This window comes from Nitrospira sp. NS4, assembly GCF_049546785.1.
Lineage (GTDB): Bacteria > Nitrospirota > Nitrospiria > Nitrospirales > Nitrospiraceae > Nitrospira_D.
Window position 1 is genome coordinate 54,523 of record NZ_JBMWAN010000006.1, and the last position, 56,780, is coordinate 111,302.

The window sequence follows — 56,780 nt, forward strand, 5'->3', positions numbered from 1 at the left end:
GCGCGTACCTTGAACCGCAATCCCGCCATTGAAGCAGAGGCGGTGCCCTTGTGCACGTTGGCAGCATAAGGGCGAGTCAAACTCTGTAAAAGGCTGCTGACCTTCACTAAGCGACCAACACCTCCTCTCGCTTCTCAGGTAATCACCATGCCCGGCAAATCAACAACGCTTCTTATAGGTATCAAAAACACCACTACCAGCGGTTGGGAGGGACCATATGTGAGGGGTGATAAAAAAACCGAAGCGGAGGCGAGTCCAGAGAGCTTGGTTTGCATTGTGGAGGTCTTGGAAGGGTTTCAGGCTTCCCACCCATCGGTGGGCCTGCTCACCGCCCCTACACCCGACCTCGATGTCCTTGAATGTTCCTCTCACCGAGGCCTCCGCTCAATTCTAAGGTAACGTTCTTTTGTCCCAGATCAAGGAGGGAAGCCGGGACGGACCACTCGTGACGGTTGTGGTTGGGCGGCCGAATGGCGCATCTCAAGCCGGTAAATCCGACGCCCCTCATAAGAGCAGCGGGTTCGCGGGTGCCAGTTGACGATTTTCATGGATCGGGCTGGGAAACGCGCCCTTTCTTCCATTCCTCATCCGGCTTTGTGACTTTCACAATCGGGCCGATATCAATTCCGGAGGCATGACGTATCTCCTTCAGAGGGCAGGGGGGATGGCTGGTCAGTCGAATTGCACGTGCAATCCTTAGATAAGCCCTGACGGAAGGGCGAGGCGATGGTGAGGATTGAGTAAAAGGTGGGCTGATGGCCGATGCCGCATGGGGGTGAGGACGGACGAATGATGAATTGAAAACTGCCCCCCGACGCAAAATGGTGAATCAAGAAAAGACTCCCGACCCCTTTTCATATCACCTAGTCTGTCGCGTTTGTTATGCGCAGCAAGTCTATTACTCGTTTAGTGCTTGTCCAATCGCTCGAAGCCAGGTTCGTATGTCATCGTCAGGGTCGGACTGAGTCAGGAGTTCTGGGGTCATGTGTTCTGCGCAAACTGTGTTGAGGCGTTTCTTGGCTGCTGATATTTTCTGACTACGTTTCTCCTCAGAAATGGTAGTCCATGGAGAGGTCCCAGGCGAAGCTGCATGGACTGCTTGAGCAAACAAGAGAGGAACGTCTTCAAAGTCCGAGCCTGTGCCGACATATCCTGTAACTTCTGCCATAATTACAGTGGGATGAAGGTAGTTCTCCAATTCCCGTTTTGATGAAGCCCAGGCTGTGCACCCACGGGCAAGCCAGGCTGCTATCTGTTGGTGGTACCTTGGTTGAGCCGGTGGCTGTAGATCTCTATCGGTAAGATAGAATTCTGGTCGTTGCAGTCCCGAGAGCGTCGTCATCCACAAGTCTAAGCTGCTTCCACCAAGCGGTACAAAAACAAGCTTGCCAGATTGTTCCATCAACCCGAGGTCGGGAATGTCGGGTTCAACAGCTGCGAGAATGTGCGATATGCGTTTCATGAAGTTGATGTCGTGCCTCCCTTCGACACCAAAGAAGGCCTTGATATCGTGATCGGGCAGGACACCTAATGTGTCTTTTATCTTCTGTAGCGTGGAGTCAGCAGTGCCTTTCTCAATCAGCGGACTTCCATTCTGAGCTGTGATCAGGCGCAATGCGCGGCGATCCACACGTCGTGCGAGCATAGGGGTGTGGGTCGTGACCATTATCTGGCAGCGATCTTGCGCTACTAGATCCTGGAATGCGTCCAGCAACATGATCTGATGGTTGGGGTGCTGGCTTGTTTCTGGTTCCTCGATAGCGTAGATGATGCCCCCATCTCGGGTGCCTGAATCTTCCTCTGCCTTGGCCCTGAAAAAATTGAGCAAAACAAGTCTTCTTGTGCCGCTGCCCCGCTTATTAATCGGTATCTGATCCTCACCCGTAAGGGTAACGGCGAAGAGTGATTCCCAGTTCTTGTTTTTGATCTCAGGGCGAAGCTGACTCGCGAGATCAGGGTTCATCTCCCTAATCTTCTCGACGGTGCGGGATGCAACACATTCCAATTCTTGTCGTATTTCGGCGATTACCCCATTCAATTCCACTTCACGTCGCCGTACAGCCTCCTTGATTGCAGCCTTCAAAGGATCCTGTGCTTCCGCATCCTGATCAGTACTAGCCCGGTCTGACTTGAACAGAGCATAAACAGGGAAATGCTTCTGTAATTGTTCCCACACTTCCTTCCCCGATTCCTTCGTGAGGCTCACCTCACGCGTAGTAAGTGAAAGTTCATCTGCTTGCCCCCAAATTGTCTGTCGTAATTGCGCCTTGATGGCTTGGTTGCAATTTGTGATGTCAACCTGTCGCTGCTGCGCACGAGCACGCAGTTCTGCAATCTTTAATCCAAGAAGATCGTCTACGCCAGCACCTGACGGATGCAAGGCGATTGCAAAAGTATTGGAAAGTTTTCCCTTAGCAGCGGCACAGTTGTAGACCTTGACGATTTCTAGCTTTCCGTCAGCTCGTAACAAATACTCATCTTGCAATCTGGTTGGATACTGTTCATCGATGACTAGTTGTGGCGGAAGATCATCAAAAATACAGGAGATCCTAATTTCCGTCTGTGTGTTTTGAACTGAGCAGTCGTCTTGTTCGATTGGTGTATCGTTGAAGAAAATATCTAGGGCATCAAAGATAGAGGATTTTCCGGCATCGTTGCGTCCAATTAATACGGTAAACGGATCAAGCTCTATTCGAGTTTCTTGTGCATAACTCCTGAAATTGTTTAGTACTACTCCAGCCAGACGCATCAGGTATCCTGGCTTTCATCAGTTAGCGCGGGCAAGCTCAGGCCCTCGATCTCCTGCAAAGTTTTCCCAGCTATCCCCTGAAGGTCTCCATACATGCCAACCGTTGCCTGCATGACCCGTTCAATCTGTTCCTCTCGCTTTGCCCATTGTTTGGTAATGGCTTTCTTTTCTCTGTCGAGATCTTCCTGCATCGAAGAGAACGCCTCAACGATGGCTTCGACTCGATGACGGAAGCGTGGCCCAGTGAGGTACTGATAGACCATTTCTGTCTTTGTCTGCTGTCCTTCTAAGGCCTGCCGAGCTGAGGCAACTTCAATCAAGGAATGGCGCAGAGCAACTGCCACGGAGAGTACGGACTTGGTGTTTGTGACCCACACTCCATCGACGAGATCAAAAGACTCAATGCCTTTTGGCAGAACCTGACTCACGATAACAGCGACTTCTGCCTTGGCCGTTCGCTGATCGTCGCGGAGTTTGACCAGCCAACTGTCGCTCCAATTCTTGGTTCGCTTCGATTCCCATAGGATGGTTCCGCACGGCTGACCGAGAGGACTGAAGATTCGGTGCAATGCATCGCCACCGTATTCGCCTTTGGGTACAGGCTCAATTGTGTCCCTCGGGAACTTTGTCTTTAGCAAGGCTTCTAGCTCCAGTTCCTGAACCTCCCCTTGGAGTTGCTGTGACCCCTGTTCCGCCTTACGCCTGAGCTCTTCGATCTGTGCCTGCATGGAAGCGATGGTTTGTTCCTTCTCCAGCACCTTCAGCTTTAGACTGTCCTCCGCTTCTTTTTTGGCCTGTTCTCGGGTAGCTGAGAGCCCATCCTGCACTCGCTTTTCGACCGTGAGTTCTAGCTCACGCTTGGCATCGTCCAGTTCCCGTTTTTGTCGGATGAGATCTGCCTGTGCCTTCTGAGCTTCTGCGAGTTTAACGTCGCGTTGATTGAGGACTTCCTGAAGTTCGGCCAGCTCTTTAGCCTTTTGGTCGATATCCGATTGCAGAGCAAGTTTCGCCCTCTTGGATTCCTCGCTGACAATCTTCGCCCGTTCCACTAGGAGTTTTTCGGCAACCTGATCGTCGATGGCCTGCTTGGCCTTCGAGACGGCTTCTTCTCGCTCGCGCAATTCAGCTTCTTTTTTTGCTATATCTGAGTCTTTGAGCGCGAGCCGCTTTTCGAAGTCGCGTCGTGTCGATTCAATCAATGGGGCGGCGAGGGATTCTGTAAGTTTGATCTCAGTCTTGCAGCTCGGGCAGATGATCGTGGGTTCTGTCATTACGTCCTGGTTCGGTTAGTAAATTGGATGGCTAATCTCCTACCCCTAAAGGGAGGAGAAATCAACACCGCACAGGAGGAGGGAGAGTGCCAGGGCGGCTCAGACCCGGGAAGTGGAATCGTTGCTTGAGTTGGCACCTGAGGAGCGCCTTGCGCTCAAGAATATGGGGGCTGGGTCGGATTAGGCTGCTGCCTTTTTCACCCGGAGTTCAGCCCGATGACCGGTCGCGGCCAGTACTCGAATCAGCACATCCGTTGAGACGCCGTGTGTGTTCCCATTCGCAATCGCGGTCACTCTGGTTCTCGACGTTCCGGCGCGTTTGGCAATCTCGGCATGGGAGAGTCGTCCTGCTTGAATGATCTTGACCAGGGCGACGGTGAGTTCCGGCCGAAATTCCATTTCAGCGGTATCCGCTGCGGACAAACCCAGCGCCTGCCCCAGATCTTCGGCTGACCGGACCGTCACTTGTTTACTGATCTTTGGTCTAAGCATCGGCCGGTTCCGTGCTATCGCTTGATCTCTTACAAATTACTATTACCGTCGACTTGCTACGCGCGTTCGGGAAGAAGGGCGTTTGATGGGTTTTTTCGGAACGGGCATAAAGAGCGCGGGTGAGACACCGAAGCGGGCGGCCAGTTGGGTGATTTGGCGGACGTTCAGGTCGCGCTTGCCGGAGAGGATTTCTGACACGACGCCCTGGCTGCCGATCTCGGACAGGTCCGATTGCTTGAGCGCATGTTCTTCCATCAACGTGCGGAGGATTTCGGAGGCAGATGAGTCAGAGAAGGGGACGTGGGCGTCTTCATACGCTTCGATAAAGAGGCTAAGCGTCTCGGCGAGGTCGGCCAGGGGATGGGTTTCTTGCTGACCGATTTCATCCACGATTTCATCGAGGACGGTCACGGCCCGGTTATAGTCGGCTTCCGTCCGTAAGGGACCGAGTGGAATCCGCTGCCGAATGCGGCGGTAGTCGGTATTGGCGTCCTGAATGTATTTGGCGAGCATGGATCAACTCCTCCACGTGTTCCGGTCGTATTCTGCGTGCGTCAGGATGTGCCGGATGTACAGCTTCTTCCGATTATAATGAATGGATGCGATCAACCGGAACTCGTTTCCTCCAATTCTGACGCCCTTGAACACCTGCGCCCCTTGGACTTGGCTCGACGATCCTGCTATGGTGCGCTCATGTCTATTAATTCTCCCATCGTTCCGGAAGTTGTGATCTGTGCGAATGGCGCCTGTGCGAGGACGCTCGATACTCAGCGCAATCAAGGCCACCCTGACTCGACGGTGCCGGCGGGTTACATCCACAAACTCTACGACCTATCCCTTCCATCGTACTCAGTCGTCTGCTCCAAATGTGGGCACTACTCGATCCGGTATCAGCGGAACCGACCTGACTGATCTTCGCTTCGCCTTGTCAGAGCTAGCGTAAGCGCTCGCAGACCTCCCACACTCTGATACCGCACCCTGCTGAGATTCCTCGCAACTTCAACGCGCTCGTCCATGATGAATTTCTTGAGAAGCAGAAATGATGGCGAGAATCATTGTCTGAATTGAGCGAGGAAGACCGAGGGAAAGTTAAGGGGGAATTCTTGAGTCAATGGGGGAGGCCCAGGTTTTGAGCCGGGGCCTGCTGAGGTTAAGAGGCGGTCGAGGTCGCTAGCGGTTCATCCCGTTCTGCTCCCGTCTAAGCGGTCGTATCTTTATTGAACGCAGCCGGCAGGACTTCTTCGATCCGCTCGGTCAAGATGAAGGTCTTGTCCTATGGCAAGCTCTTTGACTGTGCCGCGTCTTGCCCTGTCAAACGATCCGCCGCCTGCGGGGTCGATGGTGTGGCTGATCCCTCCGCCTCCAGGTCCCGCATCAAGCGTTGAAAGTCTTTGTCGTTCCGGATGAGGCGGGTCGCGGCCAGGAGCAGGTGATCAATCTGGTCATCCGTCAGGGAAAGATTGGTGGGGATGCTCATGAGCCGGTCCTGCTCGTCCGGATCGTCCACCTCCGTCAGGCTGACGTTGATGAAATAGATGTCGGCATCGGGCGTGAAGACACTCTCTTCGACATGTTGGCGCTCACGAAGTTGCACCCTCCATTGCCCGACGACCTGACTCATGAGCTGGAGCGTGTCGGAGGAATACCGGTTGATGGGAATGTCGACCAGGGCCCGACTGACGTTCGAGAGGCCCGGGATCTCACTCAACTGGTACTGGTTCACATCCGGCGTCGTCTCGGCGCTGACCATCAGGTAGACCAATTTTCTGATCTTCTTGGCCCCGAGCAGCTTGAAATAGGACTCGAGGTCCCCGACGAGTGCCGTGGTCTCCAACACGCTGCGCATGCCGATATTGTCGGACAGCCCGCCGTCCAGCAGATGGACATAGGGGCGTTTCTCGGCATCGAGGTAGGAACGCAGCTCGTTCGCGCGCTGCCGCCCCCACGACGTCCGCCGTTCCTCTCTCAGCCGCGGGGGCGGTTCAAACCCGCATTGCCCGGCATAATTCTTCATCGCAATGGGGCTGAGGATCAGGGGTAAGGCGCTGGACGAGGCGGTGGCGACGGAGAGCGGCAGCTGGTTGAGGTCGGAGCAGATCAGGTCGAACTGGCGCTGGTTGAATTCGAACCGCGAGAGGGTGGCCATATCGGACGCGTGAATGAAGATGAGCGGCCGTTGACCGCGCGCCATCAGGTCGCCGAAGGTGTGCCCGTCAAACAGGGCTTCGTCCAGCAGTTCGGAGAAGACATGGGCACGACCGAAATAGGGAGACCATAGCCGGAACCAGTTGCTGGGCGACCAGAACACCCGCGCTTGGAGTTCGCTCCCCCAGTCTTTCCGCAGGAAGCGATACTCGAAGTCGTGAAAAATCCGGTCGCCATAGAGGGCATAGTAAGCTGCCGTGAAGCTGCCGCCGGACAGCGCATTGATGATGTTCAGTTCGTCGACTAACCGTTTGGATCGCCCTTCCCAGGTGATCGGGGTCCGGGCCAGTTCCCGCAACGCCCCGTAGGACAGCGCAGAGGCCCGCGCCCCGCCGCCGGAGAAGGACGCAATGATAAAGAGGCTGTCCGAGCTGCCGGTCGGAGATGGAGGGAGGTTGGCGGAACGATACCCGTACTCAGGATTCCACTGCTTGAGCGGCGCATTCATCGTCGGCCGCACGTACTCGCAGCCGAGTGTCAGGCTCAACAGGCCGAGGAACAGCCATGCGGCTGCCAGCCGACCGACACCTGCGACTATTTGTGACGGGTGTTTCATCGGACGGCGAAGGTTACGCGGGAGAGAAAGGGGTGTCAACTAGGGAAAACACCCCGCGGCCCATGCGGTGGGCGGGAGACGGATTGCACTACGGGGAAAAGGGCAGGCCCCGGCATTGAGCCGGGGCCCAGGGGTTTTCTTACGAAGCCGTCGAGGTCGCCAGCGGTTCATCCCGCTCTGCGCCCTTCGACGCCGGCGCATCCTTATTGAACGCCGCCGGCAGGACTTCTTCGATCCGTTCGACCAGGATGAAGGTCAGTTCATCCCGCACTTCCTGCGGCACGTCTTTGAGGTCCTTCTCGTTCGCCTTCGGCAGAATGATCCGCTTGATCCCGGCGCGATGCGCGGCCAGGACTTTTTCCTTGATTCCGCCCACCGGCAGCACCAACCCGCTCAAGCTGATTTCGCCCGTCATGGCCGTATCGCTCCGGACGGCTTTGCCCACGTAGCTGGAGGCCAGGGCCGTCGCCATGGTGATGCCGGCCGAGGGGCCGTCTTTCGGAATCGCTCCCGACGGCACATGGATGTGGACGCCGTTGCGTTTGAAGCGCGAGATATCGAGCCCCATGCTTTCGGCATGGGACCAGAGATAGCTGCGCGCGGCGCGCGCCGACTCCTGCATCACGTCGCCCAACTGACCGGTGAGGGTCAGTTCGTGACTGCCGGGCAGGAGGGTCGTTTCGATATAGAGCACGTCACCGCCGGTCGGTGTCCAGGCCAGACCGGTCGCCACGCCGGGAGGCAGATTCTTTCGCGCCTCTTCGGGCATGAACCGTTCTGAACCCAGCCATTCTTCGACCCGTTCAGCCTGAATCGAAACGGGCTGTCGTGCTTCACCCTCCGGCAGGTCAGCGAAGGTCAGCGCGACTTTTCTCGTCAGGCGTCCCAGCATCTGTTCGAGCTGGCGCACGCCCGCTTCGCGGGTGTACCGGCTGATGACGAGATTCAACACCTCATCCGGCAGCAGCGCCTGGCTCGCGTCGAGGCCCGCTTCCTTGAGCCGTCTCGGCCAGAGATAGCGGCGGGCGATTTCGGCCTTTTCCCGTTCGCTGTACCCCTGGAGGCGGATGATCTCCATCCGGTCCAGCAGGGGCTGGCTGATCGTGTCGAGGGTGTTCGCCGTGGTGATGAAGAACACTTTCGACAAGTCGAACGGCAGATCCAGATAGTGGTCGCGGAACGTATGGTTCTGCGCCGGATCGAGGATCTCCAAGAGCGCGGCCGCCGGGTCGCCACGGAAGTCGCGGCCCATCTTATCGACTTCGTCGAGCATCAAGACCGGATTGTTGGCGCCGGCGCGGCGCACGGCCTGGATGATCCGGCCGGGCAGGGCCCCGACATAGGTCCGGCGATGGCCGCGCAGCTCGGCTTCGTCGTGCACGCCGCCCAGGCTGAACCGCTCGAAGGTGCGTCCCATGGCTCTCGCGATCGACTGCCCCAGGCTCGTCTTGCCGACGCCGGGAGGGCCGACGAGGCAGAGAATCGGGGCCTTGGCCGTCGGATTGAGTTTCAAGACGGCCAGGTGCTCGACGATGCGTTCCTTCACTTCCTTGATGCCGTAGTGATCCTCTTCGAGCACCTGCCGGACCTTGGCGAGATCCAGGTGATCTTCGGAGGCTTTCTTCCAGGGCAGTTCAAGGACGAGCTCAAGATAGGTCCTGAGCACCTGGTGATCCGGCGATGACGGAGGGACTTTCCCGAGGCGCGTGATTTCCCGCTCGGCCTCCTTCCGTACATGGTCGGGGAGGTCCGCCTCCTCGATCTGCCTCTTGAGGCGGGCGACTTCGTTCTCTCCCTCATCCCCCTCGCCCAGTTCTTCTTGAATCGCTTTCAACTGTTCGCGGAGCACATATTCCCGCTGGTTCTTGCCGATCTTGGCTTGCGCCTCGCTGGCGATTTTGTCCCTGAGTTGAAGAATTTGAATCTCTTTCGAGAGCGCCGCGTAGAGCGACCGTAGCAACTCGGCCGTGGAGGAGCTTTCGAGCAGCTTTTGCTCCTCCTGCACCGTGAGATTGAGGAGGGAGGCCACTCGATAGGCCAGCGACACCGGATTCTCTTCGTTGGTGAAGGCGAGCGCGGCTTCCTGAATGCCGGGAGCCTGGATTAAACGCGGAAGATCCGTGACCAGTTCCTGGATCGCCCGGTGGAGGGCCTGGACTTCCGTGCTGAGATCCGCCGGCTGATCGAGCCGTCGGGCTTGCACGAGCAGAAACGGCTCTGTCTGGTTCACCTTGACCAATGCGACCCGTTCGAGCCCCTGCACAATCGCCTGGAGCGTGCCGTCGTCCGAACGCCCGACCTGCTTCACAATAGCCTTGGTGCCGATTGTATAGAGATCGTCGAGGCCCGGCGCTTCAGTCTGAGGGTCGCGCTGCGCGACCACGAGAATCGTCTTGTCTTCTGTCTTCAGCGCCGCGTTCACGGCTGCGACCGACCGTTCACGGCCGACAGTGAGGGGCATCATGACCCCGGGGAACAGCACCGTCCGTTTGATGGGTAATATCGGCAGGGTAACTACTTTCGTCTCGTTGTCCATATTGCCCCTTCCCTTCGTCTCGTTCATGAGTTGCGACAGGTTCATCCACCGTGTCACAGGAACAGATATATCCACGCGGGGGCAAGTCAAGGGGAAGGCGGAAGGGGGTGAGGGGGCTAAGGCACCGCGAAGATGAGAGATTTCTTAACTGCGGGCTCTCCGTCGAGGAGCGGGTCTGGGATTCAGCTCAGGCCGTTGCGGGGTTGCCGGATTGTGCTTCCGGCGGTGTGAGGCGTCGTCTGGCGCCGCCTTGGACGATAAGAAATTCATAGAGGCGGCATTCAATCGCTCCGTTGAAGAGCGGGGTTCGTTTAGACGGGGCCAGGCCGATGAGCTTCGGAGCCCTCAGGTCGCCGGTGAAGAGATAGACGCGCCAGCCGACGCAACGGGTTTTCAGCCAGGAGCCCAGCTTCGGGTAGAAGACGTCCAGATCGGCTTGGGTCCCGAGGCGCACGCCATAAGGGGGATTCATGACGATGGTGCCGGGCTCTTGCGGCGGGGTGAGGTCGAAGAGATCTGTCTGGGTCAGCGTGATGTCCCGGGCGACTCCAGCGCGGGTGAACTGCTCTGCGGCGGTATGCACGGCGCGGGCGTCCCGATCAGATGCGTAGATGGGAACAGGGCTCGCGGACAATTGTTTGGCTTGGGCCTGGGCCTGGATGGTTTTCCAGAGGGCCGGGTCGAAATTCGAGAACAGTTCAAAGGCGAAGTGCCGACCCAGGCCGGGGGCTATTCTCCTGGCGATCATGGCGGCTTCGAGCGGAATCGTTCCTCCGCCGCAGAGGGGGTCGAGCAGAGGCGTGGTCCCGTTCCAGCCGGTCAACTGCACGATGCCGGCGGCGAGATTCTCGCGCAAGGGCGCGTCGAGGGTCGATTGGCGGAAGCCTCGTTTGAAGAGCGAGTCCCCGGTGGTCCCGAGATAGAGCGTGAGATGTGTGGCATCGAGAAAGGCGTCGATGCGAATGTCCGGACGGCTGGAATTCACGCTGGGGCGGGTGCCCTTCAACTTGGTGAAGGTGTCGCAGATGGCATCCTTGATCCGCAGGGTGACGAAGTCGAGGCTTTTGAGCGGACAGTGTTGCGCGCTGGTTTTGACTTTGATGGTGCGCGAGGGGTGGAACCATTGCGGCCAGGGAATGGAGCAGGCCGCGACGTAGATATCTTGTTCGTGGCGATAGGGGCCGTGCGCGACTTCCAGAAGGATGCGGCTGGCGATGCGACTTTCGAGATTGGCCCGGTAGATGGTGCTCAGGTTGCCGGAAAAGCCCACGCCACCTTCGGCCTGGCGTATGTCGGTGGCGCCGATGGCGGCCAGTTCCTGCTGCAGCAACGCTTCGAGGCCGCGCGGGCAGGGTGCAAAGCAGCGGTGGTTTGTGCTATCCATTTTTCTCGCCAATCGTTGTTTGTGGATCGTATCTCACGGAAGATCCGGTCCGGCTGGTGTTCGACGACATGCGCTTCACGCTTCACAAGGTACGCGTCCGATGAAATTCTGCAGCTCCTGCGGTGCGCCCGTCAGCCAGAAGATTCCTCCCGGCGACAACGTGCTGCGCTTTGTGTGCGAACATTGCCAGGCTATTCATTACCATAATCCGAAAATTGTCGCAGGCTGTATCCCGGAGTGGGGTGATGACATTCTCCTGTGCCGCCGCGCGATCGAGCCGCGCCTCGGGTTCTGGACCTTTCCCGCCGGTTTCATGGAGATCGGGGAGAGCACGGAGGAGGCGGCCGCTCGCGAGACGAAGGAAGAGGCTCAGGCGGATGTGGAGATCGTCTCGCTCTATGCGGTGCTCAGCATGCCGCATATCGGGCAGGTCTATATGGTGTTCCGCGGGCGGCTGACGGCCCCCGAGTTCGGCGCTGGGTCGGAAAGTCTCGAAGTGCGGTTGTTTCCCCGCCATGCGATCCCATGGGAAGAGATGGCGTTTCCCGTCGTGGCGAACGCCCTTCGCCGCTATGTCAAAGACGCGGAGGAAGGCCGGTTTTCGCTGCATCTTGGCAGCGTGGGCGACCGGATGCCTGAGTAACGTCCGCGAGCGGTGACCCGGTCAGCGAAGCGCCGAGCGCCGGATGATGGCGTGAATCTCCAGCAGCGATTCTTCCCGATCAATGGAATAGAAAATACGCCAGTCGCCGACGGCATATTTGGAGAGACCCGGCAGATCCGGCGACAGGGGTTCATGCCGGAGGTTCTCCACGTTGGATGCCACCCACTTGGTCTTGTCGAAAAGCCGCTGCGCCATCGACTGGTCGATGCGGGAGAGGTCGTGCAGGACCGGGGGACGGAAGGCGATGCGATACCAGGCCATCGAACGTCACCACCGGAGGCCGAGTTGCTCGGCCACTTCTTCTCCGGACAGTCGCTCCTTGCTTTGGAGCGACTCCTTGAGTCTGGCACGCAACGCTTCGCCGAGGGAGAGGCCGAGGTCGGGATCGCCGATCAGCTCCCGAATCCGGTCATCGACGAGACCCTGCACCAGGTCTTTCAACTGTTGGGGAGTCAACTCGGACAGGTTCATAGAGGAAGAGCATACGGAGGCTCTCCCCGGAAATGCAACCGGGGAGGACGGTGGAGTTCAGATTGGGGATTGGTTACTTGAAGCCCTGTCTTGGGCTGAGTTCCGCGATCAACCCCGACAGCCGCTCGAGTTGATCCGCGGAAATCTGTAGAAATTCGATGCCGATGCCATGGGAACCGGTCCAGCGCACGGTCGCATTGGAGATCGTAATCGGAGTGATGTTGCCCGGTAGTTGCAGGGTCACTTCCAATTGCATGCCGGTATAGGGCTTGATGGGACTTTCCACCCGGCAGCCTTTGAGCGACACGTCGCACAGTGAAGCCTTATGGCGTACCCGGTCCCGTTGCACTAGAATACCGGGCATCGACGTCGAATACCGGGGGAACTTTCTTGTGACCATTGCGTAAGGCTCCTGTGCGGGAGACGGGTCTGCGTTACGGATCTTCAGCCCGCCCTCGATCTTGTGTCTTGTCTCTGTAAGGCTAGTCGCCAGGGGCGGCGAAGTCAATAAAACCGCCGATTTGTGCAAGGGAACCCGTGATGACGGCAGGGAGGGACGGCTGATGAAGCGATTGATGCACAAAGTCGCAATTGTGACGGGCAGCAGCAGCGGGATCGGAAAAGCCATTGCCCTGCGGTTCGGAGAAGAAGGGGCGAAGGTCGTGGTGGCGGCCAGGCGGTTGGCGCTCTGTGAGGAGACGGTTCATCAGATACGTCAGCAGGGCGGCGAGGCGCTGGCGGTCCGGACCGACGTGACGGATGAACGGCAGGTGGAGGCCCTGATCCAGCGGGCGGTGACGGCCTACGGCCGGGTCGATATCCTGGTGAATAATGCGGGAATCTTCGGCGGGCGGCGGATTGCGGAGACGACGACGGCTGCGTTCGATGAGGTGCTCAACGTCAATCTGCGCGGGACGTTTTTTTGTTGCCGGGCCGGATTCCGGCAGATGACGGCGCAGGGTGGCGGCCTGATTCTCAATATGTCGAGTGTGGCAGGGGTGCAGGCCTGGGCGGGGACGGGCGCCTATAGCGCGTCGAAGCATGCGATCATGGCGTTGACCCGGTCGCTGGCTGAAGAAGGGAAGGCGCACCGCATTAAAGTGAGCGCGATTTGTCCGGCAGGCGTGGCCGAAGATCTGGTCGATGCGTCTCCCGAGGAAATCCTGCGCAGTGAAAAGATCAGCCCGTTCGATATTGCTGAAACGGCCCTGTATCTTGCGGCGCTCGGCACGTATGCGGTGGTCCATCAGATCGTGGTCGATCGTTTGGGGGCTGAGTGGTAAGGAACAAGGGTGTCGTAAGAGGGATGAGTGATGAAGCGTAAGCCGGGTGAACCGATCTATCTAGGAGGCCAGATGTTGGCCCTGGGGCTTGCGGTGGTCTGTTCCGTCGCGCTTCCGCAGCTCTATCATGTCCTCGTCAGTCCAATCAGTTTTGAAACGCGGGTATTGGCCGGGCTTTTTCTCGCCGTGCTCTCGGGAATTCTCTTGTATCGACTCTTTGCCGCCGCGGCCAAAAACGAACCGTAAGGTTGAGGCCTCTTCTATCCTATCGGTGATGTCTCCAAGGGCCATACAAGCGCGGGCCCCAATAGGGGCGGTAGTGGTACGGGGATCCATAGATCCAGGGGCGTCCGAGGTAGAGACCCAGTCCAACGGCAGGCGGGTAGATATAGGAGTAGACGTACGGGGTAGCCGGTATGATTGTGGGGGATGCTGAGAGTTGGCGCTGCAAGGCGGCAGCCTGGCGGTCGGCCTGCTGCTTGAGTTCTTGGACCGCACTCTCTTGAACTTGAAGTTTTTCTTTAAGTTTCGCGATCTCTTCTCGCTGGAGCTCAACGAAGGCATTCATGCAGCGGGTTTGAGCTTCGCCGCTATATGCAGAACATTCCCAGGGAACCGCTTGATCGTCGGCGTGTGCCGATACGGACCGGAGGAGCATAAGGGCTCCGATTGCTCCGGCGAGCAGGATGATCCGCAGAATACGGGATGTCTCCGGTAGCGCCATTGCTCTCGTATCACGACTCATGCTGTGCCTCCTTCCCGGCCTTGTCTATACGGTACCACGGGAACAGCATTTAGAATAGCCCGGTCTTCCCATCACGGCAACGCACTGGCCGCACTTGTGTTGAGGTAGGCTCATGAAGTCGTTTGATTTTAAGGCGGCGGGACTCCTACAATGCCGCATCATTCAGGTGCCACGGGAAGATTATGCGCTCCAGACCATCCAAGTCGTCGTTACGGAAGAAGAAGGCCTCCTCAACGTCTCCCGCTCTTCCTCCCGCCCTGAAGCGCCGGTTTCAGCAACGCCTGCTCAAGTGGTATGGGGAGCATGGCCGCGATCTCCCGTGGCGCAGGACCTCCGATCCCTATCACATCCTGGTGTCGGAAGTGATGCTGCAACAGACGCAGGTGGACCGGGTCATTCCCAAGTATCACGAATTTCTGGATCGCTATCCGAGTTTCGAGCACCTCGCCGACGCGCCGGTCGCCGATGTGAAGAAGACCTGGTATCCCCTGGGGTACAATATCAGGCCCGAGCGGTTGCATAGCATCGCCTGCGAAACGGTCGAGCGCTATGGCGGCCGGTTACCCAATGATGCCGAGGAGCTGTTGTCCTTTAAGGGGATCGGGAAGTACACGGCCGGCGCGATCCGGTCGTTTGCATTCAACGAAGATGCTCCGATTCTCGATACCAATGTCATTCGCGTGCTCCATCGCGTGTTCGTCGCCGAGGGTGATCCCAAGACCCTGAAGGCGCGTCTTTGGGAACTCTCGGAGGCCCTCATTCCGCGCGGGAAAGGTTATGACTTCAATCAGGCGATCATGGATTTCGGCGCGATGGTCTGTACGGCGAGGGATCCCTATTGTTTGCTGTGTCCCATGAAGTCGTTCTGCAGGACCTATCCCTTCGATCCGCAATCCCGCTCCCGTTCGTAGGTGTTCTATGACGGTCATTCAAGTCGCCGCCGGTCTGATCCATCGGGAGGGGCGGTATTTGATCGCCCGGCGGAGACCGGGCGTGCATCTTGGCGGGTTCTGGGAGTTTCCCGGCGGGAAACGTGAACCGGGGGAAACGCTGGAAGAGTGTTTGCAGCGGGAGTTGTTTGAAGAGTTGAATGTTCGGATCGACATCCCGATTCCCTACCAGATTGTCCGGCATGCCTATCCGGAGAAAATTGTCGAGCTGCATTTTTTCCACTGTACGATCGAGACGGGGGAAGCATCGCCGATAGAATGTACGGAACTCCGGTGGGTCTTTCCTGAAGAATTGTCGCAATTCCGGTTTCCCCCGGCGGACGAGGTCATTCTCGACGCGTTGCGGCGGGACGCAGGAGGAAGTCTGCCATGAAAGTGGTGCTCGATATCGAGACGGTCCAGGCTCCGAGAGAGGAGTGGGCGCGGTTATTGGGGAAACAGCCTCCGCCTGGCGAGGCCCCCCCGCTTCACGGGGATCTGGATCTCTTTGCCGCCGGGGCTGCGGAGGAGCAGCGGCATGCCGAAGACGAGCTCTATGCCAAGTCGGCCTTTGACGGGACCTTCAGCCGGATTGTGTGCATCGGCCTGCTCGAATTTTCCGATCAAATGGAAGCGCGCAGCGCGGTGGCCTGGTATGGCCCGAATGAGCGGGAGCTGCTGCGCCAGTTCTGGGCTCGCCTGGCGCAAGACCGGCCCGGGCTCTTTATCACCCACAACGGGTTAGGGTTCGACCTGCCGTTCATCAAGAAACGGTCGATCATTAACCAGGTCAAACCCAGTCTCGACATCAACCTGGCCAAGTTCCGGACGGAGCCGGTGTACGACACGATGGCAATCTGGAGCAACTGGGATACTCGCGGGTGGGTCAAGCTGGATGTGTTGGCCAGAGCGCTCAACGTGGAGACGAAATCAGGAAGCGGGGAACAGGTGGCGGCAATGTGGGAGCGGGGGCAGGGGCTTGAGCTGGCTCGCTATTGCCTCCAGGATACGTACGTGACCTATGCCTGCTATTGCCGGATGAATTTCAGGCAGCCCCTCTCCAGCGACGTCGTGTTGCTTCAGCCGGAATTACTGGAAGTGCTGTAAGGTCTGATGGCTAGCGGGCGGGCTGCAGCTCCGCCCCGGGCTTCGGCTTAGCCTTGGGGGCGGCCGTGGATGTGATTGTGCCGGCCTTGAGGGCATTCACCTGGGCGGTCTTCTCTCTCAACTTCTCTTTCAGCCAGTTGTTTTCTTTTCGAAGTAGACTCATTTCTGATTCTTTGAGGGCGGCGGTCTCTTTCGCCCGGCGGAGATCCTCCGTCTGTTTCAGCAGGAATTCGTCCGCTGTCAGCGCAGCCGATTCCGCTTCCACCGGTTTATCCGGCGTCGATGCAGGGGGGGCGGATACAACTGCGGCCTTCGCCAGGGCGGCGTAGTCGATCGCGACGGACTTCGCGCCCCGCGCCCCGTGAGCAGCAGAGGGGAGGGCCGCTTCGATGCGGGCCACAGAGCGCGGCAGAAACCCTGCGGTTTTGGCCGTGTTCCTGGAGGAGGTAATGGTGATATGGACGGCCCCTTCGCGCACATAGAGGGTGCCCGCGGTGGGTTCAGCGCCTGACCCTGCCGATGGGGACACACGGAAACCGATCATCTGCTCCGGTTTCGACTGCGATAATCCCTGGGCTAGCAGGGGAGCAAGAAACTCGGCGTCCTCATCGCTGAATACTCTCATCGGCTTGCTGCCACTCGCGGGCAATTTGGTCGAGTCCGTAGAGGTTTCGTCGGTCACGAGGCCTTTGACAACTTTCAACATGGTCTGCTGATCGATCACAGTCGGATGGTCGGCCTGAAAAGACCGGTCCGACAGGTTTTCCAGGTAGATCGACCCTTTCCCCGTTCGAGAAAGGTTCTGGGTGTTGGAGGAGGCTGCGCATCCTGATGCCAGGATGGCGCATGACAGCAGGATTGCCGGAAAGAGGCCGTTGCGGGCGGAGATCTTGACGGACACGGGAGAACTCCTTTCCGCAGGGGAGCGGGAGGTCGCGGTCGCCTGGGCGGCAGTATGAATTGTCAGATCGGCGGAGTTACCAGATGCCCAGGCCCATGAGCACCATGCCCATGGCGAGCCATCCGAATACGCCTGCCGAAATCATCGTTTCGAGTGTCATACGCGAATCCGATTGGTTTGAGTTGTTGGAAGAAGAGTCCTTCATAAGTAGTTTTCAGAAATAGCAAAGGTCATGCCGGTAAGATTCATGGTGGAAATTGCGGCGTGAAAATTCATGGGGATGGGAATGGACAAGGGGAAACCCTGTATCCAGGCGACCGGGCAACATCAGGCACTGACCATTCTGTTTTAATAATTTCCACTACTTGGATGTATCAACGACCTGTGAATGGTGCCGGGATCGGTTGGAGCCTTATTTATAAGACCATGTTCCGGAACATTCAGACGGTGGATTTCTCGAACGGTACGTGTCGAGAGTTTGACGCAGAAGCGTCAGAAAATGTTCAACCTGAAGGCTCAGCTGTGCAGGAATGTTCCGGCGCGGTGGGAAATATCATCCCGGACCGGCCGGCAACCGTCTGACCGCACTATTCCCCGAATAAGGCGGCAGTTGAGGCGCCGGTGATCAATCGGGTGGTGAACATGCCTGGCTGGAGCGCGTCGGTTCCCTTGTCCCAGATGACGGTGATGTTGCCGTCGGTGCGCCCCATCCATTGTTCAGGCGAGCGCGTGGCGTCGCGCTCGACGAGGACGGAGACGTTCCGTCCGATATATTCCCGGTTCCGGGCGGCGCCGATTTCCCGTTGAAGATCAACCAGCCGCTGTACCCGGATGCTCTTCACTTCCTCTGCCACATCGTCGGGATACTTGCGTGCCGCAATCGTATTCTTCCGTTCGGAATAGGCGAACACATAGGCGGAATGGAACCGGACCTGCTCGACCAGCCGGTAGGTCTGGTCGTAATCCGCGTCCGTTTCCGTGCAGAAGCCGCAGATGATATCGCTGGTCAGTACAATCTCGGGTACAACCTGACGGATCTGATCGACGAGCCTGCGATATTCGTCCGCCGTATAAGATCGGCCCATGAGATCCAGTATGCGGTCGCTGCCGGCTTGAAGCGGCAGGTGAATATGCTTGCAGATTTTCGGATGGCCGGCGATGGCCTCCAGCAGTGGACGGGGAAAATCCTTCGGATGGGGCGAGGTAAAGCGGACCCGTTCGATGCCCGGCGTATCAGCTACGGCTGAGATGAGTCTGGCGAAGTCCCAATCGTCCGACCGGTAGGAGTTGACGTTCTGCCCGAGCAGCGTGATCTGCTTGTATCCCAGCGCCGCCGCTTGTCGCGCCTCGGCCAACACCCCCTGCGGGTCGCGCGACCGTTCGCGTCCCCTGGTGTAAGGGACGACGCAGAAGCTGCAGAAGTTGTCGCAGCCGCGCATCACGGTGATCCAGGCATTGATCCCGTCCTCACGATCCGGCATGACTCCTTCGTACGTTTCATATTCCGACAGGTCGAGCGCGAAGGCTTTCTTGGAAAACCCCTGTTCCTGAGCCTGGAGGGCGTTGGAGATCAGCATGGGCAGCTGCCGGTAGGCATCGGGGCCGGCCAGCACGTCGATCAAGGGAACCTTCTTGGTCAGCTCGTCTTTCAGGCTTTGCGCCATGCAGCCGAGGACACCGACGACGAGGGGCCGCTCCTTCTTGATCGCATGCAACTCTCCGAGGTGGCCGTAGACCTTATTGTGCGCGTTCTCCCGGATTGCGCAGGTATTCATCAGCATCACATCGGCCCGCTCGCGATCGTCGGTGAATCCGTAGCCTTCGCGTTTGAGGAGCGAGCGGACCAGCTCGCTGTCCGACTCGTTCATCTGACAGCCGAAGGTCTCGATATGGACCAGAGGAGGCGTGGCTTTGTTCATGATGACAGGACCGGCAACGTCGCCGTGCGCGAAGCATGAGGGGTGATATGGCCGATGGCCCGGCGTTCGCTGGCGGCCGTGATGGTGACCTGGTGCACCTGATTCGTCATGTCAGTAGTCGAAGGCACGGCGACTTTCAGGAAGTTCCCCGTGGTTCCCGCACAATAGCCCTCCTGAAGGCCGGATTCAAACAGGACGGGGACCGTTCGTCCGATGTGTCGGTCATGAAAGGCGAGCCGTTTGGCCTGGGAGCGTGCCATCAAGATGGCCGTGCGCCGTTTCACCAATGCCGGATCCACCGGACGGGCGAGCTTGACCGCCGCGGTTCCCGGGCGAGGGGAATAGGGGAAGACATGAAAATAGGCGAAGGGAAGATCGGTTGCCACCTGAAGCGTCCTGTCGAACGCTTCGTCATCTTCCCCGGGAAAGCCCACCATGATGTCCGTGCCGAGTCCCAGGTTGGGAACCTTGCGCAAGGCCCGCTCGATCAGGTCCCGATATTCGCCTGCCGAATAGGACCGGTTCATTGCAGCCAGGATACCGTCGTCTCCGCTCTGGAGAGGAATGTGGAGATAGGGGCACAGTTTCGGGGAGGAGGCCATGAGATCGAGCAGTTCGTCCGTCACCGTGGTCGGTTCAATGGAGGACATGCGGATGCGCTCAAGGCCGGCTATCTGTTCCAGCCGTCGGATCACGGCACAGAGATCAGCTCCGTCCTGCCGGTACTGCCCGATGTTCACGCCGGTCAGCATGATTTCCCGATAGCTCTGCGCGGCAAGTTGTTCGGCCTCGCGCAGCAGGTCGGCCAGCACCCGGCTGCGCTCCTGCCCGCGGGCAAAGGGAATGATGCAGAAGCTGCACATCGTACTGCAGCCGTCCTGAATCTTGAGCGGGGCGCGGGTGGAGTCCGGCTGGGCATATAGATCCAGTTCAAAGTCATCCCGCGCAATCGCTTTCGTACGATGCACCTCGGGCGTGGTGCGTTTCTGGAGCCGATCGCTCGGCGGGAGGTAGCTGGGAAGGTCCAGCTTATATTGATTGCCAACGATCAGGTCGATCCCCGCTTGTTTCTTGAGCCCGTCCGGTCCCGTCTGCGCATAGCAGCCGGTCACGGCGATGAAGGCGTGGGGGGAATGTTTCAACGTTTTCCGGATGACATAGCGCGACGTCCGCTCGGCGTCTTCTGTCACGGAGCAGGTATTCAGCACCAGCAAATCGGTCGGCTGGCCAAACTCCACCAGCCGGTAGCCGTCCCGACGCAGCCGTTCCCCCAGCATCGAGGTTTCGGCCTGATTGAGCCGGCAGCCGAGCGTGTGCAGCGAGGCGCGCGGTTGTGAGGTTCTTGTCATCATCCCGCGCCATTATAGGGGAGCATTTGCACGGCGGGCAAGGTAGGGGCGGAGCAGGAGAAGGCGCTGGAAAAGGCCGGATCTCAAGGCGACGATGAATCTATCTATTTGGTTGGGGACGATGTCGGATTGACAGTACCCGGTTTGCTCGATAGAGTGACCCACCTTGCAGGAGGTGCCAGGATGATCACACGCTCGACCTGGATGCTGACCGTATTGTTTCTCACATTGCTGATGGTTCCAGGCCACACGTCGTCCCGCGAGACTCTGCCGGTTGAACCGGACCTCACGACCCGCCTCGACGAACTCTATGACCACGAAGCGCGTTTGTTTCTCATGCTCTACTCTTTAAAAGGGGACGGCCAGGTGGACTATGTGACGGGCCGGTCCGTGCAGGAGTATGCCCGGAGCAATTACGGCAATCCAATCTACAAGACGGATGAGTACCCGCTCTTCTATTGGTGGAACCACACCATGTGGAATGACCCTGAAGAAGATGGGGTGAACGGCAACGAGCGGGTGTATCAGGAGGGTGTCGACTTCGACATCTTGCGCTATAAACCCTGCGTGTTTAACGGTCAACCCTGTTAGTTCCTCGCCTCTCGGCGTTTGATCGGACTTCCGCTGACGCACCGCGCCAGGTGTTTTTCAACCTGATTCGAGATTCTACTGCGATAGTTTTCTGGTTCGGTGCTATTCTACGGAACGATCCGCTCATTCCTTGTTGACGAACGATAGTGCCTATGAATCTTTTCGCACTGTTCCCGAAAGCCTTATTGAACCGCCGCCTGGCGGTGATGTTTCCGCTCGGGTTTCTCTCGGGCCTCCCGCTGGCGCTCACGGCTGGGACGCTGCAGGCCTGGTTGACGGTGGAAGGGGTGGATCTCAAGACGATCGGCATTTTTACGCTCGTCGGCCTGCCGTACACGCTCAAGTTTCTCTGGGCTCCCGTAATAGACCGGCTCGTGCCGCCCTGGCTGGGGCGTCGCCGTGGATGGATGCTAGTGACGCAATTGTGTGTAACGCTCGGTTTAGTTCTGATGGCCTCCACGAGTCCGAGGCATCAACCGGAATTGCTGGCCGCCTTTGCGCTGCTCGTGGCGTTTCTCTCGGCCTCACTCGATATCGTGTTCGATGCCTACCGGACCGATACGCTTGAGGCGCAGGAGCGGGGTTTTGGCGCGGCCATCTGGGTGAACGGCTATCGGATCGCATTGCTCGTGGCCGGAGCCGGTGCCCTCGTGGTGGCCGATGTGGTCGGGTGGCAGATGACGTATCTGCTGTTGGCCGCGATCATGCTGGCCGGCACGATCACGATCTTCATGAGCCCTGAGCCGGGGCGGATCGCCGCGGCTCCCCGGACCATAGCGGAGGCGGTCGGGGCGCCGCTCAAGGAATTTTTCTCGCGCCCCCATGCGCTCGGGTTTCTCGGCGTGATTGTGCTGTATAAGCTGGGGGATGCCTTTGCCTCGGCCCTGCAGACAGCCTTCCTGATCGGCGAACTGGGCTTTTCATCCGGAGAGGTCGGCTATGTGAAGGGGCTGGGGATTCTGGCGACGCTCCTGGGTGCGCTCGGGGGTGGCCTCCTGATGGCGCGGGTCGGATTGGTTCAGTCGCTGCTGACGTTCGGGGTCTTGCAGGCGATTTCAAATTTAGGGTTTGTGTTACTGGCCTGGGCGGGAAAGAGTTCGGCTCTGCTGGTGATGGCGGTCTTGATTGAAAATGTCACCGGCGGGATGGGCACTGCGGCATTTGTCGCGCTGGTGATGTCGCTCTGCGATCCGCGCTATACGGCGACGCAGTTTGCGCTGCTTTCCTCGCTGGAAGCGCTCGGGCGGGTGTTTGCCGGGCGTCCCTCGGCTGATCTCGTCGCCATCGTCGGATGGGCGCAGTTCTTCCTCTTGACCTTCCTGGTGGCGTTGCCGGGCCTCTGGGCGGTCTGGCGGGTGCGGGAGCGGATCAGCCTCGGCCAGCCGAGCTCTGTCGCCCTGTCAGACCTGCCGGCTCAGCCGGCCGGCACCCGCTAGGAGAGACGGCGCTGAAGAAAGAGAACAAACAGCATAAGGGTCGGGAGCGGAGCGAAGAGAAAGGGAAGCAGCCAGAGCCAGACATTCTTCCCGCGAACCCGCGCCTGATCGATCATCCAGACGAAGACCCAGATGATGAGGCCGGCATAGTTCAGCGCCATCCACCTGGTCGTATGGATCTTGAGGCCGCTGGCGTCGTCCGGTGATCCCTGGAAGAGGAAGAGCATCAGCAACAGGACAAATCCTCCCAATAATCCGGCGACCAGGCGCTTGCTCCAGACGAACATGGCATCCTCCGTGATGAGCTGTCGGTGGGTGTGGGAATTGAAGTAGTCTACTCGTGGGGGCTAGGCTAATGAGCTGGTCCTGGTTTGTCAAACCAAGGCAGGACAGTGCCGCGCGGCCGGACGCCGGTTTTTTCCGGGAGGTACAGCTCTCATGAGTCTTTTACGGCTATCGCTTGTTGTCGTCATTCTGGCAGGGGCCGTGGCGCTGGCGTTCTCGAATCCCACCATGAGTGACTATCTCCAATTTGTGCAGCATGAGCTGGACAAGGCGATGAGCCGGATGGATCAGGCGGCCTCTACCAGGGAACAGCAGTTTATCCGCCAGGTGTTCGCGAGCCAGAGCAAGAAAATTCTTCAGGACGTTGTTCTGCCGCATACCAGGAGGCAGAATTGGGGGCTGGCCAGCCGTTATGAAACCACCGTCATGGACACCAGGGTGGTCGTGCTCGGCGTTGCGGGGCGGTTCATTCCCATTGAAGGCGTTGAAGAAGCCACTGTTAAAATAGGCCGATTGGCCTTCTAGCGGCAGCGTTCAGGTAAAGTCCTCCTCTCTCCTGTGGATAACCTTCCCGGAATCCGCATAAACCGGCACCCGGAGCCGGTCTTGCGTTATCCCCAGGTTTTCCTCTTATTCCCCAGGCAATCCACAACATTTTGTGTTGACAAAAATTACCAATAGCTATATGTAGTCGTTCCTCGAATATATTCGTCACTTATTCACGTTCGTATTGATCAAACTATGAGCCGATATATGTCATCACGTTGTCTGGCGCCTCGAGCCTCTTTCAAAGGAGGGGGATTGTGAGAATTGAGCGGAGATTTACCCGTCGTGGTCAGGGTCCCTACGAGGGTCTCACGTTCGTCAAACGGTCGTCGGAGATTCGGAATCCCGACGGTTCCACGGTCTTTAAGCTGGACAATATCGATGTGCCGGAGCAGTGGTCCCAGTTGGCCATTGATATCCTGGCCCAGAAGTATTTCCGCAAGGCCGGGATTCCTCAGGTCGATCAGGCCGGACAGCCTCTCACCGATTCGGCCGGCAAGCCGGTGCTCGGCGGGGAGCGCGACGCGCGCCAGGTGTTTGAGCGATTGGCCGGTTGCTGGACCCATTGGGGGAAGGCCTACGGCTACTTCAAGACGCCGGAAGACAGCGACGCCTTTCACGACGAGATTTCCTACATGCTCGCCCGGCAGATGGCCGCGCCGAATTCTCCGCAGTGGTTCAATACGGGGCTGCACTATGCCTACGGATTGTCCGGTCCGGCGCAAGGACATTATTACGTCGATCCCCAAAGCTGCAAAGTGGTGAAGGCGACCAATGCCTTTGAGCACCCCCAGCCGCACGCCTGCTTTATCCAGTCGGTGGAAGACGACCTGGTGAACGACAACGGCATCATGGATCTGTGGGTTCGCGAAGCCCGCCTGTTCAAATATGGGTCGGGAACGGGGACCAATTTCTCCCGCTTGCGCGGCGACGGGGAGAAGCTGTCCGGTGGCGGACGGTCGTCCGGCCTGATGTCGTTTCTAAAAATCGGCGACCGGGCGGCGGGGGCGATCAAGTCCGGCGGGACGACGCGGCGCGCCGCGAAGATGGTCTGTCTGGACTTGGACCATCCGGACATCGAAGAATTTATCGAATGGAAAGTCGTTGAAGAGCAAAAAGTCGCGGCCATGGTCACGGGCTCCAAGATATGCGCCCAGCGCCTGAATGCGGTGTTGAAGGCCTGCCATGTCGTCTCCGGCGACGGTCAGACGAAGGTTGACATCGATCCGAAGAACAATCCCCTGTTGCGCGAGGCACTGGCTGCGGCCCGGCGCGATATGGTGCCCGAGGCCTATGTGCAGCGCATGTATTCCTATGCCCAGCAGGGGTTCACGCACTTCGTCTTCCATGAGTACGACACGAACTGGGACGGCAAAGCCTATCAGACGGTGTCGGGGCAGAATTCCAACAACAGCGTGCGCATCCCGAACGAATTCTTCCGCGCCCTGGAGAACGACGCGGATTGGCACCTGACGCGGCGCAACGACGGCAAAGTGTGCAAGACGGTGAAGGCGCGCGATCTGTGGGACCGGATTGCCTGGGCGGCCTGGATCTGCGCGGACCCCGGCACCCAGTACGACACGACCATCAATGAATGGCATACCTGTCCGGAAGACGGCCGGATCAATGCGTCGAATCCCTGTTCGGAATACATGTTCCTGGACGATACGGCGTGCAATCTGGCCTCGCTGAATCTGGCGCTCTTTTATACGGCCGACGGCCAGTTTGCCCTGGAAGATTTCCGCCATGCCGTCCGGCTGTGGACGATTGTGCTGGAAATCAGTGTCTTGATGGCCTCCTTCCCCAGCCAGTCGATTGCGGAGAAGAGCTACGAGTTCCGCACGCTCGGGTTGGGCTATGCCAATCTGGGCACTGTGTTGATGCGGCAGGGGATTCCCTACGATTCACCGAAGGCCTTGTCCATTTGCAGCGCGATTACCGCGATCATGACCGGCGAGTCCTATGGCGCGTCGGCTGAAATGGCGGCGGAACTCAAGCCGTTCCCGGGCTATGCCAAGAATCGCGAGCACATGTTGCGCGTTATTCGTAACCATCGCCGGGCGGCGTACAACGCGGCTCCTGAAGAATATGAAGGGCTGACGATCGTTCCCATGGCGATTCAGCCGGAGCATTGTCCGCCGGATCTCCTCATTGCCGCGCGCCGGGCCTGGGATCGCGCCCTGGAACTCGGCAGCGCCTACGGCTATCGGAACGCCCAGGTGACGGTGATCGCGCCGACCGGCACGATCGGCTTGGTAATGGATTGCGACACGACCGGGATCGAGCCGGATTTTTCGCTGGTGAAGTTCAAGAAGCTGGCCGGCGGCGGATACTTCAAGATCATCAATCAGAGTATTCCGGCGGCCTTAACGACGCTGGGCTATTCTGAAACGCAGATCCAGGAGATTGTCCGTTATTGTGTCGGCGCGCAGACCCTCAAGGGAGCGCCCTTTATCAATCACGAGGTGCTGCGGCAAAAAGGGTTTGACGATGCGACCCTTGACCGTCTCGAGAGCGGGTTGGCGCAGGCGTTCGAGATTCAATTCGCCTTCAATAAATTTTCCCTCGGTGAAGCCTTCTGCCTTGAGAAATTGCATCTGACGGAAGCCCAGCTGGCCGAGCCCAACTTCAATATGCTGAAGGCGTTGGGCTTCACCCAGGAGGAAATCGCCGCAGCGAACGACTACTGTTGCGGGACGATGACGGTGGAAGGGGCTCCGCATTTGAAAGCGGAGCATTTACCGGTCTTCGATTGTGCCAACCGGTGCGGCCGTATCGGCCAACGGTATATTGCCGTCGATGCCCATATCCGGATGATGGCGGCAGCCCAGCCGTTCATCAGCGGTGCGATCAGCAAGACCATCAACATGCCGGCTGAGTCGACCCTGGATGACGTCAAGTCGGCCTATCTCTTGTCGTGGAAGAGCATGGTCAAGGCCGTGGCCTTGTACCGGGACGGTTCGAAGTTGAGCCAGCCGCTCAGTTCCTCGAGCGACGGAGAAAAAACCGTCGAGATGACGACGGATGCGGTGGCGGCAGCGGCCGAAAAGATCACCGAACGTGTCCTGGTCCGGTATCTGGCTAAACGAAGGCCCTTGCCGGGAAGGCGGAACGGCTATACGCAAAAAGCGATTGTCGGAGGGCATAAGCTCTATCTGCGAACCGGCGAATACGAGGACGGAACCCTTGGCGAAATTTTTCTGGATATGCATAAGGAAGGGGCAGCCTTCCGGAGCTTGATGAACTGTTTTGCCATTGCCATCTCGTTGGGATTGCAGCACGGCGTGCCGTTGGAAGAGTTTGTGGAAGCGTTCGTCTTCACAAGATTTGAACCCAATGGACCGGTAAAGTTAAACGATCGGATTAAGATGTCCACGTCGATTATCGATTACATCTTCCGTGAACTTGCCGTGACGTATCTGGAGCGGTACGACCTGGCTCAGGTGAAGGACGATGACCTGCGCATGGATTCCATGAAGAAGGACGAGCAGGATCCCGAGTGTGTGGATGAGGAAGCCGATCTCGAGGCGTTGGCCAAATCATCGGTGAGCATCGAACATCTGCCGACCCGCCGGAACGGCGCCAAGGGTAATGGCCATGGGAACGGTCATGGCCATAGCGTGGCCAGAAAAGTGGAAATTCTACGCGAGACCTTGACCCTGACCGAGGTGCAGAGCGCCAAGGTGAAGGGCTATGAAGGCGATCCTTGCCCTGAGTGCAAACAGTTTACGATGGTCCGGAACGGCACCTGCCTCAAGTGTGTCAGTTGCGGGGCGACGAACGGGTGTTCATAATACAAAACGTTGCAGTTACCGGTTATCGCGTGGATGGCAACAGACCTTCTTAGACTGGAAAGAGGGAACCAGTACACCCGCATCAATGAAGCGTATGTCGGGATCGAATACTCTCTGTACGTCGACAGACTATAAGTCCCCTGAAAAGTGCGGGGGGCTATAGGAGGTTCGTATGAGTACCATTCTTCGAGAAAGCCGGATAGAAACCGTTCATGACCAGATCGTAAGCGAGGTGGCGCAGCGGTGGGCCAAGGCGTTTCAATGCAGGGTGACGATCAAGACCGGGCCCGACCACAATTCGTGGGATGATGCTCCCCAGGAATCGGATATCGTCGGCTGGGACTTCAGTCCGCGAGGCAATCGTCTCTTATGGTCGGCCGAAGTTGAAACGGAGGATTCACTTTCTGACCCGGATACGCACAGAAAGTGGCGGTGCGCTGCGGTCCCCGGCATTCCAATATATCTTCTGATTCCACGCGGCACTCGTGCGCTGGCAGAGAAGATGGCCGCCTCGGCTGATTTTCGATTCAGCAGTATCTACGAATACGGATTTGTGAACGGCGTCGTTCAGATTCTGTAAGGGATATTATTCGCAGGATGAGCCCTCACGATCCGCTGCTTCAAGGCCGGATCTCTTCCTGATAGTATGATGGTTATGGGTCGTCTCGCACCGGCTGAATGATGTTCGGATTCTCTGGGATCGTACCCGTTCGACAGCTATGATAGGGAGAGGCGGAGATGAATGATTGGAAGTCCGGGCGGTTCTGCCGTCAGGCGCGGAGCTGGTCCTTGAGAGGGGCCACGACCGGATTCCGGTCCCCATTCAGTTCAACGGGCCGGCATTATATGGATATGGGAAGAATCGGGCGCTGCCCCGGTATCAAACATCTCTGCAAGTCCTGGTCTCCGTTGAAGAAGTCGCAGTGGGATGAGCGGGAAAGCTGATTGTTTCTGATGTGTTCCCGCTAGAGCACGCGGGCCCCCTTCGATAGCGCAAATTCAGCTTGGAGTACGACCTATGCCGACAACAACTCAATTGGTCATCAGCGGTCAGAGCAAGCCGGGTGTGATTGCCCGAGTCGCTTCTGTCTTGGGTGAAGCCGGAGTCAATATCAAAGCCTTCTCTGCTCCCGAGGTGACAGGAACGGGGAAGCTCCGCCTGCTGGTCGCAGATATCGATGGGGCCAGAGCGGCTCTCAAAGCAGCCAAGATCCGGTTCGGTGAAGAGACCGCCCTGATTTTGAGCCTGGAAAACAAACCGGGCGCCCTGATGGATGTCGCCGATCTGCTGACGAAAAACCGGATCAACATCAAATGCGGGTACTGCACTCCCTCACGGGAGGGAAAACGTGCCATTGTCGTCTTGACGGTATCCAATACGGCCAAAGCCCTGGCCGTCTTGCGCGATGAGTCACTCGACGAGTTCTGATCGATGAGGGCCATCCAGCCCATTCGACGATATTCCGCTGCTCGAATCCTTTTCGTTCTGGTGCTCTGTTCGCTTCTGCAGTCCTGCCGGACGCAAGCTCCTCCCGTCGAACGATTTCCTGGCTATCCCATTGGATTTGTTGAGCGAGGGACTGCCTCCTGGTATGGGCCGGGATTTGACGGAAACAAGACGGCAAACGGCGAACGGTATGACATGCACAAACTGACGGCCGCCCACCGGACGCTTCCCTTGGGATCCGTGGCTGTCGTGCGCTCCTTAACCTCCAACCGGCAAGTAACCGTTCGAATCAATGACCGGGGCCCATTTGCCAAAGGGCGGGTGCTGGATCTGTCCTTAGCCGGGGCACGAGCCATCGGGATGATCGGGAACGGGACTGACCAGATCGAGTTGCGCGTGGTGGGGTATACCGGCAGACCTGAGGGTATGGGGGTCTTGCGGGTTCAAGTCGGGTCTTTTGCCGATCTACAGAATGCCCGAGGGTTGTTTGATCGTGTCAGGACGCTGTATCCGGGTGGGCGGATTACGCAGGTTGATTTGCCTGACGGGCGGCGATACCGGGTGCAGGTAGGGCAGTTTTTGACCGAATCCCAGGCTCAGGCCGCATCGGCCCGCCTCGACGCCGATTATGATCTCCAGTCTTTCGTGATACGGGACGATGGGTAATGTCAAAGTGCTCCTTATCTCCTATCTCCTCCGTCCGGAGTGCCTCCACAGGTCCAGAGATGGATCGTTATGGAACTGATTGATTATTCTGCATCTTTTTCAGAATGACTTGCCCTGGGCAAGCTCCTATGATACATGTTGTGCTCAATGAGAATGATTTCCTCAACATGGTCCATCTCGTTTGATCGCACCTTCACGGGGATAACCGGTTCTATCAGGCCGGGCCGTACTCCTCATCTATCTGGGCGAGCCATTGTGGCTCGCCGTTTCTAATCAAAGGCCGTCATGGATATCCTCATCCTCTTGGGATTGATTGGATTATCTGCTGTTATTTCAACGGCTGAGATAGGATTCTTTGCGGTCAATGAAACCCGCCTCAGGGCCATTGCCAAGAACGGCGATAAACGGGCAGCTATGGCGCTTGAGCTCAGGAGCGATCCCCAGAAGCTCTTGTCCACCATCCTGGTCGGAGACCGGCTGGTGGGGACGGCCATCCCGATGTTTGCCACCTTCATTACATTAAATGCCTACGGGGGAAAGACCTCGTTTGACGAAGCCATTGCCGTGACGGTGGGAGTCCTGACGTTTGTCCTCCTCGTGTCGGTTGACGTGATTCCCAAGACTTTGGCCGCCAAGTTTGCTGTGCCGGTCACGCTGAATATGGCTTACCCCGTGTACGGCGTTCAGCTGATGCTGAGACCCCTGTTGTTTGTGATGGTCCCTCTGATCCATAAGTTGACCGGGGGCAAGGGCCTCACCCTTCCGCTGGTGACCGAGGAAGAGCTCAAGATCATGCTCGACGAGGGTGGCAGAGTGGGCCAGATCGAATCCGAAGAAGTGAAGATGATTAAGAACGTCTTTCAGCTCAAAGATATTACGGCCGAAGATGCCATGACGCCGCGCATCTATGTGTTCTCATTAGACGGGAGCCTGCAGCTCAAAGAGGCGCAGGAACTGCTCTATAACTCGAAATATTCTCGCATTCCGGTTTATGACGGCACGCTCGACAACATCACCGGGATTCTTTACAAGACGAAGGCGCTCACGGAACTGGCCAAGGGGCGTATGGACGTCAAACTGAAAGATATCGCGCATCCTGCGCTCTTCGTGCCGGCCGGCAAGACCGCCGACGACCTGATGAAACAGTTTCAGCAGGAAAAGCGTCATATGGGCATCGTCGTGAACGAGTTCGGCGGGGTGATGGGATTGGTGACGCTGGAGGATCTCCTGGAGGAAGTAGTCGGCGAAATCGTGGATGAGACCGACATTACCGAGGAGCTCATCAAGCGTATCGGCAAGAATCAGATTCTGGTTCACGGTCGAACCGAGGTGCGGAAGGTCAATGATTTCTTCAAGGTCGATTTGGGAGATGAAGCCTTGACCATCGGCGGGCTGATTCAAGGCGAACTGGGCCGCATTCCCAAAGCCGGGGAGGAGCTGCATATCGGCCATTGCCGGCTGGTGGTGCACGAGGCCGATCCGCGCTCGATTCGCAGCGTGAACATCTATAAGGAAGAAAAAACCCCGGTCTCTGTCGAAGCGCCTAGCCTGAATCCTGTCAGCTAATCTCTCCTAGGGATTCACCAACTCAGTAAACTCCTGCTCCGTGAGAACCCGAATGGTCAGCTTGTGAGCCTGGTCGAGTTTCGACCCGGGATCACGGCCTGCGACCACAAATGAGGTGTGTTTGCTGACGCTGGAGGTCACGGTTCCGCCTTGTTGTTCGACCAGCCGCTTCGCGTCATCGCGGCTGTAGCGATCGAGCCCGCCAGTAAAGACAAACGTTTTCCCCGCCAACGGGAGGAATGCCGCCGGAGCGCTCGTCTGCCGTTCTTCGATGACCATGCCGAGCGACCGGAGTTGATCGATCACGCGGCGATTCGACTCCTCCCGAAAATAGGAGACGAGGCTGGCGGAAATTTCCGGTCCGATTTCCTTGACGGACCGGAGGCGCGCCTCATCGGCATTCATGATGGCATCGAGAGAACCGAATTCTCTGGCCAGGACCTTGGCGATATGTTGACCGACCTGCCTGATTCCCAGCCCCATCAAGAAACGATCCAGCGCAACGGTTTTGCTCGCTTGAATGGCCTCCAGCAACAGCGAAGTCGATTTCTCCGCAAACCCCTCAAGTGGCATCAAGTGATCGCGGGTCAGGCGATAGAGATCGGCCAGACTGCCGACCAGTCCATGGTCCACAAGCTGCGCGACGGTCTTTTTTCCGAGCCCCTCGATATTGAGCGCCTGCTTGGAGGCGAAATGTTCGATCGCGCCTTTTAGTTGCGCGACGCATCCGGCCTGGCCCGTGCAATAGTAATAGGCTCCTTCGCGTCCCACCGCCGATCCGCACACCGGACAGTGATCCGGCATCGAAAACGGCTCGGAACGGGATTCGCCGGGAACCGGGATGCGCTCGGCAATGGCCGGGATGACATCGCCGGCCCGTTCCACCTTGACGGTGTCGCCCACACGAATATCTTTTCTGGCGACTTCATCGGCATTGTGCAATGTCGCCCGGCTGATTGTGACGCCGCCGACTTCGACCGGCCGGAGGAGAGCGACCGGAGTGAGTGTGCCCGTGCGTCCGACCGAGACGACGATATCCTGCACCACCGTGATTTCCTTGCGCGGGGCGAACTTGAAGGCGATCGCCCAGCGGGGGCTGCGGGACTTGAAGCCCAGTTGCTCCTGCCAGTCCCGACGATTCACTTTCACGACCAGGCCGTCGATTTCATAGGGCAGGTCGTCGCGCACCTCTTCGGTCTCACGGTGGAACGCGATGACCTCCTCGATGGTTCGGCATCGACGCCGGTGGCTGGGAATGGGAAGTCCCCAATCGGCCAGTGCATCGAGCTCTTCCCAGTGGGATGTCGGAGGCTGAGCGGATACCGCCATGGCTTCGTAACAGGTGATCACCAAGGGACGACTCGCGGTGATATGCGAGTCGAGTTGCCGGAGAGACCCCGCCGCGGCGTTGCGCGGATTGGCAAAGGCCTCTTCCCCTCGTTCCGTGATCGCCCGGTTCAGCGCGTGGAAATCTTCGAGCTTCATATAGACTTCGCCGCGGACGGCCAGATGGGCAGGGGGAGAAGAGTCGCTGCGCAGGTGAAGGGGAAGGGAGCGGATCGTCCGGAGGTTGATCGTCACATCCTCGCCGGTGGTTCCGTCGCCCCTGGTGGAGCCGCGGACCAAGCGGCCCCGCTCATAGACCAGCTCGACGGAGAGGCCGTCGAATTTCGGTTCGACCGTGTACTCCACCTGATCCGTTTCAAGCTCCCGTTTCATCCGTTGATCGAATGCCAGCACATCGGACGGATCGACGATGGAATCAAGGCTGAGCATCGGCCGTTCGTGACGGACCTTGCCCAGTTCCGCGAGGGGCATGCCCCCCACCCGCTGGGTCGGGGAATCAGCAGTTAGGAGATCGGGGTGAGCCGATTCAAGGTCGCATAACTCTTTGAAGAGACGGTCGTACTCGGCGTCGGAAATCTCTGGCCGGTCTTTGACGTAGTACAGGTAATCGTGATGCCGGATTTTCTGTCGCAGCCATTCGATCCGCTCCTGTGGAGAAGAACGGGCGCCGTCGGATGTTGGCGGATCAGGCGGCAGGTTATCGAATAAATCGTGCGGCATAGCTTCTGATCTCGTGGCCATTCAACACATGAAAGCGACGGAGTCGGTCAAGGGTCTGGCTTGAAAACCTGGTGAGCGGCAGCGTGACGAGCCTGCGGCCGTATTGCCGGGCGATCCAGCGCCAGCGGGCGCGCGGCGGAATGGGCGAGACGATGGCGATATGAGGCTCGCGCGTATGTGCCGCTCCGGCAGCAATCAATCGTTCTTCCAGTGTGGTCGCGAAGGCCAGGTTGGGATCGCTCCAGATGTCCGGTATCGGGCGTGGGGGAAAGAGAAACAGCGCGCCTCCGTATCGTGACTGGCCGATGCCAGGGCCAACCATGTCATCCGCAAACGGGGTGGCGTAAAAACACAGGGTCGATTCTTCCTGATGCTCGGCAAACCACGTGGCTTGCCAGGAGTAGGTCTGAGGATCGGCCGGCGTATCGAAGAGAAAGATGACGACTTCCACATTGCCGCGTGCCGGCGGAACCTCACGTACATAGAGATCCATGTGTGGCAATGAGCCGACGTTCGTGCCGAGCGTTCCGCCTGTCGGGCGTCGCCCGCCGAGCCATCGGCGCAGGCTCTCCCGGAGGTCGAGCCCGTCCTTCATGGACGTCGTGAATTTTTCCGTCTTGGCCAGGTCGGCGCCGATCAGGGCGCGGGCCTGCTCCCGGACATGGGTATTGAAGCTCTCGATCTTCTGGTCTTCCGGTGGCCAGGAACATTGGCGCTGCGGATTCCAGAGATAGGACCATTTGCGACTGGTTCTCCGGTCCGGCTTCGGCCGCAAGGAGAGCGATTTCCAGACGAGTGGGGCACCCGGCAAACGATTCTTTGCCACAGCCAATGTCCCGCCTGGCAATTCCATCTGGTCAATGCCGACCGTGACCGATTCAAGGCGGGACCAGTCTTCCTGTACTTGATAGCCATAATCCTTCGCCGTTTTGAGCAACATGACGGCAAAATCGTCTCCCGCTGTCTGCTTCGCCGCAACCACCAAAGAATAGAGGGATGGGGTGAGCCGCCGCTCCAGCAGAGTCAGGTTCCGTACATACTGGAGGAGGGCTTGGAGGATCTGCGGCGTGACCCAATCGGGAATCGACGCGCCTTCTGCGCGATGCTGCTCGATCCATCGCGTCCGCGTTTCGATGAGCAGCTCTTTCACTCCGTCGATGGCCAGGTTCCAATCCGACCGGACTTCAGCCCGGCGGCGTTCATATAATTCTGTCAGAAACGGCAGTTCGCCCAGCACAAAGTAGAGGGAATCCCGGTTTACCGCACAGCGCACCGGTCGTTCATAAATCGGCTCCGGTACATCATACGGTGCGCGGGCTTGATACGAAGCCCGCAGCCACGGCCAATCGGTGAAGTGGCAGAGACACAAAATCGACTCATGATCGAGTTCCAGCTCGTGCAACCGGAAGGCCATCCAGGCGACACGCTTGGCCTGTTGTGAGCCGGCGAGAGGGGCGGTCAGGGATGGGAGTGTGGCTGCCGCCAGCGCAGGGAGCGACACCGACTTCACGGCATAGGGGTCGGGGCCTGCAAATGGTGTGGGCTCAAATCGCTCGACTTCGCGATCGATATAGGCGCGCGCAATCCCTTCACCCATCGCGACCCGGATACCCATGATGACGGCCTGGCAGGGATCGACGGGGACGAAGCTGACGGTCGTGTTTTCGTCCCGGTTGGGCTCCGGCAGGATAACCAGGCTGATTTGCGGGAGACGGGTGACCGCCTGTTCGACGGAGTCTTCCAGCGACGGCGGGAGCGGCACGGCCAGACAGTCGTAGTGTTTGCCGATCAGTGTTTCCCGGACTTCCTGCGCGATATCGCCGCTCCCATGGAGAACCGGCAGTACATCGATCCTGGGCGAGAGGCTGAGAACGCGCGCTTCGCTCGGCGTGAAACGAGCCATTCAACGCCCCGGGTGTAGAGGGTCGTCTTCTTCAAAGAAGAAATCGCCCAGGCCTTTGGGAAACGAGTGCGCGCCCATGGCACGGGCTCTTCGCCGCGACTGATCTTCCAGGTTGAGGGAGTCCGGTCCCAGCACTTTCACCAGGGCCTCCTGCCACAGCCGATCGAGCGCGACCGGGTGGGCCGGGTCCTGCGCCAGCCGCTTGACCGCATATTGAATCAGGTGGAGCCCGTCCCTGACCGAGTATTCCAGATTGAGCTGGTGGGCCTCCTGCAGAAAACTCACGGCGAGGGTCAAGACTTCGTCCGCGGCGAAGGGGAGATGATAGCGCAGGATCGCCATCTCGTCTTCCCGCGAGGGAAATCCCAGCCCAAGCGTGGGCTGGAGCCGGGAGAGAATATAGTCGGGGACTTCATAGGTAGAGGCGTCCTCATTCATCGTCACGCAACAGCGAAAATGCTCGTGCGCTTGAATGAGAATGCCGGCGATGATCGACTCCACGCAGCGCCGGTGATCCAGGAGCGGCGCGAGCGACGCCCAGCTCTTTTCATTCATCCGGTTGCCTTCATCAAGGACGCAGATGCTTCCCGTCAGCACGGCCGTGACGAGCGGGGACGCGTGATAGGCGATTGTGCCCGATTCCGCCAGGACCGGCGTAATCAGGAGATCTTCCGGCCTCGTATCAGCGGTGCATTGAAAGACGTAGAGGTCTTGTTTGCGTTCCTTCGCGCCGGACATGGCCAGGGTCGTCTTGCCGATCCCCGGCGGGCCGGTAATGCGGGGCGAGAGCGGCAGATCGCGGGGATCCACCATCAACCAGCAGGCCAGGAGTTGCTGCAACGGCTCACGGCTTCCGATCCATTCCTGCAGGGACGTCATCGGTTGAGCCAGGTGAAGGGTGATCCCCTGGACGACCATGGTTCTGGCCGGGGATGCGGACGGGCGTTGTTCCATCATGGGCGAGGGACTCTTGGTTAGATAATCGGTATCGAGCGGACGGTAGCATAGCGATCCGGGAGGGTCAAACCCCCTTGAGGGGTCCAATTCGCTTTGACTTTCACAGCGTTGGACCGTATTCTTAAGAGTCCCGGCGACTGCAATATGGTCAAAGGCACGTTGTGTCAGGGTGAGCGATCTTCCGGTGAATGCCGGAGGACGCGCAGGCGGCGCACGATGAACAGGGAGGGTTTGCGAGTGGACGATCAGAGACCCAAAATGGTGGCAATGGGCCTGGCAGTGGTGTGCACCGCGCTGCTCTTGAGCGGGTGCGTCGTGCTGGAGGAAAAGTATAACGCGGAAAAGACCAGAAGCTTGAATTTTCAGCGGCTGCTGGCGCAGGAAGAGAAGCGGACGGCGGAGCTGGATAGCGAAGTCAAACGGACGAAGAAGGAATTGGCGGAATTCGAAGCCCGCAACCGCGAACTCACGGCGCAGGTCCAGTCCGCACGGGAACAGATGGCGCGGATGCAGGAAGAGATGGATGCAGTCAGAGAGTCCGCCCTATTAGAACGGAAGGCCATGGAAGACATGCGGAAAATGCCCGCGGCGCCGTCGGGCAAAGTCAAGAAGCCGGAGGCTGTGGCGTCCGTTCCTCACGAGACGGATCTTACGGCGCCTGACCCGACGAAGGATGTGTCCGGCTTGTTCAACCTCACGGAGACGGCGAAGCCCGGCACAAAATCCGCTGCGGCGACCGGCACCACCATCCATGTGGTGAAGCCGGGAGAAACGCTCTTCCGGATCAGCCGCCGCTACGGAGTCGAGGTCGAAAAGATCAAGAAATGGAATAAGCTGCCGGATGACATCATTGAAGTCGGGCAGAAACTGATCGTTGGAATGGAGTAATACACCGGTTTCCCATGCCCACACCGACCTATTCTCTCAGCTTGGATGAGTTCCGGGTTTATGCGAAGGAGGGGAACCTCATTCCGCTGTACCGGGAAATCCTGGCGGACCATGAAACGCCGGTCTCCGCCTTTGCGAAGATCGATCATGGCCCGTCCGCCTATCTCTTGGAGAGTGTGCAGGGCGGAGAGAAGTGGGCCCGCTATTCCTTCCTCGGGAGCGGCTCCCCGATCGTGATGGTGGAAGATCGAGGCGATCTCGTCATCAAGAAGGGCACACGGAGCCGTCGCATCGCCTGCAAGGGTGCGCCGCTCGATCGGTTGCGGGAGTTCATGGAGACCTATCGGCCGGTCACGGTCACGGGGCTGCCGCGCTTCGTCGGCGGGGCGGTGGGCTACCTGGGCTACGATATGGTCAAGACGTTCGAGGATCTGGCCTTTCGGCGGAAGGACAGCCTGAATCTGCCCGAGTTCGCCTTTTTGCTGACGGATACCCTGCTGATTTTCGACAACGTCGCCCAGAAAATTAAAGTCGTGGCCAACGCCCATGTGAAATCCGCGTCGGAGCGGGGCATTCGTCAAGCCTACCGTGATGCGACGACGCGGATCGAGCGCATGATTACCCGGTTGCGGCGACCATTGAGGCGGAAAGCTCCGAAGCGACGCCGCACGCCGATCACGTTTACGCCGAACATGAGCAAGGCCGACTTTGAAAAGATGGTCAGCCGGACTCAGGAATACATCAAGGCCGGGGATATTTTTCAGTGTGTCTTGTCGCAACGGTGGGAGACCAATCTGCATGCGCCGCCGTTTCAGCTCTATCGCGCGTTGCGGGTCGTGAATCCGTCCCCCTATATGTACTACCTCCGGATCGCCGGGGTGGAGCTGGTCGGATCGTCGCCGGAAATTCTCGTGCGCTGCGAAGACGGCCTCGTGTCGGTTCGTCCGATTGCCGGCACCAGGCGGCGCGGGGCGACCGCCGAGGAAGATGAACAGTTAGAGCGCCGGCTGCTGGCCGACACGAAAGAACGGGCCGAACATATCATGCTCGTGGACCTCGGCCGGAACGATGTCGGGCGTGTGGCGGAGAGTGGATCGGTGAAGGTCGAGTCGCTCATGAATGTCGAGCGGTATTCGCACGTGATGCACATCGTCTCCAATGTCACGGGTCGGTTGGCTCCGTCCAAATCCGTCTATGATGTCCTGCGGGCCTGCTTTCCCGCAGGCACGGTCTCGGGCGCGCCGAAAATCAGGGCCATGGAGATCATCGAGGAGCTGGAGCCGACGAGGCGCGGCCCCTATGCCGGTGCGGTGGGGTACGTCAGCTTTTCCGGCAATATGGACATGTGCATCAACATACGGACCGTCGTCGTCTCCAAACATCGCGCCTTCATTCAAGCCGGAGCGGGCATCGTCGCGGATTCGAACCCCGAGCACGAGTATGAGGAAACCTGCAATAAAGCGCGGGCGATGATGAAGGCCATCGAGCTGGCCGAGCGGGGGTTGGAATAAAAAGGGTGAGCAGTGACGAGTGACCGGTGAAGAGTTCGATCCGGAGATCGCTCATCACACATCACACATCACAGTTCACGGGTTGCCATGCTGTTAATGATCGACAACTACGACTCCTTTACCTATAACCTCGTCCAGTATTTCGGCGAGCTGGGTGAAGATGTGCGTGTCTACCGGAACGACAAGATTTCGCTGCAGCAGATCGAGGACCTGCACCCGAGCCGGATCGTCATTTCCCCCGGTCCCTGCACCCCGAAGGAAGCGGGCGTGTCCGTCGAGACCATCCGGCAGTTCGCCGGACGACTGCCGATGCTGGGGGTCTGTCTCGGCCACCAATCGCTGGCCGTGGCGTTCGGCGGGGAAGTCATTCGCGCGCAGCGATTGATGCACGGCAAAACCTCCATGATCTCGCACGACGGGAAAACCATCTATCACGGCCTGCCGAATCCCTTTGAGGCGACGCGTTATCACTCTTTGTTGGTGAATCCCCTCAACCTCCCGGATTGTCTGGAAGTGTCGGCCAGGACGGCCGAAGGCGAGATCATGGGATTGCGCCACCGGACGCTCGGAGTGGAGGGGGTCCAGTTCCACCCGGAATCGATTCTGACCAAGGCCGGCAAAGACCTCCTGAGGAATTTCCTGAAACTCTAGCCTCTCCGGATCTCACGGCTCACATGATCAAAGACGCCCTGTCCAAATTGGCGGATCGCACGGACCTTTCCGAAAAGGAAGCGGAAGAGGTCATGTCCGAAATCATGGAGGGGGCGGCCACGCCCGCCCAGATCGCCGCCTATCTCATGGGACTCCGGCAGAAGGGTGAAACCGTCGATGAAATCGCCGGCTCAGCCCGCGCCATGCGCGCCCGCGCGACGAGGATCCGCGTCGGCAGCGCGATCGTCGTCGATACCTGCGGAACGGGCGGGGACGGGGCCCATACGTTCAACATCTCGACGACCGCGGCGTTCGTAGCGGCCGGAGCCGGACTTACTGTGGCCAAACACGGCAACCGATCCGTGTCCTCAAAATCGGGGAGCGCAGATGTTCTGAGCGCGCTCGGCGTGAAAATCGATCTGTCGCCGGACCGTGTCGCGGATTGCGTGAACGAAGTCGGGATCGGATTTCTCTTCGCGCCCCTGTTCCATGGGGCCATGAAACACTGTGCTGCCCCGAGGCAGGAGATGGGGATTCGCACGCTTTTGAATGTGCTGGGGCCGCTGACCAATCCGGCCGGCGCGACGCATCAAGTGATAGGTGTCTATGACGCGAAGTTGACCGAAGTGCTGGCGAAGGTATTGCTGCAGTTGGGGTCTCAGCATTGTTTTGTGCTGCACGGCATGGACGGGCTCGACGAACTGACCCTCTGCGAGCGGACGAAGGTCTCCGAAGGCAAAGGCGGCGTGGTGTCGAATTATTTTGTCGCGCCCGAGGAATTCGATCTCCCCCGGGTTCCGAAAAGGGACATCGCGGGCGGAGGCCCGGAGGAAAACGCCCGCATCACGCGGGAGATTCTGCAAGGGAAGAAGGGGCCCCAGCGCGACATCGCCGTCCTCAACGCGGCCGCCGCGATCGTGGCGGGGCAGAAGGCCAGAACGCTAAAAGACGGCGTGAGGGTCGCGGTGGAGTCGCTCGATTCGGGAGCGGCAGCCGAAAAACTCGACCGGCTGGTGACATTCACACAGAAGGCGGCAGGATGATTCTCGACCGGATCCTCGAACACAAAAAGGCGGAGTTGCGGCACAAACAGAGCCGCGGTTATCTGGCAGACTTGAAATCCGTCATTCGGGACATGGCATCCCCGTTAGGATTTGCTGTGACGCTCGATGCCACCAGGACCGCTCAGAGTCCGGCCTTGATCGCGGAAGTGAAAAAGGCCTCGCCGAGCCTGGGCCTGCTCAGGCCGGAGTTCGCCGACAAATTCGATTATCTCGGTATTGCACGGACCTATCATGAGCATGGCGCGTCGGCCTTGTCGGTCCTGACCGACAAGGAGTTCTTTCAGGGTGACCTCACATATCTCGCCGAGATCAAGAAGGCTGTTCCGATGCCCGCGCTCGATAAGGAATTCATGGTCGGCGATATTCAATTCTACGAGGCCCGGGCGCATGGCGCCGACGCGGTGCTCTTGATTGTGGCCGCACTGGAAAAGCGCCAGCTCATCGATTTCCATGCGCTGGCCACCGAGTTAAAGATGGACGTGCTGTTCGAAACCCATCATGAGCGGGAGCTCGATACGGTGCTGGAATGGATCCCGACCGCCAGGATGATTGGAATTAACAACCGCGACTTGAAGACGTTTTCCACCGATCTCGGCGTGACGTTCCGGCTGGCAAAACGGATTCCTTCGGACAAGATCATCGTGAGCGAAAGCGGCATCCATAAGCGGGAAGATGTTGTGCAACTTCTGGAAGCCGGCGTCCATGCCATGCTGGTCGGGGAATCCTTGATCAAGGCCCAGAGCATAGAGAAACAGATCGAGACCCTTCGAGGAACTGCGGTTTGAAATCCTTGTCCATGAAAGGGGGACAGATGCGTGTACCTGCTCTGGCCGTCGTGGTCAGCATTTTCATGATGCTAGGATGCGCCTCGTCGTACGACAAAGCATTCCGTACCTGGGACAGCTGGATTGGATCGGGCAAGGACGACCGAGTGAAAGACCTGGGGATTCCCACTCGCTGCCATGCGTTCACGAAGGGAGGAGAGGCCTGTGAGTGGCCAGTCCGCTGGTCGCCGGATGCGACCGGCACCATGACCTTGCAATTCGACCAGAAGGGGCTGCTGTGCCACTGGACCTATAGAGACAGGTTCGGGGATCGCCCCAGCCAGAGTCAGTGTCCCTGAGGAAGAAAGGCCCGGTTCTTGTGCGAATCAAAATTTGCGGGATTACCAACGACGAGGACGCCCGGGTGGCGGTCGAAGCGGGGGCCGACGCCCTGGGATTCATCATGTACCGGAAGAGTCCGCGCTATGTCGACGCGGTGACGGCCAAGCGGATTATTGCCACGCTTCCTCCGTTCGTCGTGCCGGTGGGCGTCTTCGTCAATGAAGAGGCGAAAGTTGTCCGTGATCTGATGGACAGTTGCGGGTTCGGGCTCGCGCAGTTACACGGCGATGAGCCGGCCACATACTGCCAGGATCTTGGGCGTCCCGCCATGAAAGCGGTGCGCCTCAAGGACCGGGGAACCTTTCTGGCTCTGGCGGAATTCCACGGACGGGCGAATGTCAGAGGCTTCGTCCTCGATGCCTTTTCCGACCAAGCCTATGGCGGGACGGGACAAACGGTGGATTGGAGCCTTGCGGCGGAGGTCGCCCGGTCGTCGCCCGTGCTGCTAGCCGGAGGACTGACCCCGGGCAATGTCGCGGAAGCGATCCGGCAGGTCCGCCCCTATGGAGTCGATGTCAGCAGCGGGGTAGAAACGAGCCCCGGGAAAAAGGATCACGCAAAGGTGCAGGCCTTCATTCAGGCCGCAAAACTTGTGTCCGTCTGATGGTCCCGTCTATACTCGGCGAGTTGATTCGGGGAAAGGATTGACTTCTACCATGACCACAGTGCCAGACAGCCATGGACGCTTCGGCCCCTATGGAGGCCGCTACGTTCCTGAAACGCTTATGCCCGCGCTGCTAGAATTGGAGCGGGAGTATGCCTCAGCCAAGAAGGATCGGCGATTTCAGAAGGAACTCGCCTATTATCTGAAACAGTATGTCGGGCGGCCCACGTCGCTGTACCAGGCCGAACGGCTCGGCCGGAAGCTCGGCGGAGCCAAGATCTATCTCAAGCGGGAAGACCTCTGCCATACCGGCGCGCACAAGATCAACAACGCCATCGGCCAGGTGCTGCTTGCCATGCGCATGAAGAAGCCTCGGATCATCGCCGAGACCGGCGCAGGTCAGCATGGCGTCGCCACCGCGACCGCCGCCGCCATGTTCGGGCTGCAATGCGAAATTTATATGGGCACCGAAGACATGCAGCGGCAGGCGCTGAACGTATTTCGCATGCGCCTCCTCGGAGCGAAGGTGACGGGGGTGGATGCCGGCAGCCGCACATTGAAAGATGCCATCAGCGAGGCGATGCGCGACTGGACGACGAACGTCCGTACCACCCACTACATTCTGGGATCGGTGCTCGGGGCCCATCCCTATCCCATGATGATCCGCGATTTTCAGGCCATTATCGGCCGGGAGGCCCGGAAGCAGATTCTGGCGGCGGAAGGCAGATTGCCGGACTATCTCGTGGCCTGTGTGGGCGGAGGGAGCAACTCCATCGGGCTCTTTCACGCCTTCTTGAAGGACAAGAAAGTCAAAATGGTGGGGGTTGAGGCAGGCGGCACCGGCATAGAAAGCGGAAAGCACGCCGCCCGTTTTTCAGGCGGAAAGCCTGGCGTGCTCCAGGGCACGATGACCTATCTGTTGCAAGACGAAGACGGGCAGATCAATCTGACCCACTCCGTCTCCGCCGGGCTGGATTATGCCGCCGTCGGACCGGAGCACAGCCTGTACCACGACATGAAACGGGTGGAGTACACCTATGCGACGGACGATGAGGCCCTCGCGGCCTTCGATCTGCTGGCGACCGAAGAAGGGATCGTGCCGGCTCTCGAAAGCGCCCATGCCATTGCCCATGTCGTGAAGCTTGCGCCGAGACTCAAGAAATCGAACATCATCATTGCCAACTTGTCCGGGCGCGGGGATAAGGATGTCCAACAGGTGGCGAGAATGCGTGGAGTGACGTTATGACGGGGCGGATTGAAACGACTTTCCAGCGTCTTCAGCAGAGAGGGGAGAAAGCCCTTATCGCCTATTTGATGGCGGGTGATCCCACTCTGGCCGACACCGAACCGTTGGTGCTGGAGATCGAGAAGGCCGGCGCCGATATCATCGAACTGGGCGTCCCGTTTTCCGACCCGATCGCCGACGGACCGGTGATTCAACTGGCGGCCGAACGGGCGTTGCGGAGCGGGACGTCGCTGCGGAAGATCCTGCCCATGGTCAAATCGTTGCGGACCAGAACCCAGGTGCCGATCGTGCTCATGGTCTATTACAATTCGATTCACGCGATGGGTCTTGAGTCCTTTTGTCGGGAGGCATCGGCGGCGGGCGTCGATGGGCTGATCGTGCCGGATATGCCGCCGGATGAAGCGGGGCCGTTGAAAGGTCCGGCCGCGGCAGCGGGGCTTCGCCTCGTGTTTCTTCTCGCGCCCACCAGCACTCCTGATCGGCGAAATTATGTGGCGAAGGAGTCCCAAGGGTTTCTGTATTATGTGTCGCTGACCGGCATCACCGGCGCGCAGATTCAGAATATGGCTGAAGTCGGGCAGAATGTCGCGAAGATCAAGAAAGTCACGAGGACGCCGGTTGCCGTCGGATTCGGCGTTTCAACTCCTGAGGATGCCGCCAGAGTTTCCGCGATGGCCGACGGGGTGATCGTCGGCAGCGCGATCGTGAAACAGATCGCCGCCCGCCAGCAGGATCCGGATATGCCGGAGAAGGTCGGACTCTTTGTCGGTTCCCTGAAGGCCGCCATGCAACAGGCCCGTCCCGCAAGATAACCCTCAACCACCCTTCAGCTGTCCGGTTTTCCGGCTGCTCGCGAACTGATCAGATTGTTCTGACACGGGAGGTGTCGCTAGCGCTTCTGGCCGATGGCGGTGGGCGGCATGTACTTGACCATCTCGTCCGTCAGTTCCGCCGCCACCTCTTTCAGGTTGGGTCGATTGAAGATGTAGCCGCTTGATTTTTCATGGCGGGCCTTCCAAATGGTCGCGCCGGTGGTGGCGTCAACCAGGCGCAATGTCAGTCCCACCCGTCCGACATTGTTACCGGCCTTTCCCGCATACTCCCAGGCATTGATGCGGAGGACAAGGAACGCCTCGACATTCATCGCTTTCCCCAGCTTGATCGCAGTCTCCCTGTCGGATTGACCGGTCATCTCCAGACGGGAGAAATAGAAGACGAGCGTATCAAACGCTTCCTTTGAACTTTGAAAAATATCCGCGACTTGCTCCGCATGGACAACGCGCTCAATTCTTCCTGCCTTGACCAATGAAACCGCCAGGACTTCCTGGATATCCTCCCGGGCATTGTCGTACTGACTCGCCATCGGGGGCAGTGCCGCGATCGATTGTGGACGGAAGACCTTCGCGCCCGGTCCTTCCCAGGTTTCCAAAAGCCCGCCGGCGCATCCGGTGAGGGACACGAGGAGAACCGTCATTGCCGCGACACACCAATCTTTCAAGAATCTCATGTTCGACACTATACCATGATAATTAGAAGGTAAGGGAGAGTGAGCCGGAGCCCAGGACTCCGCCTTCCTTAAAGTCATACCCGGCGCCGAAGTCCATCTGGAAGGCAAAAATCCGCAGGCCGAACCCGGCGGTGGGGGTGACGTTCGAAGCCGCATCCGCCACGTTCTTATAGGCGCCCAGGCGTAGCGAGAGCAAATCCGAGAAGAGCGTTTGCTCGGCGCCGAGGCTCAAGACCTGGCTTTTCACGTTCGGCACCAGAGTGGAGTTGGAAAGAATATCCCCGTCGAAGGTAATCGTCAGCGAAGAATAGGGGTTGACCGCCACACCCCCGCGGTACTGCGGACTGATCTTGAATTGTTCCCCGTTGGGCGCGTCGAAGGTGGGCGACGTGAGATCCTTTGCCACCACGCCGAGGCGCAGCCAGTCGGTCGGTTTATACAGAGCGCCGACGTCGATCCCGAAGCCGGTGGAAATTTTCGCTTCCCCGAAATGGTCCGACAAGGTCACATCCTGGCCGTTCGTAAGGGTGGCCAGTCCGGTATAGGCGGCGCCCTGGATCAGTTTTCCGCTCACGCCGATGGAAAAGGTTTTGTCCGCGAAGGCATAGGCATAGGAGAACACGGCTTGTCTCGCTTCAAGTCCCCGCATCGCGAGCTGCCCGGTCACCGTGGCGCCGGTCGCTTGAAATGGTTGATTCGGGTAGGAGCCGGCCCAGGCGACATCGGAAATATTGAACCCGAACGCGTGGTTACCGGCATGCCCTTTGATGTAGAGGCCCGCCGAGCCGTTCACTGAAGCGGACTGGCCGTTGATCTGGGTGGCATAAGTCTGCGCGTCCGCCGGCGCACAGGAACTGCAGTCTTCGATGTTGCGAAACGTATCGACCGCTCCGTTTCTGGCGACTCCCTGGGCCGTGACCTGCATCCGGATATCCACCGTCTGGGTCATCGCGAGCCCCGCCGGATTCCAATAGGTCGCCAGAGAGTCTGTCGTCACGGCCACGCCGGCGCCGCCCATACCGGCCGCGCGCGGACCCACGATCGAAAATTCCATCGCCAATACCTGAGTGGGCACGAGCGCCAAAACCGTCAGGCCGAGCACACGCACAAGTAACTGCTTCATGGTCTTACCCCGCGATACAGCGCACACGGATATCCTGATGGATGCCAGTCTAGGTATCTCATCCACGTCCGTCAAGACTCAGACGATCATCCCGTCCTGCATGTGAACGATGCGGTCGGACTGGGCGGAGAGCTTGTCGTTATGGGTGACGATGACGAAGGTCGTCCCGCGGGACCGGTTCAAGTCCCGCAGCAGCCCGAAGAGGGCATCGCCGGTGTGGGTGTCGAGATTGCCGGTCGGCTCATCGGCCAGCACAAGGTCGGGCTTCTGCAAGAGCGCCCGGGCCACGGCGACCCGCTGCTGTTCGCCGCCGGAGAGTTCGCCCGGCTTATGATGCAGCCGCTGTCCCAGCCCCACCTCTTCCAGCAGCGTCGTGGCTTCCTGTTCCACTTCCTCAATGGAGCGCCGTTGAATGAGGGCCGGCATGCAGGCATTTTCCAGCGCGGTGAACTCCGGCAGCAGGTGATGAAACTGGAAGACGAAGCCGATGCGGCGGTTGCGGAACTCGGCCTGCTGCGCTTCGGATAACTGAAAGAGATCCTGATCGTTAAAGTAGACGGTGCCTTTCGTCGGCCGGTCGAGCATCCCCATAATATGCAGCATCGTGCTCTTGCCGGCCCCCGACGCGCCGATCACCGCCACCATTTGGCCGCGAGGGATCTCCAGATCGATGCCTTTGAGGACGGTGAGTTCACGCTGCCCCATGACGAAGGACTTGTGGAGATCCGCAATGCGAATCATCGCAGGGGAGGCGCCGGCTCCGGATGCAGTCGTGGGGTTGTCGCTCATTCGTACCGTAGGGCCGCAACCGGTTCGAGTTTGGCCGCCTGGAGCGAGGGATAGACCGTGGCGGCGAAGCTGATGAGAATGGCGGAACCGGCGACGAGCAGGACATCGAGCGCCTGCACGTGGACCGGGATTCTGGAGATGTAATAGACCGTCGGATCGAAGGTCCAGAATGTCTGGATGAGCCAGAGAAAGGCATAGCCCAGGGGAATGCCGATCGCGGTCCCTGAAAATCCGATGATCAACCCGTTCAACATGAAGATGCGCCGGATGCTTTTCCGCGTCGCGCCCATGGCTTTCAGAATCGCGATCTCCTTCTGCTTCTCCGTGACGATCATCGTCAGGGTACTGACGATATTGAAGGACGCCACGATGGTGATCAACACCAGCAGCAGGAACATCATCGTCTTTTCGAGCTTGAGCGCCGAAAAGAGATTCCGGTTCATCTGCATCCAATCGCGGGCGCCGTAGGCGAAGCCGAGCGAGCCTTCGATAGTCTGCGCGATCTCGTTGGCGCGGAACACGTCGGTCACTTTGACCTCGATGCCGCTGACGGTCGCCCCCATATTAAAGAACTTCTGGGCTTCGGCCAGGTCGATGTAGGCGAGGGAGGAGTCGTATTCGTACATGCCCGAATGGAACAGGCCTACGACCGCGAAGGTGCGGATTTTCGGCACCATGCCCATTGCGCTGATCGGGCCGACGGGAGACACCACGTTGACCGTGTCGCCCACGAAAACGCCCAGCCGCATCGCCAGTTCCTTGCCCAGGATGATTCCCGGCTTCTCCGTTTCCACAGGGGGACCGGTAGGATCGTCAGCGGGCGGCTGCGTCACTTTCACGGGCTTGCTGAGATCGGAGAGTTCCCCGGTTCCCAGATTCTTGGCGAGTTCCGTCACCTTGCCTTCGCGGTGCGGATCGATCCCGCGGAGCACGATGCCCTGCACGCCGTTCGGCGTCGTCAGCAGGACCTGCTTCAAGACAAAGGGGGTCGCCGCCACCACCTCCGGCACTTCCTGAATCCGCTCCGTCGTCGGATTGTAGTCGGCCATGCCGTCCTTGATCCGGTCCTGCACGATAATATGGGCGGTGGTCCCCAGAATCTTGGCCTGAATGTCTTCCTTGAAGCCGGTCATGATGCCGACCGTGCCGATCAGGGCCGCGACACCCAACGTGATGCCGGCGATGGACACGAACGTGTTGAGCGAGATCGTCCGGTTGCGCCGCTTGGCGCGCAGGTACCGCAGGCCGACAAAGATTTCATAGGGCATTCCCATTGCCGGCTACTTCTCCGGTCTCAATTGGGGGAAGAGCACCACGTCGCGGATCGAGGCCTGGTTCGTAAAGAGCATGATCAGGCGATCGATTCCGATCCCTTCGCCCGCCGTCGGGGGCATCCCGAATTCCAGGGCCCGCAGGAAGTCTTCGTCGACCAGATGCGCCTCTTCGTCGCCGGCTTCGCGTTGCGCCGCCTGTCCCTCGAAGCGTTCCCGCTGATCGAGCGGGTCGTTCAACTCGGAGAAGGCGTTCGCGATTTCGCGCCCGGCGATATACAGTTCGAACCGGTCGGTGAGCGACGGGTTGGAGTCTTTCCGCCGCGCGAGGGGAGAGATCTCGATGGGATAATCCGTAATGAACGTCGGCTGAATCAGATTCGGTTCGACGGTTTCCTCGAAGATTTCGTTCACGATATTGAAGAGAGTCGCGTTCGGATCGATCTGAATGCCCAGGGCCTTCGCTGCCGCCGCGGCTTTGTCACGGTCTTGCAGGACCGAGGGATCCAGCTTATTCACCTCCAGAATTGATTGGTGATAAGACCAGCGCCGCCAAGGGGGCGTGAGGGTGATGTCCTTGCCCTGGTAGTCGATCACAGTCCTGCCGAGGATCTGCTGGGCCAGAGTCGAAACCAGTTCTTCGGTCAGAATGATCAGATCCTGATAGTCGGCGTAGGAGACGTAGAACTCCAGCATCGTGAATTCCGGATTGTGAATCGTCGAGATGCCTTCGTTCCGGAAGTTCCGGTTGATTTCGAATACGCGCGGGAAGCCGCCGACGATCAGCCGCTTGAGGTAGAGTTCCGGCGCGATACGGAGATAGAGATCGACGCCCAGCGCGTTGTGATGCGTCACGAACGGTTTTGCGGTCGCACCGCCCGGGATCGGATGCATCATCGGCGTTTCGACTTCGAGGAACCCGCGCTCGATCAGGAAGGCCCGGATGCCGGCAATGATCCGGCTTCTCGTGGCGAAAATGCCGTGCACGTCCGGATTGGCGATCAGGTCCACGTAACGCTGCCGATACCGGGTCTCGACATCCGTGAGCCCGTGCCACTTTTCCGGCAGCGGGCGCAGGGCCTTGCTGAGGAACGTGAGTTCGCGGACTTCGACGGTAAACTCGTTGGTTTTTGTGCGGAAGAGCGTGCCGGTCACCCCGATCCAGTCGCCGAGATCGAGCTGCTCCGTCACCATATAGGCCTGTTCACTCAGCAGATCTTTCTTGAGGTAGACCTGCAACCGGTCCGAGCCGTCCTGCAACACCGCAAATCCGGCTTTGCCGAACCGCCGCAGCGCGACCACGCGGCCGGCGAAGGTGCAGCCGACCTTTTCCTGCTCCAGAACCTCTTTAGTTTTCTCGCCGTGCAGTTTGATGAGCTGCCCGGCCCGATCCTTCACTTCAAACCTGGTGCCGTAGGGCGCCACGCCGGCCGTCCGCAGTTGCTCAGCCTTCTTGATGCGTTGCTGTCGCTGTTCGTTCAGTTCATCCATGTGATATCCGTGATAAGTGATGAGTGACCAGTGATCGGCATCTCCTGAAAGAAGACCCCATTACACATCGTCGTCCAGTTCGGTCACAGCGGTGAGAGGTTCACTTCCTTTTGTGAACTTCCTCTTCAGATACGCCTCGATAAATCCGTCCAGATCGCCGTCCATGACCGCCGCCACATTGCCGGTCTCATGTCCTGTCCGGTGATCCTTGACCAGTTGATAGGGCTGGAACACGTAAGACCGGATCTGGCTGCCCCAGGCGATGTCCTTTTTCTCGCCGACGATGGCGTTGAACTCCGCTTCTTTTTTCTTCTGCTCCACTTCATAGAGCCGCGCTTTCAGGATTTTCATCGCCCCGTTGCGATTCTGGAGCTGCGACCGCTCATTCTGACATTGCACCACGATGTTGGTGGGCAGGTGGGTGATCCGGATCGCCGTTTCCACTTTGTTCACGTTCTGACCGCCGGCGCCGCCGGCGCGGAAGGTATCGATGCGCAAATCCTTATCGTCGATGACGACGTCGATATCCTCATTCAGCTCGGGATAGACGAAGACCGAGGCGAACGAGGTATGCCGCCGCTTGTTGGCATCGAACGGGGAGATGCGCACCAGCCGGTGCACGCCGGCTTCGGCTTTCAGATAGCCGTAGGCATAGGGGCCGGTGATGGAAATGGTCACGCTCTTGATGCCGGCTTCGTCGCCATGGAGCAGGTCCAGCGTTTCGACTTTGAATTTCCTGGTCTCCGCCCAGCGCACATACATGCGGAGGAGCATCTGCGCCCAGTCCTGCGACTCGGTGCCGCCGGCCCCGGGATGAATCGCGACAATCGCGTTGTTCGGATCCAGCTCTCCGGAGAGGAGCATTTCGACGTGCAGCGCGGCGAGTGTCGGCTCGAACTGCTGCAGCTCCGCCGTCAGTTCCTGTTCGAGCGACTCGTCATGAGTTTCTTCCGCCAGCTCCAGCAGGGCCTGCAGATCGCTGATCTTTGCGTCGATCTCACGCCACTGAGTGAGTTCGCGTTCGAGGGTCACTTTCTTCCGGCTCACCGACGCGGCTGCGCGGGTATCGTTCCAGAAGGACGGTTCCGCCATCTTCGCTGCAAGTTCTTCGAGGTCGGAGGTCATGCGAGCGAGGTCAAAGATGCCCCCGTAATTCCGAGACCTGTTCGCCGACGGCACGCACGCGACTCCTGACCTCTTCCAACATCCCCTCTGTCCTTTCTGATTACGCCGGTGTGATGGCGGTCGTGCCGGGCTCCGGTTCCTTGGGACGGAACAGGTTGAGCAGGCACAGCAGCGCGCAGATTACCACACAGCCGTAGGCAAACACATCCCCGTGACGGCTGTAAAATGTGCGGGGCTGCCACGCGGGAATCGTGACCTGGACTGCCTCTTCCGTGAACAGCGGGGTCGCCCGGATGATCCGGCCGAAGGGATCGATGGCGCCCGTGATGCCGGTGTTGGCGGCGCGCGCAAAGGCCAGGTGATTTTCGACCGAGCGAAAGACCACCATCGCGAAATGTTGCGCCGGCGCCGAGGAGTTGCCGAACCAGCCGTCGTTCGTGATCGTCACCAGAAACTCCGCGCCGTTGGCCGCGAATTGCCGGACGAGATCGGGGAAGATCACTTCGTAACAGATCGCGACGCCGAACTTCACGGGACGCGCCCCCCCCGGGTTGCCGTCGTTGCCGGCGCGGGCCTTCGGCGCCAGCGTCATCACCGTGCCGCCGGGCCCCGCCTCAAAATCGCCGATCCCTTCCACCAGCTTGTCGAGGAAAAAGAGCAACGACGATTTCAGCGGAATGTATTCACCGAACGGCACGAGGTGATGTTTGTCGTAGCGGCCCAGGATCGTTCCGTCAGCCGAGAGGAGATAGGCGCTGTTGAGCAGATAGGGACGGCGGTCCGGATAGAACCGGAGCGCGGGGCTGCCGAACAGCAGCGGCGCCTGCGCCCGGTCGGCCCAGGCCATCAGTTGCAGTTGATAGCCGGCTTCACGCTCGAATAGAAACGGGGTCGCCGCTTCGGGCCAAATCACCACATCGACACCGGTTCCGAACCGACTCGTCAATCGATCGAACCGCTGCATGGTCTCCTCGCGATAGGCCTCATCCCACTTCACCGCCTGATCGACATTGGGTTGGACGAGACCGGCCGTAATGGAGGTTCTCGGGAGCAGGAGACCAGGGCTGTTCAAGAGAGAGGTCCCGTAACTCCAGGTCGAGATCATGAGCAGCGCGGTAATGGTCGTCATTTCCCAGGGCAGCTTCCTGGGGTGGAATCCGCGGAAGAAGGGCATGAGCCAGAGGATGAACTCGGCCAGCGTGAGATTCACCAGGATGATCAAAAAGGAGACCCCATAGACTCCCAGATGGTCGGCCACCTGGATGAGTTCCAGTTCCCGGTATTGCGAGTAGCCCAGCAGGCACCAGGGCAATCCGGACAGGAAGTAGGTCCGTATCAATTCCAGCGCGACCCAGACACAGGGGGCGAAAAGAATGCCGTATCGTGGTATAAATTCCCGCAGCCAGACGACCGCCCAGCTGTAGATTCCGACGTAAATGCCGAGATAAGCCGTGAGGAGCAGGAGGATCGCATAGCTGACGGGGAGGGGGACCTTGCCGTACGTGGTCATGGCCGTGACCACCCAGGCCATGATCCCGGTAAAGCCGATGGTCCCGCTCAGGCATCCCATCCAGAAGGCGCGACGGCGCGTCGTAGAATCCAGAGCGAGATGGAGGGGAATCAGGGCGACCCAGGCGAGCAACCCCAGATCAAACTTTGGAAAGCAGAACGGGAGCAGGACCCCGCTCGCACAGGCAAGTGCAATCTGGCGAGCACGAGTGCGATCCATCGAGCGGTACCATAACCAAAGCGATCCGGACTTGCAAGAGAACGGGAGGAGGCCCGGGACCATGAACTGGACGGTGCCATTGTCCCTTGCGCTCGGGCCGGCGTTCGCTGCGGACGGTCGCAAGACGCGATAGGAATCAGAATCCGATGGACCAATCACAACCGGCGGGCGGAATCAGGACAAGTCCCGGGGCCCGGCGGACCCCGGCTCCGCCGGATGATTCGTCGATCTGGATGGGTGGAGAAGCGACGGTTGGCGCACAAGCCAATCGGCATCTCAGGCGGGCAGGAGGTCGCGGCTCCGGTCTGGCCCTCACTATTTTGGGACTTGCCTTTCTGGGGGGACTCGCCGCCGGCAGTCTGGTGTGCTCATTGTCTCGCAAGGCCGGCCGATAGTCAGAACAGGCCCGCCTTAATGCCTCTGTTCAGGCTTGTGATGCAGCCATCAGGCAGGTGAGTCGGCGGTCGATTGACAGGCCTGGCCGAAGCCGCGCACCAGGTGCGCATCTCCTGCGCCGGCTTTTCCCACGCTGCCTGCACCTTGATATCAGACATCGATTCAGTCACGGTGCCGACCCTTATCAGCGTCCTTCGGGAACTCAGGATGCTCCGTTCTCTCGTTCCAGCCCTGTGCGTTCAATGAACCGACAGATGATTTCCAAGGGTAAAGGTTGTATTCTTTAGCATCAACAGAGGGATACGAGAGACCGCTATATTGGCAGGCATCAATACGCAAAGGGGGACATCCAAATGAAACGAGCATGGATCGCACTAGGACTTTGTTTATCCGTTTCCCTCGCCGGGTGTGGAGGGGCAGAGAAGGCCACCCTTCCAGAAGACCGGCTCACGGTCGGCAAGGTTCAGGGGGAGATCAAAGTCGGCATGGCGGCATCACAGGTGGCGGAACTCCTCGGCAGCCCCAATATCGTCACGACCGATGACAAGCGTCGGGAAGTCTGGATCTACGACAAGGTCTCGACCGATCGGGTGGACACCGCCAGTTCGTCCTTTGCGGGCATCATCATTCTGGGCGCCAGCTCGAGCGACAGTTCCAGCTCGCAGCGCCAGAGGACGCTCACCATCATCATCAAGTACGACGAAGAGAAGAAGGTCCGCGACTTTGCCTACAACTATACCCAGTTCTAGCAAGGGCCGCAGTCCCTTGACGGGCCGGGGGCTCCTGGCCGGGGTCTGTCTCATCCTTTCAGGCCTGGCGGCCGGCTGTGTCACCCCGACCCAGCCGGCAGAGTTCTTTCAGCTCACGGCGGAGAGTCCACGTAACAAGGCCATGCAGACCCGTTTCTTTGAAACCAAGGATGAGGCGGAGTTGTTGTCAGCCTCGGCCGCCGTGCTGCAGGACCTTGGCTTTCAGGTGGAGGAAAGTGTCCAGGATGTCGGGTTCCTCCGGGCGACCAAGGAGCGAAGCGCTCGGGAGTACGGTCAAGACATCGGCCGGTTCTTCGCCTTCCTGCTCTCATTGGGTAAGTTCATCATGCCCGTAGATCTCCATCAGAAAATCGCGGCCACACTCGTCGCGCGGCCGATCAATCCGGAGGGTACGCGCCAGGAAGTCCGGATCATGTTCTACCGGGTCGTCTGGAAGGGGGATGGCCAAGCCGATCGCCAATATATCCCGCCGGGCCAGCAAAAGATGGAGATGCTCCGCGATCCCGTGATGTACCAGCAATTCTTTGCCAAGTTATCGAAAGCCGTCTTCCTGGAAGCCTTCACGCTCTGAGCGAGGAACTATGAGCCACACCATGCGAGCAATCTCAGGCATGATCGTCATTGCGGGGGCCTGGTTCCTTCAGGGCTGTGCCGCGCCGGAGCCGAGTCAGGACCTGCTCGCCCCGACCGAAGCGCAGATGAAGCTCCGGAGCTTTCAGTCGCGCACCTTCGACGTCAAGGACCGCCAGTTGGCGATGCGCGGGGTCATCGCCGTGCTGCAGGATTTGGGCTTCATCATCGAACGCGCGAACGAGCCCTTGGGCCTGGTGACAGCCGCGCGGTTTGCGGAACCGAACTTCTACGACGTCCTCGGCGTCACCGTCACCGTGCGCCAGCAGCAAGAAGGTCGCATGCTGATCCGGGCCAACGCGATCTACAACAATAAGCCGATCGAAGATCCCAAGGTCTATCAGAACTTCTTTGCGGCCCTTGAACGGTCGCTCTTTATCGCCAAGGAGTAAGGCCCGTGGGGCTTCTCACGCCGGACATACGAAAGACTGCCTGCCGCAGCGCAGAGGCACGGGTCTTCGCCGTTGCACTGGGCCTCGGGCTCAGTCTGCTGTTGCAAGGCTGCCCCACGCCCTACGAATGGCGCCATCAGGACCAGTGGGACTCACGGGAGCAGATCTGGCTCTCGGAAGAGAGCCAGGTCAAATTACGTGCAGCTCAATCCAGAGTGTTTGACAGCACCGACCGGCGGCGAACTCTGGAAGTCATTGTCGACACCATGCAGGACCTGGGGTTCATGGTCGAGGTGCTGGATGAGGAGCTGGGCATCGTGTCGGGCAAGAGATTTGAACCGCTCGAACGGTCCAATATCAGAACGGATCCCTACTACCATCTCTACGACGATCAAAGCCTGTTGATCTTCACCAAGTCCTACCTTACCTGGGGTCCTTTCTGGCATCGCAGCGACCTCGTCCGTCTCACCATTACGGTGCGCAAGCGGAACGAGACCCAGCTTGTTGTGAGGGCCAGCGCACAATTTTACCTGCGTGCCGTCGAAGACCCTGAGCCGTACCAGAAGTTTTTCCGTACCCTGGAGCAGGCGCTGTTTCTACGGGCTCAGACGGTCGAATAGCCCGGCATCGCCGTCTCCCCCCACTGGGCCAGGCTCGTCCTGTATCGGAACCGGCAGACTTTGCGGCAGAAGAGGCGCAACAATAAGAAGAAGGAGGACTTATGAAAAACGTTGAGATGACCGTTGAAGGGACGATGCTGACTATCAAAGTGGATTTGTCCAAGGAGTTCGGGCCGTCGGCCTCAGGGAAGACGATCATTATTGCCTCCACGGAAGGAAACGTGACGATTCCCGACCGGGAGGAAAAAGTCGGACTGAACGTCTACCGGAAGAAATAAAGGAATGGCTGACAGGAAGCCCGTTCGATAGTCTCCCGGCGCTTCGACTCCCGGAGCATACGACTGCGATAAGGCCTCAAATTGCTCTGTTTTTGGCCAATTGTACTTTCTGTGTCCACAGTCTAGAGGCCGATCTGTGCATAAGTACGGTCAAATTCCTGATACCCCACAAAATTCAAACTATTTCAAGCGTGAAAACCACCAACGGATTTCTTTGCACCAGGGATTGTGGAAAAGGGGAAAAAGGAATCGTCAAGCCGCAAAATGTAGTGGGTGCCAAGGATCTGACACAATGCCTAATAAATAGGCAATCTGCTCGTTCCACTGTCCGTATAGGCCGTTTCTGCGTTGATCCTACAGCCATGCACAGAGTTATCCACAGAAGCTGGGGAGCCAGTAAGAGCTCAGAGTGAGAACGCCAAAATTTCAGCATGATAGGCGGTGCATCGCGTCCGGTGTCGCGGATAAAGCTTTATTTTTTTACAAGTGCAACAAATTTCATCCCCGTGTCTATCCGGGTTTCTTTTCATAGCAGACCGTGCGACGGGTCTTGTCGGGACGTTGCGTCCTGATCCGGCTGCGAAGAGCCGACGCGATGGCAGGCATTGCCGCATGGATAGCGAGCCGGATGGTTCGCAATCCGCAATCTTGACTCGCTGTATCGCGAGGATTATCGTGAGGGCGTGGGGGGAGTTAACGCCCCGAGGGAATATGGTCCATAAGGGGGTTGAGTGTGAGGACGGTGTGCAGGACCAGCTTGTACTGGGAAGCCTAATGTTCTCCCGAGATCTCCGCCGTACCTACTGATCCTCGGTAGGTGCGTGCTCCTCCCACCCTAATCCCCGCCAGACTTGTCCAGGCCCTCATTCTTAGGCGAGTGAATACCGTCGTTGACGTCTCCCGGCTCCGCCTCCAGGGTTCCGGCGCTGCTGCCAGGCATTGTCCCTCCAGAAGACATCAAGACATCCCGAAGGCGGTTGTCTGCCGGTCATCCATCCTCTCCGTTCCCGGGGAGTCGTGTCTTGCTTCCTCCGAAGAGGAATTGCGCCGGCGGATTAATGAGTGCCTGCGTGGCGGGTTCACACCTTGGCAGGTTCCGGAGGCACAGAGCTCGCGTTGTAGCCCGGGCTGCAGGATAGAACTGGAATTGACCGGGCCGAACAGCGAATGCAATCCCGATGCGCCCGACGAGATCATACCGGCGCGCGGCTTCCTGAATCCGTCGCGCCGTCTCACGACTCACCCTGTCGTCGATGGCGCGGCCATGGGTATCGTTGGGCCGGTTCGATGAGCGCGTCTCATTTCTTCTTCGGAATAAATGACGCGCCCGGCTGCGTACTGAGCCGGTGGAGAGGTCAGGGGTTCGGCAGGCTGGAATCCCCCTGCGATTTGTGATACCAAGGTTGACCGCGTTACATTTGTGAGAGGGTGAATGGCCAAGAAGGTATCGTCTGCTCCGCCGTCTTCTGTGTCCGCTTCGACCAACGCAGGGCCCGAATCAGTCGCCGGAAGAAAACCCGCTGCGAAATCGCCGCAGCTGGTCACGGCGGTGGAGATGGGCGCACGTCAGCGGGAAATCTCCGTCTCCGAATTCTTCACGAAGAACCGGCACCTGCTCGGGTTCGACAATCCGCGCAAGGCCTTGCTGACCTGCGTCAAGGAAGCCGTCGATAACGCGCTGGACGCGAGCGAAGAAGCCGGGATTCTTCC

General features: G+C 58.9%; 55 protein-coding genes (1 of these 55 running past the window's edge). 29 read left to right on the forward strand and 26 right to left on the reverse strand.

Going from position 1 to position 56,780, the window contains the following annotated elements:
- Positions 1-898: 898 nt before the first annotated feature.
- From ACO9S2_RS16260 to ACO9S2_RS16295, 8 genes are all read right to left on the reverse strand, one after another.
- Positions 899-2,749, reverse strand: a complete 1,851-nt coding sequence (locus tag ACO9S2_RS16260; RefSeq protein ID WP_423723449.1) for an ATP-binding protein — start codon at positions 2,747-2,749, stop codon at positions 899-901.
- Positions 2,749-4,020: a DUF2130 domain-containing protein gene (locus ACO9S2_RS16265; RefSeq protein WP_423723450.1), complete on the reverse strand. Its 1,272-nt coding sequence runs from the start codon at positions 4,018-4,020 to the stop codon at positions 2,749-2,751. The genes ACO9S2_RS16260 and ACO9S2_RS16265 overlap by 1 nt, the downstream gene beginning before the upstream one ends.
- A 180-nt stretch (positions 4,021-4,200) precedes the next feature.
- Positions 4,201-4,512 carry an XRE family transcriptional regulator gene (locus ACO9S2_RS16270; protein ID WP_423723451.1) on the reverse strand — a complete coding sequence of 104 codons (312 nt, stop codon included), beginning with the start codon at positions 4,510-4,512 and terminating at the stop codon, positions 4,201-4,203.
- Positions 4,513-4,554: 42 nt separating this feature from the next.
- Entirely contained in the window at positions 4,555-5,025 is a 471-nt protein-coding gene (locus ACO9S2_RS16275; RefSeq protein WP_423723452.1) for a helix-turn-helix domain-containing protein, read from the reverse strand.
- 3 nt (positions 5,026-5,028) lie between these two features.
- The gene (locus ACO9S2_RS16280) at positions 5,029-5,331 is read right to left on the reverse strand and encodes a type II toxin-antitoxin system HigB family toxin (protein ID WP_423723453.1); all 303 of its coding nucleotides are present in this window, start codon (positions 5,329-5,331) and stop codon (positions 5,029-5,031) included.
- Positions 5,332-5,785: 454 nt separating this feature from the next.
- Positions 5,786-7,273: a patatin-like phospholipase family protein gene (locus ACO9S2_RS16285; RefSeq protein ID WP_423723454.1), complete on the reverse strand. Its 1,488-nt coding sequence runs from the start codon at positions 7,271-7,273 to the stop codon at positions 5,786-5,788.
- 139 nt (positions 7,274-7,412) lie between these two features.
- Positions 7,413-9,809, reverse strand: coding sequence for an endopeptidase La (lon, locus tag ACO9S2_RS16290; RefSeq protein WP_423723455.1), 2,397 nt, complete (start codon positions 9,807-9,809; stop codon positions 7,413-7,415).
- Between the two features lie 187 nt (positions 9,810-9,996).
- Positions 9,997-11,193, reverse strand: coding sequence for a THUMP domain-containing class I SAM-dependent RNA methyltransferase (locus tag ACO9S2_RS16295; RefSeq protein ID WP_423723456.1), 1,197 nt, complete (start codon positions 11,191-11,193; stop codon positions 9,997-9,999).
- Positions 11,194-11,293: 100 nt separating this feature from the next.
- Here ACO9S2_RS16295 and ACO9S2_RS16300 point away from each other — a divergent pair, with 100 nt between their 5' ends.
- Complete coding sequence (locus tag ACO9S2_RS16300) at positions 11,294-11,836, forward strand: NUDIX hydrolase (RefSeq protein ID WP_423723458.1); 543 nt, start codon at positions 11,294-11,296, stop codon at positions 11,834-11,836.
- 21 nt (positions 11,837-11,857) lie between these two features.
- Here ACO9S2_RS16300 and ACO9S2_RS16305 read toward each other — a convergent pair whose 3' ends face one another.
- The 3 genes from ACO9S2_RS16305 to ACO9S2_RS16315 all read right to left on the reverse strand — a co-directional run bounded on the left by ACO9S2_RS16305 (position 11,858) and on the right by ACO9S2_RS16315 (position 12,728).
- Positions 11,858-12,118: a type II toxin-antitoxin system RelE family toxin gene (locus ACO9S2_RS16305; protein ID WP_423723459.1), complete on the reverse strand. Its 261-nt coding sequence runs from the start codon at positions 12,116-12,118 to the stop codon at positions 11,858-11,860.
- Positions 12,119-12,124: 6 nt separating this feature from the next.
- Positions 12,125-12,328: a hypothetical protein gene (locus tag ACO9S2_RS16310; protein WP_423723460.1), complete on the reverse strand. Its 204-nt coding sequence runs from the start codon at positions 12,326-12,328 to the stop codon at positions 12,125-12,127.
- Positions 12,329-12,401: 73 nt separating this feature from the next.
- Positions 12,402-12,728, reverse strand: coding sequence for a PilZ domain-containing protein (locus tag ACO9S2_RS16315; protein WP_423723461.1), 327 nt, complete (start codon positions 12,726-12,728; stop codon positions 12,402-12,404).
- 163 nt (positions 12,729-12,891) lie between these two features.
- Here ACO9S2_RS16315 and ACO9S2_RS16320 point away from each other — a divergent pair, with 163 nt between their 5' ends.
- Positions 12,892-13,611, forward strand: a complete 720-nt coding sequence (locus tag ACO9S2_RS16320) for an SDR family NAD(P)-dependent oxidoreductase (protein ID WP_423723462.1) — start codon at positions 12,892-12,894, stop codon at positions 13,609-13,611.
- A 27-nt stretch (positions 13,612-13,638) separates the two neighbouring features.
- Complete coding sequence (locus ACO9S2_RS16325; RefSeq protein WP_423723463.1) at positions 13,639-13,857, forward strand: hypothetical protein; 219 nt, start codon at positions 13,639-13,641, stop codon at positions 13,855-13,857.
- A 19-nt stretch (positions 13,858-13,876) separates the two neighbouring features.
- On the opposite strand, the gene ACO9S2_RS16330 is transcribed toward ACO9S2_RS16325, so the two are convergent.
- Positions 13,877-14,356 carry a hypothetical protein gene (locus ACO9S2_RS16330; RefSeq protein ID WP_423723464.1) on the reverse strand — a complete coding sequence of 160 codons (480 nt, stop codon included), beginning with the start codon at positions 14,354-14,356 and terminating at the stop codon, positions 13,877-13,879.
- Positions 14,357-14,538: 182 nt separating this feature from the next.
- Between ACO9S2_RS16330 and ACO9S2_RS16335 the strand changes: the two genes are divergently transcribed.
- From ACO9S2_RS16335 to ACO9S2_RS16345, 3 genes are read left to right on the forward strand one after another with little or no spacing between them, the layout of a single operon-like run.
- Positions 14,539-15,267, forward strand: a complete 729-nt coding sequence (locus ACO9S2_RS16335) for an A/G-specific adenine glycosylase (RefSeq protein WP_423723465.1) — start codon at positions 14,539-14,541, stop codon at positions 15,265-15,267.
- 7 nt (positions 15,268-15,274) lie between these two features.
- On the forward strand, positions 15,275-15,679 hold the full coding sequence (locus ACO9S2_RS16340) for a (deoxy)nucleoside triphosphate pyrophosphohydrolase (protein WP_423723466.1): 405 nt from the start codon (positions 15,275-15,277) through the stop codon (positions 15,677-15,679).
- Complete coding sequence (locus ACO9S2_RS16345; protein ID WP_423723467.1) at positions 15,676-16,392, forward strand: 3'-5' exonuclease; 717 nt, start codon at positions 15,676-15,678, stop codon at positions 16,390-16,392. The genes ACO9S2_RS16340 and ACO9S2_RS16345 overlap by 4 nt, the downstream gene beginning before the upstream one ends.
- 10 nt (positions 16,393-16,402) lie before the next feature.
- Here ACO9S2_RS16345 and ACO9S2_RS16350 read toward each other — a convergent pair whose 3' ends face one another.
- From ACO9S2_RS16350 to mtaB, 3 genes are all read right to left on the reverse strand, one after another.
- Complete coding sequence (locus ACO9S2_RS16350; RefSeq protein ID WP_423723468.1) at positions 16,403-17,293, reverse strand: hypothetical protein; 891 nt, start codon at positions 17,291-17,293, stop codon at positions 16,403-16,405.
- Between the two features lie 587 nt (positions 17,294-17,880).
- Positions 17,881-19,212, reverse strand: a complete 1,332-nt coding sequence (gene miaB, locus ACO9S2_RS16355) for a tRNA (N6-isopentenyl adenosine(37)-C2)-methylthiotransferase MiaB (RefSeq protein WP_423723469.1) — start codon at positions 19,210-19,212, stop codon at positions 17,881-17,883.
- Positions 19,209-20,564, reverse strand: coding sequence for a tRNA (N(6)-L-threonylcarbamoyladenosine(37)-C(2))-methylthiotransferase MtaB (gene mtaB / locus ACO9S2_RS16360; protein WP_423723470.1), 1,356 nt, complete (start codon positions 20,562-20,564; stop codon positions 19,209-19,211). The genes miaB and mtaB overlap by 4 nt, the downstream gene beginning before the upstream one ends.
- A gap of 180 nt (positions 20,565-20,744) precedes the next feature.
- On the opposite strand from mtaB, the gene ACO9S2_RS16365 reads away from it, so the two are divergent.
- Together ACO9S2_RS16365 and ACO9S2_RS16370 are read left to right on the forward strand one after the other, a co-directional pair.
- Entirely contained in the window at positions 20,745-21,152 is a 408-nt protein-coding gene (locus ACO9S2_RS16365) for a hypothetical protein (RefSeq protein WP_423723471.1), read from the forward strand.
- A 152-nt stretch (positions 21,153-21,304) separates the two neighbouring features.
- Positions 21,305-22,588, forward strand: a complete 1,284-nt coding sequence (locus tag ACO9S2_RS16370; RefSeq protein ID WP_423723472.1) for an AmpG family muropeptide MFS transporter — start codon at positions 21,305-21,307, stop codon at positions 22,586-22,588.
- Here ACO9S2_RS16370 and ACO9S2_RS16375 read toward each other — a convergent pair.
- Positions 22,585-22,875, reverse strand: a complete 291-nt coding sequence (locus ACO9S2_RS16375; RefSeq protein ID WP_423723473.1) for a hypothetical protein — start codon at positions 22,873-22,875, stop codon at positions 22,585-22,587. The genes ACO9S2_RS16370 and ACO9S2_RS16375 overlap by 4 nt on opposite strands.
- Before the next feature lie 151 nt (positions 22,876-23,026).
- Here ACO9S2_RS16375 and ACO9S2_RS16380 point away from each other — a divergent pair, with 151 nt between their 5' ends.
- From ACO9S2_RS16380 to ACO9S2_RS16405, 6 genes are all read left to right on the forward strand, one after another.
- Entirely contained in the window at positions 23,027-23,398 is a 372-nt protein-coding gene (locus tag ACO9S2_RS16380; RefSeq protein WP_423723474.1) for a DUF4359 domain-containing protein, read from the forward strand.
- A 278-nt stretch (positions 23,399-23,676) separates the two neighbouring features.
- On the forward strand, positions 23,677-27,213 hold the full coding sequence (locus ACO9S2_RS16385; RefSeq protein WP_423723475.1) for a vitamin B12-dependent ribonucleotide reductase: 3,537 nt from the start codon (positions 23,677-23,679) through the stop codon (positions 27,211-27,213).
- A 172-nt stretch (positions 27,214-27,385) separates the two neighbouring features.
- Positions 27,386-27,793, forward strand: a complete 408-nt coding sequence (locus ACO9S2_RS16390; protein ID WP_423723476.1) for a hypothetical protein — start codon at positions 27,386-27,388, stop codon at positions 27,791-27,793.
- Between the two features lie 438 nt (positions 27,794-28,231).
- Positions 28,232-28,642: an ACT domain-containing protein gene (locus ACO9S2_RS16395; protein WP_423723477.1), complete on the forward strand. Its 411-nt coding sequence runs from the start codon at positions 28,232-28,234 to the stop codon at positions 28,640-28,642.
- Positions 28,643-28,645: 3 nt separating this feature from the next.
- Positions 28,646-29,326, forward strand: coding sequence for a septal ring lytic transglycosylase RlpA family protein (locus ACO9S2_RS16400; protein ID WP_423723478.1), 681 nt, complete (start codon positions 28,646-28,648; stop codon positions 29,324-29,326).
- A 285-nt stretch (positions 29,327-29,611) separates the two neighbouring features.
- Positions 29,612-30,892 carry a hemolysin family protein gene (locus tag ACO9S2_RS16405; protein WP_423723479.1) on the forward strand — a complete coding sequence of 427 codons (1,281 nt, stop codon included), beginning with the start codon at positions 29,612-29,614 and terminating at the stop codon, positions 30,890-30,892.
- A gap of 6 nt (positions 30,893-30,898) precedes the next feature.
- Here ACO9S2_RS16405 and ligA read toward each other — a convergent pair whose 3' ends face one another.
- The 3 genes from ligA to ACO9S2_RS16420 are packed head-to-tail and all read right to left on the reverse strand — an operon-like array spanning position 30,899 to position 35,819.
- Positions 30,899-32,959 carry an NAD-dependent DNA ligase LigA gene (gene ligA, locus ACO9S2_RS16410; RefSeq protein WP_423723480.1) on the reverse strand — a complete coding sequence of 687 codons (2,061 nt, stop codon included), beginning with the start codon at positions 32,957-32,959 and terminating at the stop codon, positions 30,899-30,901.
- Positions 32,937-34,862, reverse strand: coding sequence for a hypothetical protein (locus tag ACO9S2_RS16415; protein ID WP_423723481.1), 1,926 nt, complete (start codon positions 34,860-34,862; stop codon positions 32,937-32,939). The genes ligA and ACO9S2_RS16415 overlap by 23 nt, the downstream gene beginning before the upstream one ends.
- Complete coding sequence (locus ACO9S2_RS16420; RefSeq protein WP_423723482.1) at positions 34,863-35,819, reverse strand: AAA family ATPase; 957 nt, start codon at positions 35,817-35,819, stop codon at positions 34,863-34,865.
- A 237-nt stretch (positions 35,820-36,056) separates the two neighbouring features.
- On the opposite strand from ACO9S2_RS16420, the gene ACO9S2_RS16425 reads away from it, so the two are divergent.
- From ACO9S2_RS16425 to trpA, 9 genes are all read left to right on the forward strand, one after another.
- On the forward strand, positions 36,057-36,707 hold the full coding sequence (locus ACO9S2_RS16425) for a LysM peptidoglycan-binding domain-containing protein (RefSeq protein WP_423723483.1): 651 nt from the start codon (positions 36,057-36,059) through the stop codon (positions 36,705-36,707).
- A gap of 14 nt (positions 36,708-36,721) precedes the next feature.
- On the forward strand, positions 36,722-38,218 hold the full coding sequence (trpE, locus tag ACO9S2_RS16430) for an anthranilate synthase component I (protein WP_423723484.1): 1,497 nt from the start codon (positions 36,722-36,724) through the stop codon (positions 38,216-38,218).
- Between the two features lie 87 nt (positions 38,219-38,305).
- Positions 38,306-38,869, forward strand: a complete 564-nt coding sequence (locus ACO9S2_RS16435; protein WP_423723485.1) for an anthranilate synthase component II — start codon at positions 38,306-38,308, stop codon at positions 38,867-38,869.
- A 23-nt stretch (positions 38,870-38,892) separates the two neighbouring features.
- The gene (trpD, locus tag ACO9S2_RS16440; protein WP_423723486.1) at positions 38,893-39,912 is read left to right on the forward strand and encodes an anthranilate phosphoribosyltransferase; all 1,020 of its coding nucleotides are present in this window, start codon (positions 38,893-38,895) and stop codon (positions 39,910-39,912) included.
- Complete coding sequence (trpC, locus tag ACO9S2_RS16445) at positions 39,909-40,718, forward strand: indole-3-glycerol phosphate synthase TrpC (protein WP_423723487.1); 810 nt, start codon at positions 39,909-39,911, stop codon at positions 40,716-40,718. The genes trpD and trpC overlap by 4 nt, the downstream gene beginning before the upstream one ends.
- 26 nt (positions 40,719-40,744) lie before the next feature.
- Positions 40,745-41,056, forward strand: coding sequence for a hypothetical protein (locus ACO9S2_RS16450; protein WP_423723489.1), 312 nt, complete (start codon positions 40,745-40,747; stop codon positions 41,054-41,056).
- Positions 41,053-41,703 carry a phosphoribosylanthranilate isomerase gene (locus ACO9S2_RS16455; protein ID WP_423723522.1) on the forward strand — a complete coding sequence of 217 codons (651 nt, stop codon included), beginning with the start codon at positions 41,053-41,055 and terminating at the stop codon, positions 41,701-41,703. Before ACO9S2_RS16450 ends, ACO9S2_RS16455 begins: the two co-directional genes overlap by 4 nt.
- 52 nt (positions 41,704-41,755) lie before the next feature.
- A complete protein-coding gene (gene trpB, locus ACO9S2_RS16460) occupies positions 41,756-42,949 on the forward strand; it encodes a tryptophan synthase subunit beta (RefSeq protein WP_423723491.1) in 1,194 nt (397 codons plus the stop codon).
- Positions 42,946-43,761, forward strand: coding sequence for a tryptophan synthase subunit alpha (trpA, locus tag ACO9S2_RS16465; RefSeq protein ID WP_423723492.1), 816 nt, complete (start codon positions 42,946-42,948; stop codon positions 43,759-43,761). Before trpB ends, trpA begins: the two co-directional genes overlap by 4 nt.
- A 77-nt stretch (positions 43,762-43,838) precedes the next feature.
- Here trpA and ACO9S2_RS16470 read toward each other — a convergent pair whose 3' ends face one another.
- The 7 genes from ACO9S2_RS16470 to lnt form a co-directional block, all read right to left on the reverse strand.
- Positions 43,839-44,456 (reverse strand): hypothetical protein, encoded by a 618-nt coding sequence (locus tag ACO9S2_RS16470; RefSeq protein ID WP_423723493.1) that lies wholly within the window; start codon positions 44,454-44,456, stop codon positions 43,839-43,841.
- A 22-nt stretch (positions 44,457-44,478) separates the two neighbouring features.
- A complete protein-coding gene (gene traF / locus ACO9S2_RS16475) occupies positions 44,479-45,579 on the reverse strand; it encodes a conjugal transfer protein TraF (protein WP_423723494.1) in 1,101 nt (366 codons plus the stop codon).
- 78 nt (positions 45,580-45,657) lie between these two features.
- Positions 45,658-46,368 (reverse strand): ABC transporter ATP-binding protein, encoded by a 711-nt coding sequence (locus ACO9S2_RS16480; protein WP_423723496.1) that lies wholly within the window; start codon positions 46,366-46,368, stop codon positions 45,658-45,660.
- Entirely contained in the window at positions 46,365-47,636 is a 1,272-nt protein-coding gene (locus ACO9S2_RS16485) for a lipoprotein-releasing ABC transporter permease subunit (protein ID WP_423723523.1), read from the reverse strand. Before ACO9S2_RS16485 ends, ACO9S2_RS16480 begins: the two co-directional genes overlap by 4 nt.
- Positions 47,637-47,648: 12 nt before the next feature.
- The gene (gene lysS, locus ACO9S2_RS16490; protein WP_423723497.1) at positions 47,649-49,130 is read right to left on the reverse strand and encodes a lysine--tRNA ligase; all 1,482 of its coding nucleotides are present in this window, start codon (positions 49,128-49,130) and stop codon (positions 47,649-47,651) included.
- Positions 49,131-49,190: 60 nt separating this feature from the next.
- Positions 49,191-50,337 (reverse strand): peptide chain release factor 2 gene (prfB, locus tag ACO9S2_RS16495; RefSeq protein ID WP_423723498.1). Its coding sequence is split into 2 segments (ribosomal slippage): positions 49,191-50,267 and positions 50,269-50,337, totalling 1,146 coding nucleotides; the frame shifts between segments, so codons are not numbered across the junction.
- Between the two features lie 18 nt (positions 50,338-50,355).
- Positions 50,356-51,984, reverse strand: a complete 1,629-nt coding sequence (lnt, locus tag ACO9S2_RS16500) for an apolipoprotein N-acyltransferase (protein WP_423723499.1) — start codon at positions 51,982-51,984, stop codon at positions 50,356-50,358.
- 749 nt (positions 51,985-52,733) lie between these two features.
- Here lnt and ACO9S2_RS16505 point away from each other — a divergent pair.
- The 6 genes from ACO9S2_RS16505 to ACO9S2_RS16530 form a co-directional block, all read left to right on the forward strand.
- A complete protein-coding gene (locus ACO9S2_RS16505; RefSeq protein ID WP_423723500.1) occupies positions 52,734-53,129 on the forward strand; it encodes a hypothetical protein in 396 nt (131 codons plus the stop codon).
- The gene (locus tag ACO9S2_RS16510; RefSeq protein WP_423723501.1) at positions 53,104-53,721 is read left to right on the forward strand and encodes a hypothetical protein; all 618 of its coding nucleotides are present in this window, start codon (positions 53,104-53,106) and stop codon (positions 53,719-53,721) included. Before ACO9S2_RS16505 ends, ACO9S2_RS16510 begins: the two co-directional genes overlap by 26 nt.
- A 22-nt stretch (positions 53,722-53,743) precedes the next feature.
- Positions 53,744-54,172 carry a hypothetical protein gene (locus ACO9S2_RS16515; RefSeq protein ID WP_423723502.1) on the forward strand — a complete coding sequence of 143 codons (429 nt, stop codon included), beginning with the start codon at positions 53,744-53,746 and terminating at the stop codon, positions 54,170-54,172.
- Between the two features lie 5 nt (positions 54,173-54,177).
- Complete coding sequence (locus tag ACO9S2_RS16520; protein WP_423723503.1) at positions 54,178-54,792, forward strand: hypothetical protein; 615 nt, start codon at positions 54,178-54,180, stop codon at positions 54,790-54,792.
- 101 nt (positions 54,793-54,893) lie between these two features.
- Positions 54,894-55,070: a hypothetical protein gene (locus ACO9S2_RS16525; protein WP_423723504.1), complete on the forward strand. Its 177-nt coding sequence runs from the start codon at positions 54,894-54,896 to the stop codon at positions 55,068-55,070.
- Positions 55,071-56,502: 1,432 nt separating this feature from the next.
- On the forward strand, positions 56,503-56,780 hold the beginning of the coding sequence (locus ACO9S2_RS16530) for a DNA topoisomerase VI subunit B (RefSeq protein WP_423723505.1). It continues 1,765 nt past the right edge of the window; only the first 278 of its 2,043 coding nucleotides appear in the window; the start codon lies at positions 56,503-56,505; the stop codon falls past the right edge of the window.

Bases quoted from the DNA above. Each gene is read 5' to 3' on its own strand.
- ACO9S2_RS16260 (WP_423723449.1), bottom strand. From the start codon at position 2,749: ATGCGTCTGGCTGGAGTAGTACTAAACAATTTCAGGAGTTATGCACAA.
- ACO9S2_RS16265 (WP_423723450.1), bottom strand. From the start codon at position 4,020: ATGACAGAACCCACGATCATCTGCCCGAGCTGCAAGACTGAGATCAAA.
- ACO9S2_RS16270 (WP_423723451.1), bottom strand. From the start codon at position 4,512: ATGCTTAGACCAAAGATCAGTAAACAAGTGACGGTCCGGTCAGCCGAA.
- ACO9S2_RS16275 (WP_423723452.1), bottom strand. From the start codon at position 5,025: ATGCTCGCCAAATACATTCAGGACGCCAATACCGACTACCGCCGCATT.
- ACO9S2_RS16285 (WP_423723454.1), bottom strand. From the start codon at position 7,273: ATGAAACACCCGTCACAAATAGTCGCAGGTGTCGGTCGGCTGGCAGCC.
- lon (WP_423723455.1), bottom strand. From the start codon at position 9,809: ATGGACAACGAGACGAAAGTAGTTACCCTGCCGATATTACCCATCAAA.
- ACO9S2_RS16295 (WP_423723456.1), bottom strand. From the start codon at position 11,193: ATGGATAGCACAAACCACCGCTGCTTTGCACCCTGCCCGCGCGGCCTC.
- ACO9S2_RS16300 (WP_423723458.1), top strand. From the start codon at position 11,294: ATGAAATTCTGCAGCTCCTGCGGTGCGCCCGTCAGCCAGAAGATTCCT.
- ACO9S2_RS16305 (WP_423723459.1), bottom strand. From the start codon at position 12,118: ATGGCCTGGTATCGCATCGCCTTCCGTCCCCCGGTCCTGCACGACCTC.
- ACO9S2_RS16310 (WP_423723460.1), bottom strand. From the start codon at position 12,328: ATGAACCTGTCCGAGTTGACTCCCCAACAGTTGAAAGACCTGGTGCAG.
- ACO9S2_RS16315 (WP_423723461.1), bottom strand. From the start codon at position 12,728: ATGGTCACAAGAAAGTTCCCCCGGTATTCGACGTCGATGCCCGGTATT.
- ACO9S2_RS16320 (WP_423723462.1), top strand. From the start codon at position 12,892: ATGAAGCGATTGATGCACAAAGTCGCAATTGTGACGGGCAGCAGCAGC.
- ACO9S2_RS16330 (WP_423723464.1), bottom strand. From the start codon at position 14,356: ATGAGTCGTGATACGAGAGCAATGGCGCTACCGGAGACATCCCGTATT.
- ACO9S2_RS16335 (WP_423723465.1), top strand. From the start codon at position 14,539: ATGCGCTCCAGACCATCCAAGTCGTCGTTACGGAAGAAGAAGGCCTCC.
- ACO9S2_RS16340 (WP_423723466.1), top strand. From the start codon at position 15,275: ATGACGGTCATTCAAGTCGCCGCCGGTCTGATCCATCGGGAGGGGCGG.
- ACO9S2_RS16345 (WP_423723467.1), top strand. From the start codon at position 15,676: ATGAAAGTGGTGCTCGATATCGAGACGGTCCAGGCTCCGAGAGAGGAG.
- miaB (WP_423723469.1), bottom strand. From the start codon at position 19,212: ATGAACAAAGCCACGCCTCCTCTGGTCCATATCGAGACCTTCGGCTGT.
- mtaB (WP_423723470.1), bottom strand. From the start codon at position 20,564: ATGATGACAAGAACCTCACAACCGCGCGCCTCGCTGCACACGCTCGGC.
- ACO9S2_RS16365 (WP_423723471.1), top strand. From the start codon at position 20,745: ATGATCACACGCTCGACCTGGATGCTGACCGTATTGTTTCTCACATTG.
- ACO9S2_RS16370 (WP_423723472.1), top strand. From the start codon at position 21,305: ATGAATCTTTTCGCACTGTTCCCGAAAGCCTTATTGAACCGCCGCCTG.
- ACO9S2_RS16375 (WP_423723473.1), bottom strand. From the start codon at position 22,875: ATGTTCGTCTGGAGCAAGCGCCTGGTCGCCGGATTATTGGGAGGATTT.
- ACO9S2_RS16380 (WP_423723474.1), top strand. From the start codon at position 23,027: ATGAGTCTTTTACGGCTATCGCTTGTTGTCGTCATTCTGGCAGGGGCC.
- ACO9S2_RS16390 (WP_423723476.1), top strand. From the start codon at position 27,386: ATGAGTACCATTCTTCGAGAAAGCCGGATAGAAACCGTTCATGACCAG.
- ACO9S2_RS16395 (WP_423723477.1), top strand. From the start codon at position 28,232: ATGCCGACAACAACTCAATTGGTCATCAGCGGTCAGAGCAAGCCGGGT.
- ACO9S2_RS16400 (WP_423723478.1), top strand. From the start codon at position 28,646: ATGAGGGCCATCCAGCCCATTCGACGATATTCCGCTGCTCGAATCCTT.
- ACO9S2_RS16405 (WP_423723479.1), top strand. From the start codon at position 29,612: ATGGATATCCTCATCCTCTTGGGATTGATTGGATTATCTGCTGTTATT.
- ligA (WP_423723480.1), bottom strand. From the start codon at position 32,959: ATGCCGCACGATTTATTCGATAACCTGCCGCCTGATCCGCCAACATCC.
- ACO9S2_RS16415 (WP_423723481.1), bottom strand. From the start codon at position 34,862: ATGGCTCGTTTCACGCCGAGCGAAGCGCGCGTTCTCAGCCTCTCGCCC.
- ACO9S2_RS16420 (WP_423723482.1), bottom strand. From the start codon at position 35,819: ATGATGGAACAACGCCCGTCCGCATCCCCGGCCAGAACCATGGTCGTC.
- trpE (WP_423723484.1), top strand. From the start codon at position 36,722: ATGCCCACACCGACCTATTCTCTCAGCTTGGATGAGTTCCGGGTTTAT.
- ACO9S2_RS16435 (WP_423723485.1), top strand. From the start codon at position 38,306: ATGCTGTTAATGATCGACAACTACGACTCCTTTACCTATAACCTCGTC.
- trpD (WP_423723486.1), top strand. From the start codon at position 38,893: ATGATCAAAGACGCCCTGTCCAAATTGGCGGATCGCACGGACCTTTCC.
- trpC (WP_423723487.1), top strand. From the start codon at position 39,909: ATGATTCTCGACCGGATCCTCGAACACAAAAAGGCGGAGTTGCGGCAC.
- ACO9S2_RS16450 (WP_423723489.1), top strand. From the start codon at position 40,745: ATGCGTGTACCTGCTCTGGCCGTCGTGGTCAGCATTTTCATGATGCTA.
- trpB (WP_423723491.1), top strand. From the start codon at position 41,756: ATGACCACAGTGCCAGACAGCCATGGACGCTTCGGCCCCTATGGAGGC.
- trpA (WP_423723492.1), top strand. From the start codon at position 42,946: ATGACGGGGCGGATTGAAACGACTTTCCAGCGTCTTCAGCAGAGAGGG.
- ACO9S2_RS16470 (WP_423723493.1), bottom strand. From the start codon at position 44,456: ATGAGATTCTTGAAAGATTGGTGTGTCGCGGCAATGACGGTTCTCCTC.
- traF (WP_423723494.1), bottom strand. From the start codon at position 45,579: ATGAAGCAGTTACTTGTGCGTGTGCTCGGCCTGACGGTTTTGGCGCTC.
- ACO9S2_RS16480 (WP_423723496.1), bottom strand. From the start codon at position 46,368: ATGAGCGACAACCCCACGACTGCATCCGGAGCCGGCGCCTCCCCTGCG.
- ACO9S2_RS16485 (WP_423723523.1), bottom strand. From the start codon at position 47,636: ATGCCCTATGAAATCTTTGTCGGCCTGCGGTACCTGCGCGCCAAGCGG.
- lysS (WP_423723497.1), bottom strand. From the start codon at position 49,130: ATGGATGAACTGAACGAACAGCGACAGCAACGCATCAAGAAGGCTGAG.
- lnt (WP_423723499.1), bottom strand. From the start codon at position 51,984: ATGGATCGCACTCGTGCTCGCCAGATTGCACTTGCCTGTGCGAGCGGG.
- ACO9S2_RS16505 (WP_423723500.1), top strand. From the start codon at position 52,734: ATGAAACGAGCATGGATCGCACTAGGACTTTGTTTATCCGTTTCCCTC.
- ACO9S2_RS16515 (WP_423723502.1), top strand. From the start codon at position 53,744: ATGCGAGCAATCTCAGGCATGATCGTCATTGCGGGGGCCTGGTTCCTT.
- ACO9S2_RS16525 (WP_423723504.1), top strand. From the start codon at position 54,894: ATGAAAAACGTTGAGATGACCGTTGAAGGGACGATGCTGACTATCAAA.